Source organism: Bifidobacterium aerophilum (assembly GCF_010667685.1).
GTDB lineage: Bacteria > Actinomycetota > Actinomycetes > Actinomycetales > Bifidobacteriaceae > Bifidobacterium > Bifidobacterium aerophilum.
The window spans coordinates 57,672-115,342 of sequence record NZ_WHZW01000008.1 but is presented as its reverse complement, the minus strand read 5'-3'; the positions used below and the strand labels follow the sequence as shown (position 1 = coordinate 115,342).

General features: G+C 63.8%; 48 protein-coding genes and 3 tRNA genes (2 of these 51 cut by a window edge). 32 read left to right on the top strand and 19 right to left on the bottom strand.

Annotation, left to right across the window (positions count from 1 at the left end):
• Both GFD25_RS05130 and GFD25_RS05125 read left to right on the top strand, forming a co-directional pair.
• Window positions 1-1,143, top strand: the final stretch of a protein-coding gene (locus GFD25_RS05130; RefSeq protein ID WP_163230604.1) for a glycosyltransferase family 2 protein. The gene continues 2,010 nt to the left of window position 1, outside the view; only the last 1,143 of its 3,153 coding nucleotides appear in the window; its start codon lies off the left edge, out of view; the stop codon is at window positions 1,141-1,143.
• Window positions 1,140-2,663: a DUF5719 family protein gene (locus GFD25_RS05125; RefSeq protein ID WP_163230602.1), complete on the top strand. Its 1,524-nt coding sequence runs from the start codon at window positions 1,140-1,142 to the stop codon at window positions 2,661-2,663. Before GFD25_RS05130 ends, GFD25_RS05125 begins: the two co-directional genes overlap by 4 nt.
• A 47-nt stretch (window positions 2,664-2,710) precedes the next feature.
• On the opposite strand, the gene GFD25_RS05120 is transcribed toward GFD25_RS05125, so the two are convergent.
• The gene (locus GFD25_RS05120) at window positions 2,711-3,139 is read right to left on the bottom strand and encodes a metallopeptidase family protein (protein WP_163230600.1); all 429 of its coding nucleotides are present in this window, start codon (window positions 3,137-3,139) and stop codon (window positions 2,711-2,713) included.
• A gap of 115 nt (window positions 3,140-3,254) precedes the next feature.
• On the opposite strand from GFD25_RS05120, the gene GFD25_RS05115 reads away from it, so the two are divergent.
• The gene (locus tag GFD25_RS05115; protein ID WP_163230598.1) at window positions 3,255-4,088 is read left to right on the top strand and encodes an HAD-IIB family hydrolase; all 834 of its coding nucleotides are present in this window, start codon (window positions 3,255-3,257) and stop codon (window positions 4,086-4,088) included.
• 10 nt (window positions 4,089-4,098) lie between these two features.
• Window positions 4,099-4,770: a ComF family protein gene (locus GFD25_RS05110; protein WP_163230596.1), complete on the top strand. Its 672-nt coding sequence runs from the start codon at window positions 4,099-4,101 to the stop codon at window positions 4,768-4,770.
• On the opposite strand, the gene GFD25_RS05105 is transcribed toward GFD25_RS05110, so the two are convergent.
• From GFD25_RS05105 to glgB, 3 genes are all read right to left on the bottom strand, one after another.
• A complete protein-coding gene (locus tag GFD25_RS05105) occupies window positions 4,745-5,776 on the bottom strand; it encodes a sensor histidine kinase (RefSeq protein WP_163230594.1) in 1,032 nt (343 codons plus the stop codon). The two genes, GFD25_RS05110 and GFD25_RS05105, sit on opposite strands and share 26 nt — an antisense overlap.
• Window positions 5,777-5,956: 180 nt before the next feature.
• The gene (locus GFD25_RS05100) at window positions 5,957-6,676 is read right to left on the bottom strand and encodes a response regulator transcription factor (protein ID WP_163230592.1); all 720 of its coding nucleotides are present in this window, start codon (window positions 6,674-6,676) and stop codon (window positions 5,957-5,959) included.
• 14 nt (window positions 6,677-6,690) lie between these two features.
• Window positions 6,691-8,946, bottom strand: a complete 2,256-nt coding sequence (glgB, locus tag GFD25_RS05095) for a 1,4-alpha-glucan branching protein GlgB (protein ID WP_163230590.1) — start codon at window positions 8,944-8,946, stop codon at window positions 6,691-6,693.
• A 149-nt stretch (window positions 8,947-9,095) separates the two neighbouring features.
• On the opposite strand from glgB, the gene GFD25_RS05090 reads away from it, so the two are divergent.
• A complete protein-coding gene (locus GFD25_RS05090) occupies window positions 9,096-9,692 on the top strand; it encodes a CarD family transcriptional regulator (RefSeq protein WP_163230588.1) in 597 nt (198 codons plus the stop codon).
• 175 nt (window positions 9,693-9,867) lie between these two features.
• Window positions 9,868-10,341 (top strand): 2-C-methyl-D-erythritol 2,4-cyclodiphosphate synthase, encoded by a 474-nt coding sequence (ispF, locus tag GFD25_RS05085; RefSeq protein WP_163230586.1) that lies wholly within the window; start codon window positions 9,868-9,870, stop codon window positions 10,339-10,341.
• Between the two features lie 447 nt (window positions 10,342-10,788).
• On the opposite strand, the gene GFD25_RS05080 is transcribed toward ispF, so the two are convergent.
• The 4 genes from GFD25_RS05080 to GFD25_RS05065 form a co-directional block, all read right to left on the bottom strand.
• Window positions 10,789-11,742, bottom strand: a complete 954-nt coding sequence (locus tag GFD25_RS05080; RefSeq protein ID WP_163230584.1) for a hypothetical protein — start codon at window positions 11,740-11,742, stop codon at window positions 10,789-10,791.
• 515 nt (window positions 11,743-12,257) lie between these two features.
• Complete coding sequence (locus GFD25_RS05075) at window positions 12,258-13,088, bottom strand: metal ABC transporter permease (protein ID WP_163230582.1); 831 nt, start codon at window positions 13,086-13,088, stop codon at window positions 12,258-12,260.
• Complete coding sequence (locus GFD25_RS05070) at window positions 13,085-14,005, bottom strand: ABC transporter ATP-binding protein (protein ID WP_163230579.1); 921 nt, start codon at window positions 14,003-14,005, stop codon at window positions 13,085-13,087. The genes GFD25_RS05075 and GFD25_RS05070 overlap by 4 nt, the downstream gene beginning before the upstream one ends.
• 171 nt (window positions 14,006-14,176) lie before the next feature.
• Window positions 14,177-15,346 (bottom strand): metal ABC transporter solute-binding protein, Zn/Mn family, encoded by a 1,170-nt coding sequence (locus tag GFD25_RS05065; RefSeq protein WP_163230577.1) that lies wholly within the window; start codon window positions 15,344-15,346, stop codon window positions 14,177-14,179.
• A gap of 105 nt (window positions 15,347-15,451) precedes the next feature.
• Here GFD25_RS05065 and GFD25_RS05060 point away from each other — a divergent pair, with 105 nt between their 5' ends.
• From GFD25_RS05060 to pyk, 6 genes are all read left to right on the top strand, one after another.
• Complete coding sequence (locus tag GFD25_RS05060; protein ID WP_163230575.1) at window positions 15,452-16,333, top strand: bifunctional methylenetetrahydrofolate dehydrogenase/methenyltetrahydrofolate cyclohydrolase; 882 nt, start codon at window positions 15,452-15,454, stop codon at window positions 16,331-16,333.
• Between the two features lie 232 nt (window positions 16,334-16,565).
• Window positions 16,566-18,038 carry a 30S ribosomal protein S1 gene (gene rpsA / locus GFD25_RS05055; RefSeq protein ID WP_163230573.1) on the top strand — a complete coding sequence of 491 codons (1,473 nt, stop codon included), beginning with the start codon at window positions 16,566-16,568 and terminating at the stop codon, window positions 18,036-18,038.
• Window positions 18,039-18,185: 147 nt separating this feature from the next.
• A complete protein-coding gene (coaE, locus tag GFD25_RS05050; RefSeq protein ID WP_204314784.1) occupies window positions 18,186-18,836 on the top strand; it encodes a dephospho-CoA kinase in 651 nt (216 codons plus the stop codon).
• Window positions 18,836-20,947: an excinuclease ABC subunit UvrB gene (gene uvrB, locus GFD25_RS05045; RefSeq protein ID WP_163230569.1), complete on the top strand. Its 2,112-nt coding sequence runs from the start codon at window positions 18,836-18,838 to the stop codon at window positions 20,945-20,947. Before coaE ends, uvrB begins: the two co-directional genes overlap by 1 nt.
• 176 nt (window positions 20,948-21,123) lie before the next feature.
• Window positions 21,124-22,116: a TerC family protein gene (locus tag GFD25_RS05040; RefSeq protein WP_163230567.1), complete on the top strand. Its 993-nt coding sequence runs from the start codon at window positions 21,124-21,126 to the stop codon at window positions 22,114-22,116.
• A gap of 213 nt (window positions 22,117-22,329) precedes the next feature.
• Window positions 22,330-23,772 (top strand): pyruvate kinase, encoded by a 1,443-nt coding sequence (gene pyk, locus GFD25_RS05035; protein WP_163230565.1) that lies wholly within the window; start codon window positions 22,330-22,332, stop codon window positions 23,770-23,772.
• 128 nt (window positions 23,773-23,900) lie between these two features.
• On the opposite strand, the gene GFD25_RS05030 is transcribed toward pyk, so the two are convergent.
• Both GFD25_RS05030 and GFD25_RS05025 read right to left on the bottom strand, forming a co-directional pair.
• A complete protein-coding gene (locus GFD25_RS05030; RefSeq protein ID WP_163230562.1) occupies window positions 23,901-24,503 on the bottom strand; it encodes an NUDIX domain-containing protein in 603 nt (200 codons plus the stop codon).
• 46 nt (window positions 24,504-24,549) lie between these two features.
• Window positions 24,550-24,729 (bottom strand): hypothetical protein, encoded by a 180-nt coding sequence (locus GFD25_RS05025; RefSeq protein WP_163230560.1) that lies wholly within the window; start codon window positions 24,727-24,729, stop codon window positions 24,550-24,552.
• 28 nt (window positions 24,730-24,757) lie between these two features.
• Here GFD25_RS05025 and GFD25_RS05020 point away from each other — a divergent pair.
• From GFD25_RS05020 to glgX, 6 genes are all read left to right on the top strand, one after another.
• Window positions 24,758-24,831, top strand: a tRNA-Leu gene (locus GFD25_RS05020).
• A gap of 113 nt (window positions 24,832-24,944) precedes the next feature.
• Entirely contained in the window at window positions 24,945-25,739 is a 795-nt protein-coding gene (locus GFD25_RS05015; protein WP_163230558.1) for an ANTAR domain-containing response regulator, read from the top strand.
• Complete coding sequence (polA, locus tag GFD25_RS05010) at window positions 25,732-28,581, top strand: DNA polymerase I (protein ID WP_163230556.1); 2,850 nt, start codon at window positions 25,732-25,734, stop codon at window positions 28,579-28,581. Before GFD25_RS05015 ends, polA begins: the two co-directional genes overlap by 8 nt.
• A gap of 58 nt (window positions 28,582-28,639) precedes the next feature.
• Window positions 28,640-29,536 carry a Nif3-like dinuclear metal center hexameric protein gene (locus GFD25_RS05005; protein WP_163230554.1) on the top strand — a complete coding sequence of 299 codons (897 nt, stop codon included), beginning with the start codon at window positions 28,640-28,642 and terminating at the stop codon, window positions 29,534-29,536.
• A gap of 31 nt (window positions 29,537-29,567) precedes the next feature.
• Complete coding sequence (locus tag GFD25_RS05000) at window positions 29,568-30,152, top strand: NUDIX hydrolase (protein ID WP_163230552.1); 585 nt, start codon at window positions 29,568-29,570, stop codon at window positions 30,150-30,152.
• Between the two features lie 85 nt (window positions 30,153-30,237).
• Window positions 30,238-32,385, top strand: coding sequence for a glycogen debranching protein GlgX (glgX, locus tag GFD25_RS04995; RefSeq protein WP_204314774.1), 2,148 nt, complete (start codon window positions 30,238-30,240; stop codon window positions 32,383-32,385).
• A 32-nt stretch (window positions 32,386-32,417) separates the two neighbouring features.
• Here the strand turns inward: glgX and GFD25_RS04990 are convergent, their stop codons facing one another.
• The gene (locus tag GFD25_RS04990) at window positions 32,418-33,638 is read right to left on the bottom strand and encodes an ABC transporter permease (protein WP_163230550.1); all 1,221 of its coding nucleotides are present in this window, start codon (window positions 33,636-33,638) and stop codon (window positions 32,418-32,420) included.
• Window positions 33,639-33,815: 177 nt separating this feature from the next.
• On the opposite strand from GFD25_RS04990, the gene GFD25_RS04985 reads away from it, so the two are divergent.
• The 7 genes from GFD25_RS04985 to GFD25_RS04955 all read left to right on the top strand — a co-directional run bounded on the left by GFD25_RS04985 (window position 33,816) and on the right by GFD25_RS04955 (window position 36,787).
• Window positions 33,816-33,889: transfer RNA gene (locus tag GFD25_RS04985), tRNA-Pro, on the top strand.
• Window positions 33,890-34,069: 180 nt separating this feature from the next.
• Window positions 34,070-34,157: transfer RNA gene (locus tag GFD25_RS04980), tRNA-Leu, on the top strand.
• A gap of 98 nt (window positions 34,158-34,255) precedes the next feature.
• Window positions 34,256-34,645, top strand: coding sequence for a DUF1304 domain-containing protein (locus GFD25_RS04975; protein WP_163230548.1), 390 nt, complete (start codon window positions 34,256-34,258; stop codon window positions 34,643-34,645).
• Window positions 34,646-34,704: 59 nt separating this feature from the next.
• Window positions 34,705-35,199 (top strand): GNAT family N-acetyltransferase, encoded by a 495-nt coding sequence (locus GFD25_RS04970; RefSeq protein ID WP_163230546.1) that lies wholly within the window; start codon window positions 34,705-34,707, stop codon window positions 35,197-35,199.
• A gap of 8 nt (window positions 35,200-35,207) precedes the next feature.
• Window positions 35,208-35,717: a P-loop NTPase family protein gene (locus GFD25_RS04965; RefSeq protein ID WP_163230544.1), complete on the top strand. Its 510-nt coding sequence runs from the start codon at window positions 35,208-35,210 to the stop codon at window positions 35,715-35,717.
• Between the two features lie 183 nt (window positions 35,718-35,900).
• Complete coding sequence (locus GFD25_RS04960; protein WP_163230542.1) at window positions 35,901-36,077, top strand: hypothetical protein; 177 nt, start codon at window positions 35,901-35,903, stop codon at window positions 36,075-36,077.
• A gap of 161 nt (window positions 36,078-36,238) precedes the next feature.
• Window positions 36,239-36,787 (top strand): type 1 glutamine amidotransferase domain-containing protein, encoded by a 549-nt coding sequence (locus GFD25_RS04955; RefSeq protein ID WP_163230540.1) that lies wholly within the window; start codon window positions 36,239-36,241, stop codon window positions 36,785-36,787.
• Between the two features lie 11 nt (window positions 36,788-36,798).
• Here the strand turns inward: GFD25_RS04955 and GFD25_RS04950 are convergent, their stop codons facing one another.
• A complete protein-coding gene (locus tag GFD25_RS04950; protein ID WP_204314773.1) occupies window positions 36,799-37,683 on the bottom strand; it encodes a hypothetical protein in 885 nt (294 codons plus the stop codon).
• A 70-nt stretch (window positions 37,684-37,753) separates the two neighbouring features.
• Here GFD25_RS04950 and aroA point away from each other — a divergent pair, with 70 nt between their 5' ends.
• Complete coding sequence (gene aroA / locus GFD25_RS04945) at window positions 37,754-39,109, top strand: 3-phosphoshikimate 1-carboxyvinyltransferase (RefSeq protein WP_163230538.1); 1,356 nt, start codon at window positions 37,754-37,756, stop codon at window positions 39,107-39,109.
• A 203-nt stretch (window positions 39,110-39,312) separates the two neighbouring features.
• Here aroA and GFD25_RS04940 read toward each other — a convergent pair whose 3' ends face one another.
• From GFD25_RS04940 to guaA, 4 genes are all read right to left on the bottom strand, one after another.
• Complete coding sequence (locus GFD25_RS04940; protein ID WP_163230536.1) at window positions 39,313-40,542, bottom strand: acetate/propionate family kinase; 1,230 nt, start codon at window positions 40,540-40,542, stop codon at window positions 39,313-39,315.
• A gap of 248 nt (window positions 40,543-40,790) precedes the next feature.
• Complete coding sequence (pta, locus tag GFD25_RS04935) at window positions 40,791-42,464, bottom strand: phosphate acetyltransferase (protein ID WP_163230534.1); 1,674 nt, start codon at window positions 42,462-42,464, stop codon at window positions 40,791-40,793.
• Window positions 42,465-42,616: 152 nt separating this feature from the next.
• On the bottom strand, window positions 42,617-44,098 hold the full coding sequence (locus GFD25_RS04930) for a DUF1846 domain-containing protein (RefSeq protein WP_163230532.1): 1,482 nt from the start codon (window positions 44,096-44,098) through the stop codon (window positions 42,617-42,619).
• Between the two features lie 257 nt (window positions 44,099-44,355).
• Window positions 44,356-45,918: a glutamine-hydrolyzing GMP synthase gene (gene guaA / locus GFD25_RS04925; protein ID WP_163230530.1), complete on the bottom strand. Its 1,563-nt coding sequence runs from the start codon at window positions 45,916-45,918 to the stop codon at window positions 44,356-44,358.
• Window positions 45,919-46,372: 454 nt separating this feature from the next.
• Between guaA and GFD25_RS04920 the strand changes: the two genes are divergently transcribed.
• The 3 genes from GFD25_RS04920 to GFD25_RS04910 all read left to right on the top strand — a co-directional run bounded on the left by GFD25_RS04920 (window position 46,373) and on the right by GFD25_RS04910 (window position 50,751).
• Window positions 46,373-48,850, top strand: coding sequence for a phosphoketolase (locus GFD25_RS04920; protein WP_163230528.1), 2,478 nt, complete (start codon window positions 46,373-46,375; stop codon window positions 48,848-48,850).
• Window positions 48,851-49,038: 188 nt separating this feature from the next.
• Window positions 49,039-50,091 carry an inorganic phosphate transporter gene (locus GFD25_RS04915; protein WP_163230525.1) on the top strand — a complete coding sequence of 351 codons (1,053 nt, stop codon included), beginning with the start codon at window positions 49,039-49,041 and terminating at the stop codon, window positions 50,089-50,091.
• 36 nt (window positions 50,092-50,127) lie between these two features.
• Complete coding sequence (locus tag GFD25_RS04910) at window positions 50,128-50,751, top strand: DUF47 domain-containing protein (RefSeq protein ID WP_163230523.1); 624 nt, start codon at window positions 50,128-50,130, stop codon at window positions 50,749-50,751.
• Window positions 50,752-50,849: 98 nt separating this feature from the next.
• Here the strand turns inward: GFD25_RS04910 and GFD25_RS04905 are convergent, their stop codons facing one another.
• Both GFD25_RS04905 and GFD25_RS04900 read right to left on the bottom strand, forming a co-directional pair.
• A complete protein-coding gene (locus tag GFD25_RS04905) occupies window positions 50,850-51,500 on the bottom strand; it encodes a response regulator transcription factor (protein WP_163230521.1) in 651 nt (216 codons plus the stop codon).
• Window position 51,501: 1 nt separating this feature from the next.
• Window positions 51,502-52,725 carry a sensor histidine kinase gene (locus GFD25_RS04900; RefSeq protein WP_163230519.1) on the bottom strand — a complete coding sequence of 408 codons (1,224 nt, stop codon included), beginning with the start codon at window positions 52,723-52,725 and terminating at the stop codon, window positions 51,502-51,504.
• Between the two features lie 158 nt (window positions 52,726-52,883).
• Between GFD25_RS04900 and GFD25_RS04895 the strand changes: the two genes are divergently transcribed.
• From GFD25_RS04895 to GFD25_RS04885, 3 genes are read left to right on the top strand one after another with little or no spacing between them, the layout of a single operon-like run.
• Complete coding sequence (locus tag GFD25_RS04895) at window positions 52,884-53,831, top strand: ABC transporter ATP-binding protein (protein ID WP_163230517.1); 948 nt, start codon at window positions 52,884-52,886, stop codon at window positions 53,829-53,831.
• 42 nt (window positions 53,832-53,873) lie between these two features.
• Window positions 53,874-55,136, top strand: a complete 1,263-nt coding sequence (locus GFD25_RS04890; RefSeq protein ID WP_163230515.1) for an ABC transporter permease — start codon at window positions 53,874-53,876, stop codon at window positions 55,134-55,136.
• A complete protein-coding gene (locus tag GFD25_RS04885; protein WP_163230513.1) occupies window positions 55,123-56,580 on the top strand; it encodes an ABC transporter permease in 1,458 nt (485 codons plus the stop codon). The genes GFD25_RS04890 and GFD25_RS04885 overlap by 14 nt, the downstream gene beginning before the upstream one ends.
• Before the next feature lie 15 nt (window positions 56,581-56,595).
• Here GFD25_RS04885 and GFD25_RS04880 read toward each other — a convergent pair whose 3' ends face one another.
• On the bottom strand, window positions 56,596-57,671 hold the 3' portion of the coding sequence (locus tag GFD25_RS04880; protein WP_163230511.1) for an ATP-binding protein. 415 nt of this gene lie beyond the right edge of the window; the window shows 1,076 of its 1,491 coding nt (coding positions 416-1,491); its start codon lies off the right edge, out of view; its stop codon occupies window positions 56,596-56,598.

Below are 57,671 nucleotides of genomic sequence, written 5' to 3'. Positions count from 1 at the left end.
CGCCCCGCCGCACTCACCCTGGCCGGCGCACTCGGACGAGTCTTCGCCCCCGCCGCCACCGACGGACTGAACGGCATGATCCACGACCCCGCAGCACTCGCCGCAGCCACGGTCCTCACCGCACTGGCCATCCTCTCGATCGCCTCGCTTGCCCTACCATTCGCCCTGCGAGCCTCCCGACTCATGTGGACGACCACACTGACCGGCGGCCTGCTCGCACTCTGCGCAACACGCATCGCCATCGCATCCGACACGAACACGGACGTGGCCGCATCCGCCACCCCCGGCATCATGATGATGATGCTCGGCATGCTCTCATGCGCATGCCTGGTAGCCGGAGCCGCAGTCAAACGATTCACGCCCCTACGCCAACCCACCGGCACCGACACCACCAACGACACCGCCGAACCCACGACGCCACACACAGCCCGACACCACGCCGCCCGCATCGCACGAGCCGCGCTCGCGATCCTGCTCGTCGCCTGCGCCGCGGCCACCGGATGGGCCTCGCTGTCGGACGGAAACCGAGACAGCGTCGCCGTCTCACGATCCGGACTGCCCATGGTCGCCTCCGACTATCTCGCACAGGGAGCAGACCACCGCATCCTCGCCCTGCACGCCACCTCGTCCACCAGCGTCGAGTACACCGTGATGCGATCCTCCCGAGGCGACCTCATCGACAGCTCGCCCGCCCAACGCCTGCAACTGACCCTCACGGCAAACACCACCGGCACAACCGACGACGACACCTCCGACATGGACGCCATCCTCGCCCGAAGCGCCGCAAAACTCCTAGCCGGCGCCGACGCGCAATCCATCAACGACATCAGCCGACTCGGCTTCGGAGGCCTGTTCGTCACCATCGACACCGACGACGACACCGACAGCGCCGCACAACGCCTCATCAGCAACGTCACCGCAACCGAAGGCACCCAATCAGTCGTATCAGCCACCAACGGCACCTACTACAGACTGACCATCAACAGCGCCGACAACCAGAACATCGACACCACGCGCCAACGACTCGCACAACACAGCCAATGGCGACGCGCCTGGCTGATCTGCGCCGGCACCATCACCGCACTCTACTGCCTCGTCGCACTGCCGCACCGCACATACCGCTACACGGGAGAAGAATCATGAGCGAGCAGAAGCCACGCCACCGCGCCGCACACACCGGACTGACCATCACCGTCGCAACCGTCAGCGCACTCGCCGTCATCGCGTCGCTCACCGCCATGACCACGCTCACGCCGGCCACCGGCACCGTCGACCACATCACCAACGGCGCAGCCACCTCGCACACCGTCAGCCAACTGCAACTGACCTCCTACTGTCCGGCACGCCTGAGCCTGCCCGACACCGAATCCTACGGGGACAGCGCCTTCCAAGCCACCGCCGGCGACCTCACCTCAGCCGCACGATACGCCGCATTCGGCTCGGTCTACCACTCCGTCATCGGCACCCTCGCCGGCACCGACAACGGCAAAACACTCGCCTCGGACGGCGAATCCACCGTCCTCACCGCCGACACGACCCCCGGCGACAAGGCCGGCATCCTCAGCACCCGCCTGCTCGAATCACGGGAAGGCACCGGCACCGCCTCCGCCTCCGCCTCATGGGCCACCACCGGCGACCTGACCGGCATCGCGGCGGCCACCTGCACCAGCCCATCCCTCAGCCACGAATTCCTGCTTCCCGGCACGACCACCGGCACCACGCAACGCCTCGTCATCGCCAACCCATCCAACAAACCCACCACCGTACAGGTACGGGCATGGGGCACCACAACCAGCGGACGCCTCACCCTGTCCACCGGAGAAAACGTGACCATCAAGGCAACCGGCGAAACCACCGTCGACCTATCCGCGGCAGCAGGCGGCCAACACGGCCTATACGTCACGGTCACCAGCGAACGCACCCCCGTCGCCGCCATCGTCAACACCGTGACCATGGACGGACTGACCCCCAAAGGATCCGACTACGACACGCCGACGGCACCGGCCAGCACCCTCAACATCATGCCGGGCATCCACGCCGACGACGCAACGACGCTCTACGCATACTCCGACGCCGACACCACGACATCCCTGTCATGGAGCACCGAACACGGACTGACCCCGATAGCCGACCACCGGATACACGCCGGCACCGTCACCGTCATCGACCTCGGCAAAGCCCCCAAGGACGCCCAGGCCCTCGTCGCCACATCGGACACGCCCATCACCACGGCCGCACGCACCGCACGCACCGGCGACAACGGACAAGAGGACTTCGCCATGACGAACGCCGCCACGGCATCCGCGGCATCCGCGCTCGCCGTGCCCGGCGCGTTGAGCGCATCGCTCACCCTCGCCAATACCGGGACCGACAAGGCGAAGGCCTCCGTCACGGCATACGACGTCAACGGAACGCAGGTCGGCAAACGGGACGTCACGATCGAGGCGAACGCCTCGACGCGTCTTGACGTCGCCGACATCGCCGACGATGCGGTGATCGTACGCGTGGACGCCGCGGATCGGAACGTCGTGTGGGGAGCCACGCTGACCAGCGACGCGGTGGACGATGCCTCCGCCGCCGGCCTGTCCTGGCTGCCGTCGACCGCGCTGGACGAGACCCGGGAACGGATACAGGTCACCCGCAATCCGTCCATCGTGCGCTGAGCCGGCATGCCCCGACGCCTATGGCATGGCGACAGAGGCCGCAGAGGTCACAGCCCCCAGTCGGGGTCGATCTCCTCGGGACGACGGCCGTACAGGTCGGCGATCCTGCCGACCAGTTCGTCCCGGATGATCAGCTGCATGTCCATGCGGTCGCGGGCCATCGTCTGGATCGGCATCCGGTACAGTACGACGCGCGCCGGCGTGCCATGCCCGGCGGGAAAATACTGCGAGTTCAGGTTCGGCTCCGGCTCCCAGGGCGCCGGCTGCGACGGGGGAACGTCCTCCACCGCGAACTGCACCGGCTTGATCAACTGGGGCCAGGCGCCGTTGAGACGGCGGATCTGGGCGGCCACCATGTCGTCGAACATGCCGCTGCGCGTACGATACCGGGGCAGACGCGTGCCGAACATGGGCGTTCGGGTGCCGCGCCCGTGACGGTTGCGGTAGACATGGGCGTTCCAAGGAGCTTCGATCATGCCATCCACCATAGGGCAAGGCGCCGGCAACATGCGTTAGGATTTTACTAACTATCGACGGTGAAGGCGGCGTGCGGCGCCGCGACGGGAACCGGAAAGGGCGGGAGACACGGTCATGGTGCATGCATGGGACGATGCCGGCGTCGTCGACGAGGCACGGCGCATGAAGGCGTTCGCCTTCGATCTCGACAACACGCTCGCCTCGTCCAAACGGCCCATGTCGCAGGCCATGACGGATCGGTTCGTCGAACTTACCCGACGGACCATGGTCGCGGTCGTCACCGGCGGCCGATACGAGCTGGTGGTCAGCCAGGTGCTTGACGCGGTGGGGGAACGCGCCGACCGCTCCCACCTGCATCTCATGCCCACCGGCGGGTCCAGATACTACCGGTGGAGGGGGCGGGCCGTGGAGGACGCCGCTGCGGACGCAGGGGAGTGGGAATGCGTGTACGCGCACGACCTGAGCGCGACGGACCGTCTGGCCGCGACGGCATCCTTGGAGGCCCGCGCACGGGAACTGGGATTGTGGGAAGAACATATCTGGGGCGAACGCATCGAGGACCGGGGCAGCCAGCTCACCTTCTCCGCGCTCGGACAGGAGGCCCCCGAAGAAGCCAAACGCTCCTGGGACCCCGACGAGACGAAGAAACGCGCGCTGGTGGCCGCGGTGTCCCGTGACCTGCCGCATCTGAAAGTGCGGGCGGGCGGCTACACCAGCATCGACGTGTCGCTGCCCGGCATGGACAAGTCGTTTGCCGTGCACGAGCTGGCCCGTATCCTGTCCGTGCCCGTATCGTCCATCGCCTTCGTCGGCGACCGCATGACGCCGGGAGGCAACGATTATCCGGCCGCCGAAGCCGGCGCCTATGCCATTGCCGTCACCAGCCCCGCCGATACGCTGCGTTTTCTCGATCGGCTGCTCGACGGGCCATTCGACGGTATCAGCTGACGGGACCGCCATGACGGTGACGACGGTGATGATGATGGTCCGCGACCTGCTGCTGCCGCGCGGTTGCACGGGATGCGACTCGCCGGACCAGGTGCTGTGCCGGTCGTGCCGGGATCTGTTCGCGCATACGGTGACCCGTCCGGCGCCCGGCACGCTTGAAGGAACCGGCTACTCCTGCGCCTGGTATCGCGGCGAGGCCAGGCGCGCGATCCTGTCCTGGAAGGACCACGGCGACGAGGAATGCGATCCGCCGTTCGCCGCGCTGCTCGCCGATCTGGCGGTTCGCAGCGGCGCCGTCTCGGGGAACGATCCCGTGCATCTCGTGCCGGCGCCGTCGTCGCGCGCGTCCATGATCCGCCGCGGACGCTGGCATATGCGCGACCTGACCGCGCTCATGGCCGTGGCATTGGCGGATCTGGGATATGAGACGGACATGCTGCCGGTGCTGCGCACCGGACATGTGGCGACGAAATCGGTCCAGACGACGAATGCGGCCCAACGTGCCGCGCGCATCACCGGCAACGTCCATGTGACCGATCCGGCCCGATGCGCGGGGCGCCGGATGATTCTTGTCGACGACATCATCACCACCGGCGCGACGATGCGTCAATGCGCGGCCGCGCTCGAACAGGCCGGCGCGAACGTCGCGACGACGCTCACCTTGGCTTCCGTGCCGAAGTGACGTCGTCGGCGATGTGGTATTTCGGCAGCCGGACCTCGAAATCGACGCCCCTGTCGTCGTCGACGACCCGGACGGTGCCGCCGTGCAGCTGCGCGGCCCATCGGGCGATCGACAGGCCCAGGCCGGTACCGCCCGATTCCGTGCCCGGTCCCGGCTTGCCCTTGACGAACCTGCGGAAAATGTCCGTACGTTCCGCCAAGGGGATCTGCGTGCCGAAGTTCACGACGTTGGTCACCACCATGCCGTGGTCGTCATCCTCATGGGCTTCCACCAGCACCGTCGTGCCATCGGGGGAATGCTTGAGCGCGTTGGCGATGATGTTCGTGAACAGCTGCCGCAGCCGGTCCTGGTCGCCTTCCATGAACACCTCGTCGTCGACGTTCATGATGATGTCATGCGCATGGCCGGCGTCCGCGATCTCCAGAGGCTTGATGGTCTCATCGAGAAAATCGTGGAAATTGAACTCCTCGACGTTCAGGCTCGCCGCTCCCGCCTCCATGCGGGACAAGTCGAGCAGATAGGCGATCAGATCGCTGAGCCGGTGCGTCTGGTCGAGGATGCTTTCCAGATTCGCCGGCGACGGTTCGGTCACGCCGTCCGCCATGTTCTCGACCATGGCCTGCAGGGCGGAGACGGGCGTGCGCAGTTCGTGGCTGACGTTGGCGATCATGTCGAGCCTCAGCTGGTCGGCGTGCTGCAGTTCCTCCGCCATGTCGTTGAACGCGCGTGCCAGACGGCCGATCTCGTCGCTGCTGTCGGTGGCCAGGTGCACGCGCACCGTGTAGTCGCCGTCGGCCATGGCGTTTGCGGCGTCGCGCATCTGGCGCAGCGGCGCGATCAGGCCGCGGGAGAAGAAGTAGGTGATGCCCAGCGCTACGACCAGCGTCAACGGCATCGCGATCCATCCGTTCCAGCCGAAGGTAAGCAGCGTCCACGACATGCCGAACGCGATGGCTGTGGCGATGGTGATGATGACGCTCAGCTCGACCTTCAGCGAGGAGAACATGCCGATGGGGCGCACGATGCTGCCGTGCGAATTCGGCCGGGGGAGTCCGCCCCGGCCTTTGGGACGACGGGATTTGCCCGCCGGAGAAGGGCTGACAATGGCCGAGGCGGCTTTCGGGGACCGTGCCGTTCCCGAAAGCCGCCTCGTGATGTTCGGACGTGCCAATCGACTCACCCGCCGTCACTCGGTGGGAGGCTCGAACGCGTATCCCACGCCGTGCACGGTCCGGATCGTCTCCGAGCCGAGCTTGTGGCGCAGTGCCTTGACATGCGAATCCACCGTACGCGTGCCGGACGCGTCGACCCAGTCCCACACCTCTTCGAGCAGCTTCTCGCGGGTGAGGACCGAGCGCGGCTTGCGGGCGAGCGTGGCCAGCAGGTCGAACTCGGTGGGGGTCAGATGCACCTGCTCGCCGTTCAGCGTCACGATGCGCTGGGCCGGATCGATCACCAGCGAGCCGAAGTCGAGGATCTTCTCGTTTTCGGAGTTCTTGGCGATCACCTTGGCGCGCTCCACCCTGCGCAGCAGGGCCTTGCACCGCGCGATCAGCTCGCGCATCGAGAACGGCTTGGTCATGTAGTCGTCCGCTCCCGCGCCAAGCCCGATCACCTTGTCGGACTCGTCGTCGCGGGCGGTGAGGATCAGCACCGGCACCGGACGGTCGGCGACGATCCTCTTGGTTGCCTCCAATCCGTCCATCACCGGCAACATGATGTCCATGATCACCAGATCGGGCCTGAGCTGCTTCGCCGCCTGGACGGCGCTGGCGCCATCCGAGGCGACCCGCGCCGTCCAGCCCTCGGCCGTGATGCGCTGGGCCACGGCCGTGGCGAGGGTGGGCTCGTCCTCGACTACCAGCACCGTGCGCGGCGTCGTGGAACGCGTTGGGGTATTCAGCATGAAGAAACCGCCTTTCAGTCTGTCGGTTCCAAGAATACCGCTCCCAACGCCGGAATCGTGAGTCGTGCGGACCATTCGCGCGAATGGTACTCTTCGGGCTCGGCCTCGAACGTGCCGTTGTGGATGTCCGAGCCGCCGTACTTGGCGTCGTCGGTGGTGAGCACCTCACGCCACTTGCCGCCCTGCGGCAGCGCGACCTGGTAGTTCTCCCACGCCTCGCCGGAGAAGTTGACGACCACGACCATCTGTTCGCCGTTCTTGCCGATGCGCACGAAGCTCAGCGTGTTGTGATCGGCGTCGTCGCTGGTGAGCCACTGGAAGCCGGCCGGATCGAAATCCTGGCTCCACAGGGCGGGGGAGGCCTTGTACAGCGTGTTGAGATCGGCCACGAGCTTCTGCACGCCGCGGTGGTCGGCCCAGTCGAGCGCCGCCCAATCGACGGAGCCGTCGTGATCCCATTCGCCCCACTGCGCGATCTCGTTGCCCATGAACGTGAGGTTCTTGCCCGGATGCGCCCACTGGTACGCGAAGAGCGAACGCACGCCGGCGTACTTCTGCCAGTCGTCGCCCGGCATCTTGCCGTAGAGGGAACCCTTGCCGTACACGACCTCGTCGTGGCTGATCGGCAGCACGTAGTGCTCGGAGTACGCGTACACCATCGAGAACGTGATCTCGCCGTGGTGCCACTTGCGGTTGATCGGCGTCTCGTGCAGGTACTGCAGCGTGTCGTGCATCCAGCCCATGTTCCACTTGAGGCCGAAGCCGAGGCCTCCCTCGTCGGTCGGCGCGGTGATGCCCGGGTACGCGGTGGACTCCTCGGCGATCATCATGATGCCGGGGTTGTTCTTGTACGCGGTGGCGTTCGCCTCCTTGAGGAAGTCGATCGCCTCGAGGTTCTCGCGGCCGCCGTAGATGTTCGGGCGCCACTGGCCGGGCTGGCGGCTGTAGTCGAGGTAGAGCATCGAGGACACCGCGTCCACGCGCAGCGCGTCGATGTGGTACTCGTCAAGCCAGAAGCTCGCGTTGGCGACGAGGAAGTTGCGCACCTCGCGGCGTCCGAAGTTGAACACGTAGGTGCCCCAGTCCGGGTGTTCGCCGCGCAGCGGATCCGGATCCTCGTACAGTGGCGTGCCGTCGAAACGGCCGAGCGCGAACGCGTCCTTCGGGAAGTGCGCCGGCACCCAGTCCATGATCACGCCGATGCCGGCACGATGCAGCTTGTCGACCAGATACTTGAAGTCGTCGGGGGATCCGAGACGGGAGTCGACCGCGTAGTAGCCGGTGACCTGATAGCCCCACGAGCCGGAGAACGGGTGCTCGGCCAGCGGCATGAACTCCACATGGGTGAAGCCCTCCTGCTCGACGTACGGCACGAGCTTGTCGGCCAGCTCTCGGTAGTTGGCGACGTCCTTGCGCCAGCTGCCGGCGTGCACCTCGTAGATGCTGACCGGGCCGTCGTGCGGGTTCGTCTTGCGGCGCTTGGCCATCCACGCCTCGTCGTCCCATTCATGGTCCGAATCCACGACGATCGAGCCGGTCGCCGGCGGGATCTCGTGTGAGCGCTCCATCGGGTCGGCCTTCATGACCCACTCGTAGTTGGCGTTGAGGATCTCGTATTTGTAGACCTCGCCGTCTCCGACGCCGGGGATGAACAGCTCCCATACGCCCGAGGACCCGAGCTCGCGCATCGCGTGGCGGCGTCCGTCCCAGCCGTTGAAGTTGCCGACGACGCGCACGGCGTGCGCGTTCGGGGCCCACACGGCGAACGCCGTGCCGACCAGCGGCTCGCCCGGGGTGCCGTTCGCCGAGCCCATCGGGTCGTCGAAGCGGCGCACGTGCGCGCCCAGCGCCTCCCACAGGCGCTCGTGGCGTCCCTCGCCGAACAGGTAGGTGTCCATGTCGCCGACGGTGGGCATGTAGCGGTACGGATCGTCCTCGACGATGCTGTCTGCCAGACCGTACACGGTGCGCACGCGGTAGTCCGGGACCGCATACCCGTTGTCCGTCTTTTCGGCCGGGACAACGGCGACGAACACGCCGTTGTGCTCGTGCAGGGCCTCGAAGGAGCCATGCTGCGTGAGGATGGTCACGGCCTTGGCGAGCGGGCGCAGCACGCGCACCGTCACCTCGCCGGCATGCTCGCCGGTCCCGGGGTGGCCTCCGAGGATCTCATGGGGGTTGTAGAAGCTCGCGTTGCTGACCGCGTCCAGGTCCGCCTGGTTCACGGGCACGGCAACGGTATCGTCATTGATGTTCTTGTTTGTAGCCATACCTAGAAAGTGTAAAACCATACCGGCGATAAATCGGCATTGTGGTGTGTCGTACCGGTTCGACGGCGCGTCGTCCCGGACGCCGGGGCGCAGGTCCACGCCGTATGACAAACTTGATCGGGTTTGTTATAGGCTCTCACGGAGGATTCATGGCTTACAAGGTCGGCGATATGGTTGTCTATCCGCGGCACGGCGCGGCGAAGGTGGAGGCCATTACCGAACGGACGGTGAAGGGCGTGACGAGGGAATACCTTCAGCTGTCCGTGCTGTCTTCCGATGGTCTGGTCATCAACGTGCCAGTGGACAACGCCAAGAAGGTCGGCGTGCGCGACATCGTCGATGCCAACGAGGTGGCGAAGGTGTTCGAGATCCTGCGCACCCCGATCGTCGAGAAGGAAATGAACTGGTCGCGCCGCTACAAGCTGAACGTCGAGAAGATCGCGACCGGCGACGTCAACAAGATCGCCGAGGTGGTGCGTGACCTCGCGCAGCGCGACGTCGACGACCACGGACTGTCGGCGGGCGAGAAACGCATGCTGACCAAGGCGCGTTCCATCCTGACGTCCGAGATCGCGCTGAGCGAGAAGCTCGACGACGAGGACGCGCAGCGCCTGCTGGACGTGAACCTCGGTTACGCCGAACCGCATCCGGGCGACGACAAGCATCACACGTTCGCTCCCGACGAGCCGGCCTCCCAGACGCTGGCCCGCATCGAGGCCGAAGGCAAGAAGTCCAAGCGCAAGTAAGCGAGAATCGTGCGGGGATGTGTTCTTCGCATATGAATGGAAGGCGGTTGCCGGAAATCGCCAGTCGATGACCGGCAACCGCCTTCCTGCATATCGACCGAAATGGCGCCGGCCCGCAAGGCCGGTTACAACGATGCCCCGCCGAGACGGCGACGAGACGGGAAAGGATGGCGGCATGCCCATAGGACAAGGATTCGACGCGCACCGTTTCGCGGAACCCGGTTCGCAACGCCAGCTGTGGCTTGCCGGGCTGCTGTGGGACGGCATCGGCATCGAGGGGGACTCGGACGGCGACGTGGCCGCGCATGCCCTGATCGACGCCCTGCTGTCGGCCGCCCACCTGGGCGACATCGGTATGTTGTTCGGTGTCGGCGCACGATCCGCCGGGGCCGGCCGCCACGGCGAGGCCATGCTGCGCGACACCGTCGCCTATCTTCGGGAACACGGGTTCGAACCCGACAGCGCCAGCGTCGCATTGATCGGCAACCGGCCGAAAATAGGCCCGAGACGAATCGAAGCCGAACGGGTGCTTTCCGATGCGGTCGGATGCCAGGTCTCCCTGACGGCCACCACCACGGACGGCATGGGCTTCACCGGACGCGGCGAGGGCGTCGCCGCCATCGCCACGGCGATCGTGCGCCCACGCTGACGCGCGCCGCGGGGACGGGCGGTTACGTCGCATCGGACGTCTGCCGTCGGCGAAGTTCCGGGAAACCACGGTGTGCCGTGCCCCGGAACCATTGCGTCATGGCAGTGGTTGGCCGGCCGGCACCCACCATAACGAGCGTTCGGTGCGAAGCTTCACAACGGACGTTGACAATGGACGCACGGCAATCGGCCCTCGCAGGGAACCTGCGGATGCCGGATGCCGGCAGCGCGGCAGATGCGATAGGTGGTCGCCGTCGATTGTTCCGGCACAACCATTTCGGGAAATCAGCCGCATCCCCCGGAAATTGTCGCACTGCCTCGTTCTTCGCGCAACAATTCCGGGGAATCGACCCAATGCTCCGAAAATAGTTGCGCCGGCCGGTTCCCATCGCAACTATTCCAGGAATGACGCGCCCTTGAGACATGACGCCATATCCGGTGGAAGACGTCAACGGATTTTCGGCACCCCGGCTTCGGCGAGTTTGTCATCCAGCCGGGTGACATCCGCCACATCCTCGAAGAAGAAATGCACGACGGCACTGACTCTCTGCGCGGCAAGATCCTGCTCTCTTCTTCGCTCGTAATCCAGCTTCGCTTGGAGACTGGCGCGTTTTTGGTTACCGGCATCGGCGTATTTGGCCATACCGTCATATTCGGCCACAATGATGCGTCCGTCGGCGAGTTTCCAACAGAAGTCGACTCGATACGGCATGTCCGGGGAATTCGGGTTGTCGAATTCGACCTGCATCATCGGCTCGGCGTAGCCAAGACCGACGATGCGGGCATACGCCCATGATTCGCCTCCGTTTTCCCGCAGGGGATTGACGTGCCGTAGGAGTTTGCGTATCGCCGGTTCGTCACAATTGGTCTGGACCATCAATGTGGCGACATCGGCTGCGGTCACATGCCCGGCACGTAGCGCGGAATCGAAGATCGACAACGCCTGGTCGAACGGCATGCCTGCGCAGTCGATAAGCGTCCGTGCGGGTGAGGTGACCTGTATGCCCCGACACTGCCAGCGCGGGACGGAACGCATGTAGATACGATGCAGCCGATCGGCGTCGTTCCGCCCGGATCCCTTGGGCGAGGCGATGCTCACCGAACCATCATGCAGCGAGTATGCATGATGATATCCATAGACGCAAGCGGCGCTCAGCCCGGCAAACGTCCATTTCGGATGAATGCGAGCCAGTGCCCGGATCATGTGCAATGATCGATCCTCCGCGTTGAGCGAATCCCAATACGCTATGTCCGCGAACAGATTCGGATACGGCGAAACGACCTCCCGCGATCCCACTCGGCGGCGCAAGGCATGGTACAGCGCCCTGTCGCCGGGAACCGCGCAACGATGCTCATGCTCGGCGTCCCGCAACAGCGCGATGACCTTTCGATGTCTTTTCATGATCCGACGTTAACCATACGGGTTTGGCCCGGGCAAGCCGAATCGGGGTATGTGGATAAAACCTTGGATTTCGGGCGTGTTGTGGATAACTCAGACATCCGAGGATATCCGGCATGCGCATGGAGACAATGCCGCATCGGTATGATCCATGATGCCTGGAACGCTCCAATGCAATAAAACCCGTGCCGATGTTCCCGGGATTGTCGCGCCGCAAACCGTTCAACGCAACAATCCCGGGAACAATGGGCTGATTGCCCGAAATAATTGCGTCAAGAGGACGGTAACGCAACTATTTCAGGCTGATACGGCCGATTCCCGAGAAAAGTCGCGCCGAGACCGTCAAAACGGAAAAACCCAGTTGATCTGACGCAAGAACCAACCGGGTTTTCCGGGACCGGGCCGGCACCGCAGACGATGATGCCGCAACCCCGGCAAAAAAGACGCCATCGCCATCGCCACGACCATCGCGTCACCGTTACCACATGCGCCGCGCAGGTCGCGATTCCGACGAACACCTACCGCCTGCGCAACGCGCCCGCCCCCTTGGCGAGAGCCCAGAACAGCGTCGACAGCGACACGATGATGAAACTCGGCGGAGCAGGGAACATCGCCGCCAATACCAGGCCACCCCAGATCGACACCAGACACAGCGCGCTCGCCAGCACCATCGCGCGCAACGGCGTCCCGGCGATGACGTTCGCGGTCGCCGCGGGCGTGATCACCAAGGCGAAGATCAGCAACGTTCCCACGGCCGGCACCGCGATCGTGATCACGCCGGCCATGATCGCCATGAACGCGACGTTCATCGCGCCGATCGGCACGCCCTTGGCCTGGGCGACCTGTTCATCCACCGAGCTGAACAGCAGCGGGCGGTAGATCACGGCCAGCACGGCCAGCAGGATCGCGTCGAACGCGGCGAACCCGATGATCTGGTCGGTCGTGATCGTCAGGATCGAACCGAACAGGATCGACTGCATCTGCTGCGATGCGGAACTCGACAGCCGTGCGAAGAACAGGCCGAGGCCGGTGGCGAACGCCAGCACCGTGCCTGTGGCGATCTCCCGCTGGGAGGCCCGTTTGCCGAGGGCGCCGATCACCAGCGCGCCCGCGAGCGCGAACGCGCCCAGTCCGAGCGATACCGGCAGCCCGAGCAATACGGCGCCGGTGGCGCCGGGCAGTCCGATGTGGGCGAGGGCATGGGCCGCGAACGTCGATTGCCGGGCAATGGTGAAATAGCCCATCACGCCGGCGGCGACCGCTATGCACAGCCCGGCGAGGAAGGCGTTGGTCATGAACGGCGCGCTGAGCGTGCCCATCCATTCGGGATCGAAGGCGAAACCGGTCATCGGGTCACTCCCGTCTGCTTCGGCGCATCGGAGGCGCCATGGGACCCGGCGTGATGGTGGAACTGCGCGACCTCCGCCGGATTGTGGGTGTCGGGCACCATGTCCTGTCGTTCGTCGGCGGTGGGCGTGACAAACATGTCGCCCTGCGGCGTCGTGATCACCTGCACCTGCGTGCCGTACAGGTGGGTGAGCAGCGACGAGTCGAGCACCTGGTTCATCGCCGCGTAGTGCGGGTGTCCGTCGAGCAGGTAGATCGCTCCGGTGAGGATCGGCAGCAACATGTTGAGATCGTGCGCGACGACCTGGATCGTCATGCCGAGTTCCTGGTTGAGACGGGCGAGTACGTGCACGACGGAGCGTTGGCTCGCCAGATCGAGGTTGGCGAGCGGTTCGTCGAGCATGAGCAGTTTCGGATCGGATACCAGCGCCTGGGCGATGGCGACGCGTTGGCGCAGGCCTCCGGACAGTTCGGACAGCCGCAGCCTTGCCTTGTCGGCGATGCCGGTGAATGCCATGGCCTCGCGTACCTTGGCCCGTTGCTCCTTGGTGACGAAATGGATGCCGAACCTCGTGCCGGTCAATCCCAGCAGCACCGACTGTTCGGCGGTGAGGTTCGAGTCGATGTCCGACGTATAGCTTTGCGGCACGTATCCGATAAGTCGGTTTGCCGCTCCTGCCGGGCGGCCGAGAATCGTGATCGAGCCTGACGTCAGGGGGAGCAGGCCAAGTTCGGCCTTCATCATCGTGGTTTTTCCGGTGCCGTTCGTGCCGACGATCGCGGTGACCGACCCTGCGGGAATGGAGAAGCTGCCGTGCTGCCAGATCGTGCGTCCGCCGCGGGCGACCGCAGCGTCGCGGAACACGATGGCGTCGGCCTCGGTCCGTTTGTTGTGCTCGTTGTTGTCGTCTTGTGCCATGGAATCCGTCGTTTCCGTTCCGGGCGCCCGCTTCGGGCGCGTCCGGTACGGGATTATGGCAAATGACGTTGACAATCATTCTCAATAATCTTCTCGACAACCGACTTTGGACGCCGTCGCGCCCGAGGCGTCACGTCAATCGGTACGTCGAGACCGGTTGGCATGACGCCGTCATTCGTCGGACTTCGACCGGTCGTCGTCCTTCGTGCCGGATGCGCTGCCGGAGCCGTTCGTCGCGTCATCGGATGACGAACCGGCATCCGACGTGTCCGAATCGTCCTCCGGTGCCTTGCATGATTTGACGTCGTTCGAATCGGCGTTATCGTCGTCGGCCTTGCCGTCGGCCTCGTCGTCCTTCTGGGCGTCGTCCGAATCGTCGTTTCCGCCGTCCGTCCCGTCGGCGTCATCGGTTTCGCACACGTCGAAATAGCCGGTGACCGTGTCGACCAGCGAACCGATCCACGTCGTCAGATCATCCTGATCCTCGGGCATCTGCTCGCTCACGTCGAACACCGGAACGTCGGATTTGCCTGCGGTCGACGTGATCATGTTCGTCGCGTCGGATGCCTCCTGCGTGTTGTTCACGAGCAGGTCGATCCCCTTGGACTCGATGAGCTTCTGGAACTCCTGCAGGTCGGCGGGTGCTGCCTCGCCCTCGGCGGACGCCGACGCGGCATAGCCCTCCGGGGTCTTGTCCTCGAACCCCATGTCGCTCATCAGATAGTATGCGACCGCTTCGGTGGCCGCATACGTGACGTCCTTGTGGGCGGACGAGAATTCGTCCATCTTCCGCTCCACGGTCTTCTCCTGGCTCTGCCACTGCTTGTAACGCTTCATGAACGCGGACTTCTTGTCCGGCAGCGCCTTCGAGAACGTATCGACCAGCTCCTTGGCCATGCCGTTGCGCGCGTCCTTGGAGAACCACAGATGGGGGTTGTCGCCTTCCATGGCCCCCACGATCTGCGCGGCCGACACGCTCGTCGTGTCCTTGCCGAGGCTCTTGGACGCCCACGAGTCATAGCCGGCGCCGTTGACCACGACGACCTGCGCCTTCGACAGCTTCGCCACGTCGGAGGTCTTCGGCTCGAAGTCATGGGCGTCGACGCTCGTCGAACTCAGGATCGACGTGACGTTGACGTCGTCGCCGCCGATCTGCTTGGCCAGCGAGCCCCACTGGTTGATCGAGGCGACCACCTCGATCGGCCCGGCGGGCTTCTGGGAGGGGGTTTCCGGCTGGGCCTGCGGCTCGGACACGGCACCGCATCCGCCGGCGACGGCCAGCAGCGAAGCCGCGACGGCAGCCGCGACGATCTTGGCCATGTGCGAAAAACGAATGCTCATCATGCCTGCTCCATCATGCGATCCGAAACCCGTGTCGAACGTCGGTATTGACCTCAATCCACGATAGCCTAACGCTAAGGCAACATGACACGGAAAGGCGGGCACATGACCATCAGACTCGACGGCAAGCAAACGGCCGCGAACATCAAGGCGAATCTGGCGGAACGCGTGACGCGGCTCAAGGCGCGCGGCATCGAGCCGGGACTGGGCACGCTGCTGGTCGGGCAGGACGCCGGTTCGGTCAAGTACGTGGCCGGCAAGCACGCCGACTGCGCCGAGATCGGCGTGCATTCCATCAGGCACGAATTGCCGGCCGACGCGGGATTCGACGACATCGCCGCAGTCGTGCGGGAGATGAACGAGGATCCGGCGTGCACCGGCTACATCGTGCAGCTGCCGCTGCCCAAGGGCGTCGACGAGAACGCGATCATCGACCTGATCGATCCGGCCAAGGACGCCGACGGCATGCACCCGTACAATCTCGGCGAACTCGTGCTGCACGTTCGCGGCGACATCACGACCCCCTTGCCATGCACCCCGCGAGGCGTGATCGAACTGCTCGGCGCGTACGACATCGACCTGAACGGCAAGGATGTGTGCGTGCTCGGCCGCGGCATCACCATCGGACGGACGATCGGTCTCATGCTCACGCGCCGCGCCGTCAACGCGACCGTCACCCTGTGCCATACCGGCACGCGCGACGTCGCCGACCATATGCGCCGCGCCGACGTGATCGTCGCCGCGATGGGTTCGGCGGGATTCGTCAAACCGGACATGATCAAGGACGGCGCGATCCTGCTCGACGTCGGCGTCTCGCGCGTCTTCGACGAGGAGGCCGGCCGCTGGCGCGTCAGGGGAGACGTGGACAAGGCCTGCTACGACAAGGCGTACGCCTATTCGCCGAACCCGGGCGGAGTCGGCCCCATGACCCGCGCCATGCTCCTCGCCAACGTGGTGGAGATGGCCGAACGCCAGCTCGGTCGATAAGTCGCGACACGCCCACGGAGCCGTTAAACGGACAGTCCGGTGGACTGTCCGTAGGCGACGCCGAGGGGATGGGACCCCGAGGGATGTCCTGTGTCCGGGCGACACGCCCGGACTCCGTTGGGTATTTATGGGCATGGCTACCGGTATTGTTGAGACTTGCGTGTGCGTGAGGTATGCGCGGATAACTGAAGAACGATTTTATCCACCAACTAGTTATTAAGAAACCACATTAATGGCAGAGAACAATAACGAAGTCGCCAAGGTCGCCATCAACGACATCGGCACCGAAGAGGACTTCATCAAGGCAGTCGATTCCACCATCAAGAACTTCGATGATGGTGATCTGGTCGAGGGTACCGTCGTCAAGGTCGATCGTGACGAGGTCCTGGTCGACATCGGCTACAAGACCGAGGGTGTGATCCCCTCCCGCGAACTTTCCATCAAGAAGGATGTCGATCCGGACGAGGTCGTCGAGGTCGGCGATCCGATCGAGGCCCTTGTCGTCACCAAGGAAGACAAGGAAGGCCGTCTGATCCTGTCCAAGAAGCGTGCCCAGTACGAGCGCGCCTGGGGCGACATCGAGAAGATCAAGGAAGCTGACGGCGTCGTCGAAGGCACCGTCATCGAAGCCGTCAAGGGCGGCCTCATCGTGGACATCGGCCTGCGCGGCTTCCTGCCGGCGTCGCTGGTCGAAATGCGTCGCGTCCGTGATCTCTCCCCGTACATCGGCCAGAAGATCAAGGCCAAGATCCTGGAGCTCGACAAGAACCGCAACAACGTGGTCTTGTCCCGTCGCCAGTACCTCGAGGAGACCCAGTCCGAAGTGCGCGAGACCTTCCTCTCGCAGCTCAAGAAGGGCCAGATCCGTGAGGGTGTCGTGTCCTCCATCGTCAACTTCGGCGCGTTCGTCGATCTCGGTGGCGTTGACGGCCTGATCCACGTCTCCGAGCTGTCCTGGAAGCACATCGACCACCCGTCCGAGGTCGTCAAGGTCGGCGACAAGGTCACCGTCGAGGTCCTCGACGTCGATCTGGACCGCGAGCGCATCTCCCTGTCGCTCAAGGCCACCCAGGAGGATCCGTGGCAGCGCTTCGCTCGCACCCACGTCCCCGGCCAGATCGTCAAGGGCAAGGTCACCAAGATCGTCCAGTTCGGCGTGTTCATCTCCGTCGAGGACGGCATCGAGGGCCTGGTGCACATCTCCGAGCTTGCGAACCGTCACGTCGAGAACCCGGAGACCGTCGTCAAGCCGGGCGAAGAGGTGTTCGTCAAGGTGATCGACGTCGATCTCGATCGTCGCCGCATCTCCCTGTCCCTCAAGCAGGCCAACGATTCCGTCGACCCGAACTCCGAGGACTTCGATCCGGCGCTGTACGGCATGCCGGCCGAGTACGACGAGGAAGGCAACTACAAGTATCCGGAAGGCTTCGACCCGAACACCAACGAGTGGATCGCCGGTTTCGAGAAGCAGCGTGAGGAGTGGGAAGCCCAGTACGCGGCCGCTCACGACCTGTGGGAGCAGCACAAGGCGTTCGTCGCCAAGGAGCTGGAGAACGCCGCGGCCTCCGCCGCCGAGGATGGCCAGGCCCCGAAGGAAGAGAAGGTCGAAGAGGTGTCCAACTACTCCTCCGAGTCCACTTCCACCGGTACCCTCGCCGACTCCGATCAGCTTGCCGCCCTGCGCGACCAGCTGCTCGGCAAGTGAGCGTCGCCTGAACGAGAAGAAGCGATTCAGTACTGAACCATCGGTCTGAATGAGAAGCCCGATCCCGAATATGGGGTCGGGCTTCTTGCGTATGTGATGTCGGCCGGGCGCGGTGACGCGATGCCGCGCGTTACCATGTGAAGCGTGATGATAAGGATCGGTTTGACCGGCGGGATCGCGGCCGGCAAGAGCACGGTGTCCCGCCGGCTGCGCGGGCTTGGGGCGACCGTGATCGATTACGACGCGTTGGCCCGGCTGGTCGTCGCTCCCGGAGGCGAAGGCCTGCGCAGGATCGTCGATGAATTCGGCTCCGACGCGTTGGCTCCCGACGGAGGACTGGACCGTGCATGGATGGCAGAGCATGTGTTCGGCATGAATGCGCGGGATGGTGCGCGAGAACGTCTGGATGCGATAGAGCATCCGTTGATCTACGCCGAGGCCGCACGAATGGAACGGGCCGCGATCGAGGCGTGCGGTCTCGGCGGTGACGACGAGGCTGGCGAAGGGCTTGTCGTCGTGCACGACGTGCCGTTGCTTGCCGAGGTGATCAGGTCGATCCCGTTTCGATTCGACCACATCGTCACGGTCGAGGCTCCGACCGGCGTGCGCATCGCACGCATGATGGGGGAGCGCGGCATGAGCCGCGAACAGGCCGAAGGGCGTATCCAGCACCAGAGCGATGAGGCGACGCGCCGAAGAATCGCCGATATCGTCATTGATTCAACGCAACCCATAGAACAAATGTTCGATGCTGTTGATAGGCTGTATGCCAATTGGACCAGCCGGAAGGAGCAATGATGGGCTTCAACATCGAACGATCGAACAAGCCGTTCGTGGTCAAATCGCCGTATAAGCCGTCCGGCGACCAACCGCAGGCCATCGAGGAACTCGCCACGCGCATCGAGAACGGCGAGAACGACGTCGTGCTCATGGGCGCGACCGGTACCGGCAAGACCGCCACGACCGCATGGCTCATCGAACGTCTTCAGCGGCCGACGCTCATCATCGAGCCGAACAAGACATTGGCCGCACAGCTGTGCGCGGAATTCCGCGAACTCATGCCGGACAACGCGGTGAGCTACTTCGTGAGCTATTACGACTACTACCAGCCCGAAGCGTACATCCCGCAAACCGACACGTACATCGAAAAGGATTCCAACATCAACGACGACGTGGAACGTCTGCGCCACGCCGCCACCGCGAACCTGTTGACCCGGCGCGACTGCGTGGTCGTCGCCACCGTATCCTGCATCTACGGCCTCGGCACGCCCGAGGAATACGCCGGTCGTATGCTGTTCCTCAAGGAAGGCCAGGAAATCAACCGCGACGACCTGCTGCGCCAGTTCGTCGCCATGCAGTACAAGCGCAACGACATCGCGTTCACCCGCGGCACGTTCCGTGTGCGCGGCGACACCGTCGAGATCATCCCCGTCTACGAGGAACTCGCCATCCGCATCGAATTCTTCGGCGACGAGATCGACCGCATCTCCACCTTGCACCCACTGACCGGCGACGTGATCGACCATGAGAGCGAGGTCCATATTTTTCCGGCCTCGCATTATGTGGCCGGGCCCGAACGCATGGAACGTGCGATCAAGACCATCCAGGCCGAGCTGGACGAGCGCACCGCCCAACTGCGCAAGCAGGGCAAGGAGCTCGAGGCGCAGCGCCTCACCATGCGTACCACCTACGATCTGGAAATGCTTGCCCAGGTAGGCGTGTGCTCCGGCGTGGAGAACTACTCGAGGCATTTCGACGGGCGCGAGCCCGGCACCCCGCCGCACACGCTGCTTGATTTCTTCCCCGACGACTTCCTGCTCGTCATCGACGAATCCCATGTGACCGTTCCGCAGATCGGCGCCATGTATGAAGGGGACGCCTCGCGCAAGCGCACGCTCGTCGATTTCGGATTCCGTCTGCCGTCCGCGATGGATAATCGTCCGCTCAAATGGCCCGAGTTTTTGGAACGTGTCGGCCAGACCGTCTATCTGTCCGCCACGCCGGGCGATTATGAGCTTGGCCTGTCCGATGGAGTGGTCGAGCAGATCATCCGACCGACCGGACTGTTGGATCCGAAGGTCGAGGTGCGCCCCACCAAGGGGCAGATCGACGACCTGCTTGCCGAGATCAAGGACCGTGTGGCCAGGAACGAACGTGCGCTCGTGACGACCCTGACCAAGAAGATGGCCGAGGACCTGACCGACTATCTGCTCGAACGGGGCATCAAGGTCGAATACCTGCATTCCGACGTGGACACGCTGCGCCGCGTCGAACTGCTGCGCGAACTGCGCGAAGGCAAGATCGACGTGATCGTCGGCATCAACCTGCTGCGAGAGGGCCTCGACCTTCCCGAGGTATCGCTTGTGGCGATTCTCGACGCCGACAAGGAGGGCTTCCTGCGCTCGTACCGGTCGCTCATCCAGACGATCGGCCGCGCGGCGCGAAACGTGTCCGGCACGGTCATCATGTACGCCGACGAAACGACCGAAGCGATGCACAAGGCCATCGACGAGACCGAGCGCCGTCGCGCCAAGCAGATCGCGTACAACAAGGAACATCACATCGATCCGAAGCCGCTCATCAAGAAGATCAGCGACGTCAACGACATGCTCGCCAAGGAGGATGTGGACACGCAGACCCTGCTGGCCGGCGGATACCGCAACGCCGGCAAAGCCGGCAACACGCATCTCGGAGTGCCCGCGCTCGACAGGGACGAGGCCGACAAGCGTCATGAGGAGATCCTCAAGGCCGGACTGCCGGCACAGGATCTCGCCGATCTGATCCGCCAACTCAGCGAACAGATGCACACCGCCGCCGAGCAGCTCCAGTTCGAGCTCGCCGCACGCCTGCGTGACGAGATCCGCGACCTCAAAAAGGAGCTGAGAGGGATGACGGAAGCGAATAAGTGAGCTTCCGTAACAGCGAACAGCGATAGCGTCGTGAGCGTCGTATGTGACGCGGAAGCGAATAAGTGAGCTTCCGTAACAGCGAGCAGCGATAGCGTCGTGAGCGTCGTATGTGACGCGGAGGCGAATAAGCGGGCTTCCGTGGACCCGCGTCAGCGCCTTTTCCTATGCTGGGAGCCATGTCTGAAACCCCTGTAGTGTTTATGGTCGCCACGTTCGTGGTGCTCGCGGCGTTCTTCGTCGTGGATCTGTTCGTCATCGGACGCAAGCCGCACGTGCCGTCCACCAAGGAGTGCCTGCAGCACATCGCGTTCTTCGTGGTCGCCGCCCTGATCTTCGGCGGCATCATGTGGGCCGTCGCCGGTTCCAAGCCGGCCATCGAATTCTATTCCGGCTGGCTCACCGAATACTCGCTGAGCATCGACAACCTGTTCGTGTTCGTCATCATCATGTCGAACTTCGCCGTGCCGAAGGTCCTGCAGAAATACGTGCTCTCGGTCGGCATCACCGTCGCGCTGATCCTGCGCGGCATCTTCATCCTCATCGGCGCCGCGCTGATCGAACGCTTTACCTGGATCTTCTTCCTCTTCGGCGCCTTCCTCATCGTCACCGCGGTCAAGCTCGTCACCGGCGGCGACGATGACGAGGAATACCACGAGAACGGCATCATCAAGGCCCTGCGCAAGGTCATGAGGATCTCCGACGAATACGACGGCGAAAAGCTGCGCACCGAAAAGAACGGCGTCAGGTACTTCACCCCGATGCTCGTCGTCTTTCTCGCCATCGGCACCACCGACGTCATGTTCGCCTTCGATTCGATCCCGGCGATCTTCGGCCTGACCAAGGACCCGTTCATCGTGTTCACGTCCAACGTGTTCGCGCTGCTCGGCCTGCAGCAGCTCTACTTCCTGCTCGGTGCCCTGCTCGACAAGCTCGTCTACCTGCCCCTCGGCCTGTCCGTCGTGCTCGGCTTCATCGGCGTCAAGCTCATCATGGAGGCGCTGCACGGCAACTCGCTGCCGTTCCTCAACGGCGGCCGGCCCGTTGCGTGGGTGCCCGAAGTGCCCACATGGCTGTCGCTCGCGGTCATCGTCCTGGCCATCGGCGGCGCCGCGATCGCCAGCGTGCTCAAGATGAAGTCGCTGGAAACCGCGGATTCCAAGAACGCGTGATGAACTGTCTGTGAACAATGCAAAACCCGTTGTGCGAACCCTTGTCGCGCAACGGGTTTTGCATTATCGGACAGCCTTGCGCTACAATAATGTGAGCGCTCACAACACACCGCGGAAAACAGTGGCCGTGTTCGTCGTGTGCTAGTACACTGAACCTCGGCAGCCGGGTCATTCCGACTCCGGCAAACACAAGATAGGAATAGGCAGGCATTCATGCGTAAAGCCAAGATCGTTGACACCATCGGTCCCGCGACCGAATCCCTTGAGGGCATTACCAAGCTCGTCGAGGCGGGTATGGACGTCGCTCGTCTGAACCGCTCCCACGGCACCCCGGAGGATCATCTTCGCGTCTACAACAACGTGCGCGAAGCCTCCAAGGCCACCGGCCGCAACGTCGCCGCGCTGGTCGATCTGCAGGGTCCGAAGATTCGCTGCGGATGGTTCAAGAAGAACGCCGAGGGCGAGGACAAGGTCCAGCTCCAGCTTGGCCAGGAATTCATCATCACCACCGATGACGTCGAGGGCGACGAGCACATCACCTCCACCACCTTCAAGGGCCTGCCGGGCGACTGCCACCCGGGCGACCCGATCCTGATCGACGACGGCAAGGTCCGTCTCGAGGTCACCAAGGTCGAGGGCAACAACGTGTACACCAAGGTCGTCGTGGCCGGTCCGGTGTCCTCCCACAAGGGCATCAACCTGCCGGGCGTCGCCGTCTCCCTGCCGGCTCTGACCGAGAAGGACGAGGCCGACCTGCGCTGGGCCATCCGCACCGGCGCCGACATCATCGCCATGTCCTTCGTGCGCTTCGCCACCGACATCGACCGCGCCCACGAGATCATGGACGAGGAAGGCCGTCGCATCCCGATCGTCGCCAAGATCGAGAAGCCGCAGGCCCTCGAGAACCTCGAGGAGATCGTCAAGACCTTCGACGGCGTCATGGCCGCCCGTGGCGACATGGCCGTCGAGTGCCCGCTCGAGGAGGTCCCGCTGGCCACCAAGCGCATCATCGAACTGGCCCGCCAGTACGCCAAGCCGGTCATCGTGGCCACCGAAGTCCTCGGCTCCATGGTCCACTCCCCGGTTCCGTCCCGTGCCGAGGCGTCCGACTGCGCCAACGCCGTCCTCGACGGCGCCGACGCGACCATGACCTCCAACGAGACCGCCGTCGGCGAGTACCCGACCGAGACCGTCGCCACCATGTCCCGCATCTCCGGCTTCGCCACCGAGCACGGCTTCGACCGCATCCCGGAGCTGAAGAACCTCGACATGTCCTCCACCGGCGCCGTCTCCTCCGCCGCCGTCGACCTCGCCGACAAGCTCAACGCCAAGGCCATCGTCGCCTACACCCAGACCGGCAACACCGTGCACCGCGTCTCCCGCGAACGTCCGGCCGCCCCGATCTACGGCATCACCAACAACGAGCACACCTACCACTGGCTCGCGCTGTCCTGGGGCACCGAGGCGTTCTACGTCCCGGAGGACTACCACGACAAGTCCCGCAAGGACCTCATGGCCTACACCGATTCCATCCTCAAGAAGGCCGGCAAGGTGTCCGACGGCGACAAGATCGTCGTGCTGAGCTCCGCTCAGGGCGAGCATGCCGCCGGCTCCACCGACACCATCTACGTGCACACCGTCGGCGACGCCGAGTGAGCGTAGCGTCGCCGCGTTGATCGCGTCGACCGCATGACAAGGACCCCGTCCGTTCTGGGCGGGGTCCTTCGCGTTTCATAGCGGTATGCGAGGCATCGTCGGATGCCGGGCATGCTCGGCGACGGCGGTCACTGGCCGAGATTATGCCCCGGCGCCGCATACAGACGCAGGACGGCGATGATCGTCTTGGCGTCCACGATCGTGCCGTTGACCACCATCTCGTACGCTTCGTCCAAAGAGAACAGCCGCACGTCCGGACGCGGCGTCTCCGGTCCGAAGCTGCCGCGGTCCGCAGGGGTCAGACCGGTGGCGAAGAACAGCGACGTATGGTAGGCGGCGAAGCTCGGCATGTTGATGAACCGGCCGAACTGCACGATCGATGACGCGGTGTATCCCGCCTCTTCGCGCAGCTTGCGTGCGGCCACGTCCGCCGTGGACTCGTTGCGCCGTATCGCCTGGCCTCCCGGGATTTCCAGTGTCCAGCGATGGTTGGGGATTCGGTACTGTTCGACCAGGGGGATGCGTCCGTCGTCGGTCTGCGCGAGCACTCCCACGCCGTCGCCGTTGGTGCTTTGCAGGACAAACCGGTCGAACCGTTCGGCCTTGGGCGTGGACAGCGACACCTGGTCGACGTTGAAATAATGCGTCGATACGATCTGCTTGCGGGATTCCTCCTTGAGCGGGGACACCCGCCATGGGTCGAACTTGCGATAGGTCTGCGTGTCGTTCATGATTGCTGAATACCTCCTTGTATGGCGTATTGCCGTGGACTGATTCCTATTGTATGGCGATATGCGGGGCGATATGGTGATCGCGTATGGCGTATCGGTGAATATTCCGCGTCTTTGCGCGTTTTCCCTTGTCGTTCCGGGATCCGACGTTGATGACGATGGAGAGGATCGACAGTGCCGTACGCGCCACGCTGAGGACGATGGCGGTCGCTTCGGTCGTAAACATGTGCTATCCTTCCGTAGGTGCGCCAAACGCCCTCGTATCCCAATTGGTAGAGGAAGCAGCCTCAAAATCTGCGCAGTGTGGGTTCGAGTCCCACCGAGGGCACGCAATTCGAGATGTTGGCGGCGCACGAACATCAACAAATGCACGACATAATCTATATTCGGCCGGGCATCGATATGCAGGAATGGCCTGGCTCATCGATGAAAGAGGTTGGCATGGTTGCAAGGAACAAGACCTCGGAAACGCCGGAATCATTGGGTGCGGTGTTGACGGACGATGAACTCAAGGCGGCGGCGCAGGCCGACGACGCGATCGACCAGAACGACGCCGAACAGGAGACCGCCGAGGATCGCCAGCGCACGGTCGTCGTCGCGGAGGATGAATCCGTCAACCGCATGGACCTCGTCGCCATGCTCGAAGACAATGGCTACAAGGTCGTCGGCGAAGCCGCCAATGGTGAGGAAGCCGTCGAGCTGACCCGCAAGTTCCGTCCGGACGTCGTGTGCATGGATGTCAAGATGCCGCGCATGGATGGCATCGCCGCCGCCGGCGTGATCTGCGACGAAAACATCGCGCCGGTCGTCATGCTCACCGCGTTCTCCCAGCCCGATCTGGTGCGTCAGGCCACCGGCGCCGGCGCCATGGCGTACGTGACCAAGCCGTACGAGGAATCCAAGCTGCTGCCGGCCCTCGAGGTCGCCATGGGTCGTTTCGCCGAGATCAACGATCTGCTCGACACCGTTGAGGGCGGCGAGAACAAGCTCAAGAACGCCCAGGAAGAGCTCAAGAAGATGGAGGCCCAGCTCAAGAAGGCCGAGGACACCCTTGAAGAGCGCAAGCTCGTCGACCGTGCCAAGGGCCTGCTGATGGACAAGGCGGACTTCTCCGAGCAGGGCGCCTTCCGCTGGATCCAGAAGACCTCCATGGATCAGCGCATTCCGAAGAAGCGTCTGGCCATGGCCATCATCGCCAAGTACGGCGACCCCAAGCCGGAAAGCAACGATGACTGAGGCGTCGCAAGACACACTTGACACGCGCGGAACACTGCTGGTCGTTGACGGCCATTCGCTAGCGTTCCGCGCGTTTTTCGCTCTGCCCGTCGAGAACTTCAGCACCGCGGCCGGCCTTGCCACCAACGCGGTGTGGGGATTCGCGACGATGCTTTCCCAGGTCATCGAAGCCGAAAAGCCCGACCATCTCGCCGTCGCGTTCGACGTCAAGGGCGGCACCTTCCGCAACGAGATGCTGCCCCAGTACAAGGGCACGCGCGATGCCGCCCCCGAGGACCTGCTCGCCCAGCTGCCGCTGATCCAGGATATGCTCAGGGCTCTCGGCGTCACCTACATCGAAAAGCCCGGCTATGAGGGCGACGACGTGATCGGCACGCTCGCCACGATGGGCGCCGACGCCGGCTATCACACGCTGGTGCTGTCCGGCGACCGCGACGCCTTCCAGCTGGTCAGCGACCGGATCACCGTGCTGTATCCCGGCCACCATTTCAAGGACCTCAAGCACATGACCCCCGAACAGATCGAGGAGAAATACCATGTGCGGCCGGATCAGTATCCCGATCTGGCGGCCCTGCGCGGCGAAACGGCCGACAACATCCCCGGAGTGCCGGGGGTGGGTGACGGATTCGCCGCCAAATGGATCAACCAGTACGGCGGCCTCGACGGCATCATCGAACATGCCGACGAGATCAAGGGCAAGAAGGGCGAAGCCCTGCGCGAAAGCATCGATCAGGTCAGGCTCAACCGCAAGGTCAACGCGCTCGTACGCGACCTTGACCTCGGTGTGGGTCTGAACGACCTGACCTTCGGTTCGGTGGACGTCGGCGCGCTGGACGCGCTGTTCAAGAAGCTCGAATTCGGCGCGCGCACGCGCAGCAAGGTGCTCAAGACCTTCAACGCCGGCACGACGGTGCCGTCCCATGACGGCGAGCCGGCTCCCGGCGACGTCGCATCGCTGAAGCTGCCCGAAGAAACCGTGGCCGAAAGCGCGGAGGACATCACGCGCTGGAAGGACGAACGTTTCTCCGATTCCCGGAGGGCCGAGCGACCCGCGGGATCCTCCGCGAACGAGGGGAACGAGGAGCGCGAGCATGTCTCCGGCGTCGCCGGCGCGACCTCGTGGGTCCTGCTTGCCGAAGGCAACTCCAAGCCCGGGGAAGGACGTCTCGACCGGATCGCACTGCTGGACGGTGATCAGGCGCTCATCATGAACGCCCCGATCACGCCGGACATGGCCCGCATCCTGCAGGACCTGCTCGACCGTCACCACGGCACGTTGACCGTGCACGGCTACAAGGAGCACCTGCACATGCTCGAAGCGGCCGGACTGCGGCTGCCGACTCCCGCGTTCGACACCAAACTCGCCGGATACCTCGCCCACCCGGACTTCCATGCCGACACGCTCGAACAGGCGGCGGCGCATTTCCTTGACCTGCATATCGAGGACAACGGGAAGGAAGCCGTACAGGGCCTGCTTGATCTCGGCGACGAGACCGAGTCGACGGGGGAGGACACGCGATCGCGCCTGCTCACCCACATCGCCATCGTGCGTGCGCTCGCCGAGCATCTCGCCCCGTTGCTGGAGCGTCGCGAACAGACCCATCTGCTGTCGTCGATCGAACTGCCGGTATCACGCGTGCTGCATGGCATGGAGGACGCCGGGGCGCAAGTGGACATGAGCCGGCTCGTCGCCATGCGCGACCAGTTCGCCGCCGATGCGCGTCAGGCGCAGGAGACCGCATGGGACTGCGCGGGCAGCCGCGTGAACCTGCAGAGCCCCAAGCAGCTGCAGAAGGTGCTGTTCGAGGACATGGGCCTCAAAGCCACCAAGCGCACCAAATCCGGTTCGTACACGACCAATGCGTCCGTGCTGCAGGACCTGTACGTCAAATACGTCGACGACGAACGGGCCAACGGATTCCTCGGCGCGTTGCTTCGGCATCGTGAGACGAACAAGCTCAAGCAGATCGTCCAGACGCTCATCGACGCGACGAATCCGCAGGACGGTCGCATCCACACCACGTTCGAGCAGACCGTGGCCGCGACCGGACGTCTGAGCTCGGTCGATCCGAACCTGCAGAACATCCCGAATCGCAACGACGCAGGCCGCGAGATCCGGTCCGCGTTCGTGCCCGGCGACGGATACGTGTCCCTGCTCAGCTGCGACTATTCGCAGGTCGAGCTGCGCATCATGGCCGACCGCTCCGGCGACGAGGCGCTGATCGAAGCGTTCCGTTCCGGCACGGACTTCCACCGCTACGTGGCCTCGCTCGTCTACGGCGTGCCGGTCGACCAGATCACGCCCGACCAGCGCAGCCACGTCAAGGCGATGAGCTACGGCCTGGCATATGGCCTGAGCACGTATGGGCTCGCCCAACAGCTCAAGATCAGGCCCGGCCACGCCGAAGAGCTCAAGGCCAAGTACTTCGCCACGTTCGGCAAAGTGCACGAGTACCTCGAATCATTGGTGGCCGACGCCCGGGCCAACGGATACACCGAGACGATGTTCGGCCGGCGCCGGTATTTCCCGGGATTGTCGTCGACGAGCCGTGCCGTCCGCGACGCCGCCGAACGAGCGGCGCTCAACGCGCCGATCCAAGGATCCGCGGCGGACATCATGAAGATCGCGATGATCCACGCCGACCGGGCGTTGCGGGAAGCCGGCGTGAAGAGCCGGATCATCCTGCAGATCCACGATGAACTCGTGGTGGAGATCGCCCCCGGCGAGGCCGAGCAGGTAAGCGGGCTCGTCGCCGACGCCATGGAGCATGCGGTCGACCTGTCCGTGCCGCTGGACGTGTCCACCGGCATCGGCGACGACTGGCAGCTCGCCGCGCACTGATTTTCCGTGGTCCGGCTTTTCCTACGGGAAGCCGGACCGTTTGTACAAAGGAGCTTTGATGGCCACGCTGAAACAGGTCGTCGACGTATTGGAAACGCTGTATCCGTTGCGTTACGCGGAGGATTGGGACGAGCCCGGTCTGATCGTAGGCGATCCGACCGCATCCGTCACGCGCATCGTCTTCGCGGCCGATCCGACTTCGGACGTGATTGACGCGGCGATCGAACGCGGAGCTGACCTGCTGGTATGCCATCACCCTCTGCTGTTCCGTTCGGTGCATCAGGTGTCCGGACTGGGCGTGCGCGGCGACATCGTACGCCGGCTGTACCAGGCCGGCTGCGCGCTGTGGGTCGGCCACACCAACGCCGACGCCGCAGTGCGCGGCGTCGGTCAGGCCGCGGCCGACATGTTCGGACTGATCGACCAGCATCCGCTCGTGCCGATCCGGGACGATATGGCCGATGCCGCGGGATACGAGGTCGGTCTGGGGCGCGTCGGACGTCTCAGTAAGCCGATGCGGTTCGAAGCGTTCGTCCGCCATGTCGCCGATGCGCTGCCCCGCACCGAACTCGGCGTTCAGGCGTGCGGGCCGCTTGACCAGATGGTCGAAACGGTGACGGTGCTGCCCGGTTCGGGCGATTCGCTGTTCGATGAAGTGCGCGCCAGCGGCGTCGACGTGTACGTGACCAGCGACCTGCGGCACCATCCGGCCACCGATGCGATCGAACAGGCCCGATACGAGGCGCGGATGCGCCGCAACGGCATCCCGCTGGGCCAGGGCGACGGACGGGTGCGCCCACTGCTCGTCAACACGCCGCATTCCGCCATCGAGTCGCTGTGGTTCCGCTACGCGATCGACGACGTGTCGAATGCGGTGGAACGGGTGACCGGAGAACGGCCGGACGTCGAATGGCTGCACATGAACACCGATCCGTGGACGCTGTCCATCGCATGACGGCCGCACGGGAAAGGGAATCAGACAGATCATGCATGACGTTATCGATATGAACGCGCCGGTCGAGGTGCGTTCGCGGGAAACCGTCTACCGCGGTGCCATCTTCTCGGTCGAGGACATGACCATCGCATTGCGCACACGTGACGGCGGCACCGTCGACATACGACGGCAGGTGCTGCGCCACGCGCCCTGCGTCGTCATGCTCGTTCATGACGAGACATCCGACCGGTATCTGGTCGAACGCGAATACCGGGTCGGTTCGGACAGGTTCGCCTACGGCATTCCGGCGGGACTGATGGACGACGGCGAGGATCCCCGCTCGGCCGCGCTGCGCGAACTCGCCGAGGAAACGGGCGTCGTACCGGACGGCGACGACGCCCTGACCATCGACCATGTCGGCGACTACTACTCGTCGGAAGGCATGACCGACGAACTCGCCCACATCATGGTCATGCACCTGCGTCGCTACACGACCGTGCCCCGCCATCTCGACGCCGACGAGCACGTCGACACCACGTGGGTCGGATGGGACGAGCTGCTCGCCCTGCCCGTCACCGCGTCCAATTCGATCATCGCGATTCAGCACGAGCGCATACGTCGTATGAACGAGTCGTGAATAATCGACGATCAATAAGCCGAAAGCCTGCATACGCACACGCAGGTGTCGGCAAACTTCATGATGAGGTGAGATACTGTACTCTATGCAAGTCAGACCAGGTTTGATGTATCCGCTCGGCGCCAGCTACGACGGCGCCGGCGTGAATTTCGCCCTCTTCTCCCAAGTCGCCAGCAAGGTCGAGTTATGTCTGTTCGATGACGACGACAACGAGACCCGTATCGAGATGACCGAACAGAACTCGTACGTATGGCACAACTACATCCCGGGACTTCAGCCCGGTCAACGGTACGGATACCGCGTCTACGGTCCGTACGACCCGGATCGTGGATTGAGGTGCAATTCGAGCAAGCTCCTGCTCGACCCGTACGCCAAGGCCATCGAAGGCAACATCGACGGGGACGAGAGCCTGTTCTCGTACTGGTTCGCGACACCGGGCGACGCCACGCGGCGCAACGACCTCGACTCCGCGTCGCACACCATGAAATCCGTGGTCGTCAACCCCTACTTCGACTGGAGCAACGACCGTCATCCGCATATCCCGTACCATGATTCCGTCATCTACGAAACGCACGTGCGGGGACTGACCAACCTCAACAGGGACGTGCCGCCGGACATCCGCGGCACCTACGCCGGCCTCGCGTATCCGACCGTCATCGAATACCTCAAGAAGCTCGGCGTCACCGCGATCGAACTCATGCCGATCCACCAGTTCGTCAACGATTCGTTCCTGCAGGAAAAAGGATTGTCGAACTACTGGGGATACAACACGATCGGTTTCTTCGCGCCCCACAACGCCTATTCGTCGTCCGGGGAGCGCGGTCAGCAGGTCAACGAATTCAAGTCGATGGTCAAGGCCTATCATCGCGCCGGCATGGAAGTCATCCTCGACGTGGTCTACAACCACACCGCCGAAGGCAACCACATGGGGCCGACCCTGAGCTTCAAGGGCATCGACAACCAGTCGTACTACCGTCTCGTCGACAACGACCAGCGGCACTACTTCGACACCACCGGCACCGGCAATTCGCTGCTCATGCGCTCGCCGCACGCGCTGCGCCTCATCACCGATTCGCTGCGCTACTGGGTGTCCGAAATGCACGTCGACGGCTTCCGCTTCGATCTGGCCGCCACTCTCGCGCGTCAGTTCCAGGAAGTCGACAAGCTGTCCGCGTTCTTCGACATCGTCGAACAGGATCCGATCATCAGCAGCGTCAAGCTCATCGCCGAACCGTGGGATCTCGGTTCCGGCGGCTACCAGGTCGGCGGCTTCCCGTCCAGCTGGTCCGAATGGAACGGACGCTACCGCGACTGCGTGCGCGACTTCTGGCGCTCGCAGCCGTCCACGCTGCCCGAATTCGCGTCCCGCCTCATGGGCAGCTCCGACCTGTATCAGATGAACGGACGCCGACCGGTCGCCTCCGTGAACTTCATCACCGCGCACGACGGCTTCACCATGAACGATCTCGTCAGCTACAACGAGAAGCACAACGAGGCCAACGGCGAAGGCAACCGCGACGGCGAATCCAACAACCGTTCATGGAACTGCGGCGTCGAAGGCCCGACCACCATCCCGGACGTGCTCGAACTGCGTGAACGGCAGATGCGCAACATGTTCGCCACGCTGCTCGTCAGCCAGGGCATCCCGATGATCTGCGGCGGCGACGAGGTGGCCCGCACCCAGCAGGGCAACAACAACGCGTACTGCCAGGACAACGAGATCTCGTGGACCAACTGGGATCTCAACGACTCGCAGAAGGATCTGTTCGAGTTCGTCTCGAAGCTCATCCACCTGCGTCTCGAACACCCGGTGCTGCACCGTCGCCGGTTCTTCTCCGGCCGCGAGCAGGGGGACGCTCCCGACAAGCTGCCGCAGGTCGAATGGTTCGACCACACCGGTTCGATCATGGACATGGACGACTGGCAGAACACGCACGCGTTCTCGGTGATGATCTACCTCAACGGCTCGAACATCCCGGAAATGGACTATTACGGCAACCAGCTCGTCGACAACGACTTCATCCTCATCTTCAACGCGCACTATGAGCCGATCATGTTCACTCTGCCCGACGAGAAATACGGGCACAAGTGGCAGCTCATCGTGGACACGCACAATCCGAAGGGGCCGGAGCTGAGCTATGAGGCCGGATTCGTGATCACCGCGCAGTCGCGCAGCTTCCTGTTGCTCAAAAGCGCGAAGGATCCGCGCAAGCAGCAGAATCATCTGTTCTAGATGATGGGGAGGCCGGTAGTCCGGCTCTCCCATCAGCGATCCGCAGCCAGTCGGGATTCGATCCTCTCGGCTGGCTGCTTCGTATTTGCCGCATGCTCCACCGCCTGCGCGTCCGCCACGCCGTTGGCCGCGGCCGATGCCGCGATGCCGAGACGTTCGGTCTGTACGCGCACCAGCTGCATCTGCACGCGGTCCGCCTCGATCGCGGCGATCTGCCTGGAGAACACGATGAACCAGCCGAGGAAGAACGCGCAGGCCAGCGCCTCGAGGTTCGTGAGCGTGTCGTAGCCGCGCAGCATGTAGATGCCGAATCCGGCGCAGATCGCGATCGCCAGATCGGAGATCGCGTACATGGCCTTCGGCATGCGTGGGGAGAGCCAAGGCAGCGCCAGCAGCAGCACGCCCATGACGAGCGGCAGGCCCTTCGCGCACACGTTGTGCATGATGTAATGCGGCGTGTAACGGAACACGCCGATGCCGATGAACGCCAGACCGGATACGGTGAGCAGCAACGACAGGATCGCGATGCGGATCGTGAAATGGCTGATCTGCGGATGGTCCATCGCCTCGCCGTACTGCTCATGCCACAGCCTTTCGAGCCGTTGCGTGGTGATGAGTTCGGACACGGCGAAGTAGCTGACGATGATGACGCACGTGCCGGCAAGGATCAGCGTCGCGTTGAACATGTTCGCCGCGAATGTGGTGCGGTCGCCCAGCTGGGAGAAATTGTTGTGGTACCAGTACGGGTCGTCGGTGGTCAGTCCCGCGGTGCTCACGCCGGAGATCACGAAGAACGGCAGCAGTGAGGCGAGCGTCTTCGCGTTCATGAGCTCCGCCTGCACGAACGTCATATAGCCGGCGACCCCTGCGAATCCCGCGCATGCGGCGGGCATGTAGCCGGCGAGCAGATGCATGCCCATCACCGTGTTCACCACGCTGAACAACGCGAATGAGGACAGGAAGATCGTGGCCGCGTACACGACCGACAACGCGAGGATCTCGAAGACGCGGCGGACCGGCACCCACCAGCCGCTTTTCAGCGTGAACGAACGCGAATTGCTCGCATAGCCGATCACGAACGAGATCACGCCGCACGCCGCGATGACGGCCGCGGCGGCCATGAACCGGCGCTGCGTCACCTGCCAGATGGCCGGAGCGAGATCAAGATACAGCTTCATGCCGAAGAACGCGACGATCGCGCAGATGAGGAACGACACCAATCCCAACGTCTCCGCCCGCTGATGCCGTCCCATCGGTTCGTTCCTTTCATGCCGTTGCCGTTCCGCCCTCATTGTAGTAGGAACGTCGGCCGGGATGCCTTCCCGGCGCATGACCTGCGCGTGAACGTGCATGAACGGGAGCGTTCGGTCCATGCGTCCGGTACAATGGATGACTGTCGTTTCGCGCGGTCTGTCCGCGCGCGTCGGCATCGGGGCGTAGCGCAGTTTGGTAGCGCGCCTGCTTTGGGAGCAGGATGTCGCAGGTTCAAATCCTGTCGCCCCGACCGAAAGGCCCTGCTTCTGGTACGGAACGCAGGGCCTTTGTCGTATGCGCGGAGCGCCTATGCGGTGCGGGCCGCGCGAGGGTCTATATTGCAGGCTCGCCGCATCATGCGCGTGTCGTGATTTGACGAAGTCCCGATTGCCCGATACAGTACCTACCTGTTGTCTGAACAACGACACTCGTCCGGGTGGCGGAATGGTAGACGCGCTAGCTTGAGGTGCTAGTGCCTATTTTATACAGGCGTGTGGGTTCAAGTCCCATCCCGGACACGAGCGAGACCCCGTGGAAACACGGGGTCTTCTTGTATCCGCCGTGGCCGTCTGCAATACATGCCGTCCGCGTTCGTCCGAATGAAAGGAACTCACTCATGCTCGTGGCGTCATGCGTGTTCGCGATGCTGGCCGGACTGCTTCACGTGCTGATCTTCGTGCTGGAATCGTTCCGGTGGACCGATCCGAAGACGATGCGGACCTTCTCCATCGACTCGGCCGAGGAAGCCGAAGCGACGAAGGAGATGGCCTACAACCAAGGGTTCTATAACCTGTTCCTCGGCGTCATGGCCTTGGCCGGCGCCGTGACCGTCCTGTCCGGACGGCATGCCGTCGGCATCACGCTGATGTCCGCCGGCACGCTGTCCATGACGCTCGCGGCCGTGGTGCTGTTCACGGGCAGCCCCGACAAGCGCGGAGCGGCCACCAAGCAGTTCGCCTTCCCCGCCCTCGCGCTGGCGTTCCTCGTTCTTTCCGTGATTCTGTAGAAGAGAATCGGATCGGGGCTTTTGCGAGCCTCGGCCGCCCGGTAGTCGAAGGGATATGAGTGGAATCTCCGGTATCATTGCGCATCCGGTCATACCGGTCGGACGATGCCGCCGCGACGATGGACGTGTTCCGGCGAAGCGTCACCGGGATCGCATCGCACGATTACGACGACGAGCAGATTCGCGTATGGGCCGGCAATACGGGAACGCCGACGCAATGGGATATGCGGAGGTCGGCCGTGCATACCTGGGTCGCCGAGACGACGGGTTGCGATCCGGCGGTCGTAGGTTTCATCGACATCGACGACACCGGATACATCGACATGCTGTTCGTCGATCCTTCGGCCGCTCGCCGCGGCGTCGCCTCTCAGCTGCTCGATCATGCGGAACGGTACTCGGCAGCCAACGATATTGCACGACTCTCCGTCCACGCCAGCGTCACCGCGAGACCGTTCTTTCGACGTCACGGATTCCGCACGGTCGAAACACGACGACCGCAGATCGGCAACGTCGTGTTCGTCAACTATCTCATGATCAAGCCGATGCCGGTATGATCGACGTCATGCGCATTGCGATCATCGGATACAGCGGCAGCGGCAAATCGACGTTGGCGAGGAAGCTCGGCGAACGGTTGGCCATCCCGGTCATGTACCTTGACCAAGTACACTGGCTGCCCGGATGGAAAGAACGTGATGATGATGACGCTCGTGCCGTCGTCGCCACGTTCATGAACGATCACGAATCGTGGATCATCGAAGGCAACTATACGAATTTGCTGTATGACGAACGCATGACGCAAGCCGACGTCATCATCGTCATGCTGTTCGGCCGATTCCGATGCTGCGCGCGGGCCGTTCGCCGCTGGCTGCGCTATCGCGGCGCCAGTCGACCGGACATGACGCCGGGCTGTCCGGAGAAGATCGATGCCGAATTCGCGTGGTGGCTGCTCGTCAAGGGACGCAATGCCGCCCGCCGGCAACGATTCGTCGACACGGCGCATGCACATCCCGACACGGCGGTCATCGTACGCAATCCCGCGCAACTTGCCCACGTATACGTCGATATCGGATGATCCGCGGGAACGACCGGCAGTCGGATGCGGCGACGGCTGCGCGACCATATCGGAATCACCGTTGATGCAGACGTCCGTCATGCAATGGGCGTATTGCCGGTATGCGGCAAACGTAGCATCATGATCGTCGGTCATATGTGAGACGCATGGTTGAAACGGTCAGAAAAAGGGAAGGGACGGCATATGGTCACGTCACATCGCAGTCGGGTGGTGATCGTCGGCACGGGCAGCGTCGGCGCGGCGACCGCCGGCGTGGGTGATTTCGTCGACCTGCATCTCGACGAGAACGAACTGGCCAAGTTTCATCGATCCGCACGTATCGTGCGGGAACATTGCGCGATGATCTCGGATCGCCTGTAGGGAGACGCTTGACCCGGGCGACGGCTCCCACATACGTTCGCGCATGCCGATCGTTGACATCGCCGCGACGATGTCCGTGTTCCGCCGTGCCATTGCCGATGGGCGGGCCGATGCGCGGCATAATGGATGGCGGAACCATTCGCATCGTCAAGGAGGAGCCAATGGCCATCGAGAACGCCAAGGTGCTGATCATCGTGAACAACTGGGGCATCGAGGAGACGGAACTGACCCGTCCGCTGCGCGACCTCAAGGCCGCGGGCGCCAAGGTCACGCTCGCCGCGACCGAACTGGAGCCGTGCGAAACCGTGCAGCACGATCGCTACGAAGGAGAGACGCTCACGCCCGACGTGAAGCTGTCCGACGTGCAGGCCGCCGACTACGACCTGCTCGTCGTGCCCGGCGGCACCTGCAACGTCGACCGTCTGCGCGTGAACGAGGACGCGATCAAGCTCGCCCAGGAATTCGCGCACGAAGGCAAGCCGATCGCCGCGATCTGCCACGGCGCATGGCTGCTCGTCAACGCCGGGCTGATGGAAGGCAAGACCGCGTCGCCGTGCCGCTACATCGCCGCCGACATCGAAAACGCGGGCGGTCATTACGTCAACGAGGAAGTGACCGTCGACGATGCGAACGGCTGGCGGTTCATCACCTCGCGCACGCCAGCCGACCTCGACGCGTTCGTCGGCGCGATCAAGGACACGCTCGCCTGAGGCATATCCCGTCACACGACGAAGCGCAGGTAGGTGCGATCGTCGAAGGACTCCTGACCGGGGGCGAAGCCCTTCGTGGTGCGATAGTCGCGGATCAGCTGTGGGTCGTCGCGATGCAGACGGTCCAGTTCCCGCTCCGATTCGGCAAGCGTCGGACGCAGCAGGGGATAGCCGTCCGAGGCGAGCACCACCTCGTCGCCCGGATTGATGGGAACCGTACGGATCGGATACGTCGGGTCGGTGAACCCGTCGAACACGAAATATCCGTATTCGCCGCGCCGGTTCGCGAACCGCGACTGCAATCGCAGGAACGGCAGGATCATGTCACGGGCCGGATCGTCCGCGTCATGCGCCTCTGCACGGCCGGCAACGCCGGATGCCGCTGACGACGTCGTCGTATCGCCATCCTGCGTGCGGTCCGACCCGTCACCGCCCACCGCCAACGCCTGCGCGGCGAACGATCGCAATGCTCCCAACAACTTGTCCACGTGTTTCACCGTCGGCGTCTGCACGCCGTTCACCATGATCTGGCAGTCGCCGAACAGCCACGCCTCATGCCGCGCCGCACTGTAGACCACCGCATTCGCCTGCAAACGCTCCCACGGTTCACGCTCAAACATCATTGCATCGCCATCGACTGTCGCATACCGCGCTCGCAAACGACCATCCAGACATGACTGCACCTGCCGCATCGTCGCATCCGCAGGCAAGCCGGCAATCGCGGCCAGCAGCAAATCCTTCGCGACAACCCCGCCGCTCGGCAGCCACAACCGCCGCACGCTTTTGCTCGTCACCCCATCGACCACGGCAGCAAACCCATCCGTAACGATCAGCCCGTCCTCGTTCAACGACTGATCCGTCTTCTTGCCCCGGCAGAACCGTTCGATCACACGCATGCCTCAACCATAGCGCGCGAACGCGGACGCATGATCGCCATATACCGTCGAACCCGATACGATACATCGTATGAACGAAACGACCTATCCCGATCCCTGGCCCGCACCAACGGCGAACGGGCCGATCAACGCCACCGTCACCATCCCCGGCAGCAAATCGCTGTCCAACCGCTATCTGATCCTCGCCGCGCTCGGCTCCAAACCGGTAAAACTCGTCGGCCTGCTGCGCTCGCGCGACACCGAACTCATGATGGGTGCGCTTGAGGCGCTCGGCGTGCGCTGCGACGTCGATCCGAACGTCGAGACCACCGTCACCGTCACGCCGCCGGAAAACGGCCGGTTCCGCGGCAACGTCGACGTATACTGCGGTCTTGCCGGCACGGTCATGCGCTTCGTGCCCGGTCTGGCGCTGTCCGCAGACGGGCCGGTACGTTTCGACGGCGACGAACAGGCGTACGCGCGTCCGATGAAGCCGGTGCTCGACGGGCTTGAACAGCTCGGCGCGACCATCGACTACCACGGAGAGACCGGACGCCTGCCGTTCACGATCACACCGCCCGCGCGGTTGCCGGGCGTTGACGGCGGCGCCGGCGTTGCGCATGTCGCGATCGACTCGTCCGGCTCGTCGCAGTTCATCTCCGGACTGTTGCTGATCGGCTCGCGGCTGCCCGGCGGCCTTGAGCTCACGCACACCGGTGAGAAGACACCGAGCCTGCCGCACATCCGCATGACCGTCGCCGACGTGAACAGGGCCGGCGGACACGCGCTCGCCGACGAGGACGCCCGCGTGTGGACGGTGCAGCCGGGCGCGCTGCAGTTGCCGGAACGGGTGGTCGTGGAACCTGACCTGTCGAACGCCGCGCCGTTCCTCGGTGCCGCGCTGATCTCGGGCGGCACGGTGCGCGTGCCGCATTGGCCGATCGAAACGACCCAACCGGGCGGACTACTGCCGGGATATCTGGAACGCATGGGCGCGACCGTCACGTTCCCGGAACACGATGGGATTCGCTACTGTGAGGTGACGGCCGCTGCCGGTGCGGTTCGCGGCCTCGGCGACTTCGATCTGACGGCGGCAGGGGAGATCGCGCCGTCGCTGGCGGCGATTCTCGTATTCGCGGACGCACCCACGCGCATGATCGGCATCGGGCATCTGCGCGGGCATGAGACGAACCGGCTTGAGGCGCTGGTCACTGAGATCCGACGTGTCGGGGGAGAGGCCCGTGAGCTGCCGGACGGCATCGAGATCACACTGGTGCCGCGCGAACGGTTGCACGGTGCGGTGATGGAATCGTACGCCGACCACCGCATGGCCACGTTCGCCGCGATGATCGGACTCGCGGTGCCGGGCGTGGAGATCGTCAACGTGGCGACCACACGAAAGACGCTGCCTGATTTCGTAGGCATGTGGACGGGCATGCTGGCGTAGCATGCTTTCCGCCACGCATCAGGAACGCTGACGGTTTTTGCTCGCTCAGTGACGCTTCAACGAGCAAAAACCGCTGGTAAGAAGATTAAGACACCGGCACATGTGTCGACGGTGACATATGCAACGAGGGGGTGCTGCCGATCCCGTATCGGGAATCAGCAGCACCCCCTCGTGATGTTTCAGTCGTTCAGCGAATCAGCGACTCACTTGGCGAACTTGTTGCCGTAGGTGTCCTCGCCGGCTTCCGCGATGGCGGCGGACTTGCGGGCGATGGCCAGCTCCTCGTTGGTCGGGATCACGGCGATGACCACGGAGGAATCCGGGGTGGAGATGACGCGCGGCTCCTTGGAGCGCTTCGCGTTCTTCTCCTCGTCGAGCTTGACGCCGAACGGGGCGAGCTTGTCGCACACCATCTTGCGCACGATGTCGTCGTTCTCGCCGACGCCGGCGGTGAAGGTGATCACGTCCACACCACCCATCTGGGCGGTGTAGTTGCCGATGTAGCCGACGATGCGGTGCACGTACACGTCGAGGGCCAGCTTCGCGTCCTCGTTGCCCTCGGCCACCAGACGGTGCACCTCGCGCAGATCGCCGAAGCCGGTCATGCCCATCATGCCGGAACACTTGTTGAACAGGGCATCCAGCTCGTCCACGTTCATGTGGGCGTTGCGGATGAGGTGGAACACGACGGCCGGGTCGATGTCGCCGGTACGGCCGCCCATCATCAGGCCCTCAAGCGGGGTCAGACCCATGGAGGTCTCGACCGGCTTGCCGGAGATCTCGGCGGAGGCGGAGGCGCCGTTGCCGATGTGCAGGACGATCTGCTTGAGGCCCTCGGCCGGCTTGCCGACGACTTCCGGCACCACGGAGGAGATGAACTCGTGGGAGGTGCCATGGGCGCCGTAACGGCGGATGTGGTACTGGTCGGCGATCTCCTTGTTCAGCGCGTAGGTGCTGGACGCCTTCGGCAGCTGGAAGAAGAAGGAGGAATCGAACACGAAGATCTGCGGCACATCCGGCAGCAGAGCACGCATGACCTCGGCGCCCTTGGCCTCCGGGCCGTTGTGCAGCGGGGCGAGCACGGCCAGATCCTTGACGGCGTTGATGGTCTTGTCGTTGACCAGCGCCGGCTTCGGGAAGAGGGAACCACCCTGGACCACGCGGTGGCCAACGGCGACGATGTTCGCGTCGGCGAGCTTCGGGCCGTACTCCTCGAAGAAGCCGAGCACGCGCTTCAGGCCCTGCTCGTGATCGTGGATGGGCTCCTCGAGCTCGTGCTTCTCGCCGTTGTACTCGTGCTTGTAGTGGCCGTCGACCGGCTCGCCGATCTTCTCGACGAGGCCGGACGCAAGGCCTTCGCCGGACTCGAGATCAACCAGCTGGTACTTGATCGAGCTGGAACCGGAATTGATGACAAGGACGGTTTTCGCCATTGTGGGCATCCTCCATATTGTTTGCCGTGCCGCGAAACGCGACTTTCCAAATCTTCAGATTACTCGTTGCTTGCTACAAAACGGCCATAGAACGTGCGGTGACCGCGCCGGAGCGGAGATGTTCGTTAACGACACGCTCCGGCGCGGCGCGGCCGAGTCTTACGGTCGTATAACGAACATCCCCGCTCCAGCACTTGATTCGTCGTTACGTCGCGTTCGTTACCGCGGTTGACTTATGGCGCGGCGGACTACTGCTGGGCTTCGATGGCGGTGAGGGCGATCGTGTTGATGATGTCCTGCACGAGCGCGCCGCGCGACAGGTCGTTGACCGGCTTGTTGAGTCCCTGCAGCACCGGGCCGATGGCGAGGGCCCCGGAGGAGCGCTGCACGGCCTTGTATCCGATGTTGCCGGCGCACAGGTCGGGGAACACGAACACGTTCACATGGCCGGCGATGTCGTTGCCCTTGGCTTTGGTGGCGGCCACGGTCGGCGACCATGCGGCGTCGAACTGGATGGAACCGACGACCGGCAGATCCGGCGCCTTCTCCTTGACGATCCTCGTGGCCTCCTCGACGACGTCCACGTCCGGGCCCTTGCCCGAGCCGAGCGTGGAATAGGAAAGCATACCGACCTTCGGTTCGATACCGAAAGCCTTGGCCGTCTCGGCGGACTGGATGGCGATGTCGGCAAGCTGTTCGGCGTTCGGGTTGAGATTGATCGCGCAGTCGGAGAACACGGCCACATGGTCCTTGAAGCACATGAGGAACGCGCCGGAGACGAGCGACTGGCCGGGCTTGGTCTTGATGACCTGCAGCGCCGGGCGCACGGTGTTCGCGGTTGAGTTGACCGAACCGGACACGAGGCCGTCCGCGTAACCGAGCACAACGAGCATCGTGCCGAAGTAGCTGGCGTCCTTGAGCTGCTGGCGCGCCTGATCCTCGGTCATGCCCTTCTTGGCGCGCAGCTCGCACAGCTTGGCGACCATGGGCTTGAGGATGTTCTCGTCGTTCATCGACTGGAACCGCGCCTTGTCGAGCGAATGCAGGCCGAGTTCGGCGCCATGGGCGAGGATCTCGTCGCGCTCGCCCACGATGATGAGGTTCGCCACCTCGCGTTCGAGCAGGTAGTCGGCGGCCTTGAGGATGCGGTCCTCCTCGCCTTCGGGCAGCACGATCGTCTTCTTGTTGACCTTCGCCCGGCCGAGCAGGCTGTGCTGGAACGCGTACGAGGTGACGGGGAATTCGATGTCGACGTCGAGCGCCTTGAGCACCTCTTCGGTCGGCACGTTGTCCTGGAACGCCTTGAGCGCGGCGTCGGCCTGCGAGGCTTCGGTGAACGGGGTCTGCGGGATGGTCCACACGGGCAGGCCGAATTCGGCGAGCGTGTCCTTGACGAACACCGAATGGCGCGGGTCGCAGCCGGTCACGAAGATGCCGAGCACCTTGTTGCCGGCGGCTTCCATGCCTTCGATCGACAGTTGCACGGTCTCGCGCAGCTCGTCGGGCCAGCGGTCGATCGTGCATACGGCGAGGAACACGCCGGCCTGCAGATCGGCGGCGATGTTCGCGTTGAACTCGTAGGCGGTCGGATCGTTGACGTGCGACTTGTCGGTGCCGACGATGAGTGCCGCGTCGGCGCGCGAGACGCTCATCGCATCGTCGAACGCCGCGACGATGTCGCCGCGCGACGCCTCCTTGTCCCGGCGAACCTTGTGGATGTCGAGGCCGGAGGACAAGGCCACGCCGAGTCCGGCGTTCGACGCGTTGAGCAGGATCGGCGTGAAGTGGTCGTGGTTGGAGACGGCAGGGCGGAACACCGCGGTCTTGTACTTGGTGGTCAACGCCTTGAGCACGCCGTATGCGACGACGTTGCGGCCGTTGGCCCCTTCGGGAGAGGCGATGTAGATGTTGGTGACTGCCACAGTGAACTCCTTGCTTGGGATGATGCTGCCGTGTGACCACGCTGTTCACACTTATCGATCATTCTAGTACGCGGCCGGATCGGATACGGTTTGCCCCGCAATGTGACCTGCGTCACACTTGCGGGGCAAAACTTCGTCGTCAGAGCACGCGATTACTTGTGGTAGAGGCTCACGCGCTCGTACTTCGGTTCGCAGCACACATTGATGCCGAGCTTGCGGTACAGCGCCTCGTCGGTCGGGGAGATGATCACCGAGAAGAACGCGTCGCATCCGCGCAACTGCTCCAACCCGGCGATCACCTTGGCGGCGATCGGGCTGACGGAACTCGTGATCGACAGCGCGATCAGCGTCTCGTCGGAGTGCAGGCGGCGGTTCGTGCTGTGCAGATGCTCGGTCTTGAGTCGGCAGATCGGTTCGATCGTATTGTCGTCGATCACCGGCAGTTCCGCGTCCACGCCGGTCACGGCCTTGAGCGCATTCATGAGCAGCGCGCTGGCCGCGCCCATGAGCACGCCGGTCTTGCCGGTGACCACGCGCCCGTCCGGCAGCACCATCGCGCCGGCCGGAGCGCCGGTCAGCTCCTCCTTGCGCAACGCGGCCCCGCGTGCGGGCGACAGGTTCTCGTCCACGCCGGCGCGCTGCATGATCGAACGCAGACGTTCGACCTGCTCCTCGCCGGTGCCGGTGCGCCTGAGCTGTTCGGTCGCGGTGAAATAGCGCCGTACGATCTCCATGTTCGCGGCCGCGCGGCATGCGTCGTCGTCGCAGATCGCGCGGCCGGCCATGTTCACGCCCATGTCGGTGGGGCTTTGGTAGGGGCTTTCGCCCAGAATCCGCTCCATCATGGCCTTGAGCACGGGGAACGCCTCGACGTCGCGGTTGTAGTTGACCGTCGTCTTGCCGTACGCTTCGAGATGGAACGGGTCGATGATGTTCGCGTCGTCGAGGTCGACGGTCGCGGCTTCGTACGCGATGTTGACCGGATGGTTGAGCGGCAGGTTCCAGATCGGGAACGTTTCGTATTTCGCGTAGCCGGCCGTGATGCCTCGCTGGTGCTCGTGGTAGAGCTGCGACAGGCAGGTGGCGAGCTTGCCGGATCCGGGGCCGGGCGCGGTGACGACGACGAGCGGCCGGCTGGTCTCGATGTAGTCGTTGCGGCCGTAGCCTTCCGGTGACACGATGCGTTCGATGTCGTGCGGATAGCCGGCGATGGGGTAATGCAGATAGCAGGTGATGCCGAGCTGCGCGAGCCTGCGACGATAGACGTCGGCGGCCGGCTGGTTCGCGTACTGCGTGAGCACGACCGAGCCGACGTGGAAGCCGCGTGAGCGGAAGACGTCGATCAGGCGCAGCACGTCCTCGTCGTAGGTGATGCCGAGATCGCCGCGCATCTTCGCCTTTTCGATGTGGTTGGCGTTGATCGCGATGACGATCTCCACGTCCTGCCTCATGCTTTCGAGCATGCGGAACTTGGTGTCCGGTTCGAATCCGGGCAAGACGCGCGACGCATGGTAGTCGTCGAACAGCTTGCCGCCGAATTCCAGATACAGCTTGCCGCCGAACTGCGCGATGCGCTTTTTGATGTTGTCGGCCTGCAGCGCGATGTACTTGTCGTTGTCGAATCCCTGTCGCATGGGCGCCCATCCTTTTCGAACGTCGTAAACGCAAGGATTATACCGGAAAATCAACCCGTCCGCGACATACAAAAGTAGGTCGGAACCATTGCGATTCCGACCTACTTGCTGTTACGTTCCTTCAACTGGAAAGAACCATCTTATGAAGGATTCCAGAAGGAATAATTGAACAACGTGTGCGGCCTCTAGGCGCACCGAGGGAAGGCGTACTCAGTACGCCGACCGAGGAGCAACGACGAGGACGCTCCGTTGTTCAATTATTCCCATTCGATGGTTGCCGGGGGCTTGGAGGTGCAGTCGAGCACGACGCGGTTGATCTGGCGGCATTCGTTGGTGATGCGCGTGGAGATCGTGGCGAGGACGTCGTAGGGCAGGCGAGACCAGTCGGCGGTCATGGCGTCTTCGGAGGAGACGGGGCGCAGGACGATGGGGGAGCCGTAGGTGCGCTCGTCGCCCTGGACGCCGACGGAGTGGACGTCGGCGAGGAGCACGACGGGACACTGCCAGATATCGCGGTCGAGGCCGGCCTTGGTGAGTTCCTCGCGGGCGATGGCGTCGGCCTCGCGCAGCAGGTCGAGACGCTCCTTGGTGATCTCGCCGATGATGCGGATGCCCAGGCCCGGGCCGGGGAACGGCTGGCGCCAGACGATTTCGTCGGGCAGGCCGAGCTCGGTGCCGATGGCGCGCACCTCGTCCTTGAAGAGGGTGCGCAGCGGTTCGACGAGCTGGAACTTGAGGTCCTTGGGCAGGCCGCCGACGTTGTGGTGGCTCTTGATGTTGGCCGCGCCGTCGCCGCCGCCGGATTCGACGACGTCGGGGTAGAGCGTGCCCTGCACGAGGAACTTGACTTCCTTGCCTCGGGCGCCGGCTTCTTCGAGGACCTGGCGCTGCGCCTTTTCGAAGGTGCGGATGAACTTCTCGCCGATGATCTTGCGCTTCTTCTCCGGCTCGGAGACGCCCTTCAATGCGGTGAGGAAGTCGTCGGCCGCGTCGACGGTGATCAGGCGGATGCCGGTGGCGGCGACGAAGTCGTGCTTGACCTGTTCGACCTCGCCCTTCCTGAGCAGGCCGTGGTCGACGAACACGCAGGTGAGCTGGTCTCCGACGGCCTTGTGCACGAGGGCCGCGGCGACGGCGGAGTCGACGCCGCCGGACAGGCCGCAGATCACTTCGGCGTCGCCGACCTGTTCGCGGATCTTCCTGACCTGGTCTTCGATGATGCTGGAGGCGTCCCAGTCGTTGGGCAGGCCGGCGCACCGGTGGAGGAACGTCTCGATGAGCTGCTGACCCATCGGGGTGTGCTTGACTTCAGGGTGCCACTGCACGCCGTAGAGCTTGCGGGATTCGTCCTGCATGGCGGCGACGGGCGCGCCTTCGGTGTGGGCGAGGACTTCGAATCCGGCCGGAGCGGTCTTGACGGCGACGCCGTGGCTCATCCACGTGTTCTGCTCGGCCGGGGATCCGGCGAGGATGCCGTCCGCGTGGTCGATGGTGGTTTCGGTCTTGCCGTATTCGCCGAGCGCGGCCTTGTCGACGTCGGCTCCGAGCGCGTAGGCCATTGCCTGGAAGCCGTAGCAGATGCCGAGCACGGGGACACCGGCCTCGAACAGCTTCGTGTCGACGCGCGGCGCGCCCGGCTCGAAGACGGAGGCGGGGCCACCGGACAGGATGATGGCCTTGGGATCCTTGGCGAGGATCTCGTCTGCGGGCATGGAGTGGGGCACGAGTTCGGAGTACACGCCGGCCTCGCGCACGCGGCGCGCGATGAGCTGGGCGTACTGGGCTCCGAAGTCGACGACGAGCACAGGACCTGTTGCCATAATTCTCCCTTTATATACCGAGATGACTGACGGACGGATAACAGATCCATTGTGGCGGCGCAAGGCGACATTGGCGCGTATCGCCACGCTGGTCAAGCCGTTGGCCGGAATGTGACATCACGTTATGTTCAGTTGAACAACACGCGCGTGTCTATTGGCTAAAACGAACGCGCCGAAACGGTTCGAGATGCCGTTTTCGCGCGGAATGATGCCGTTTTTGGGTTACGGTAGGGTGAATTCCGTGTTCACAAAACAACCATGAAAAGCAAACAAAATAGAAAATTTCTATAACAATTACGAACATACATGCAAAAAAACGGCCAAAAGTCGGGCTGCGATCGTATGATGCCAAGTGATTGGGATTGAGCACGGCTAAATCGCAAGGTTCGGCACGGTTCATGACCTACCGATAACAATCAATCGCACAACACAGTGCAGGAGTACAGGAGTACATATGACGAGTCCTGTTATTGGCACCCCTTGGAAGAAGCTCAACGCTCCGGTTTCCGAGGAAGCCCTCGAAGGCGTTGACAAGTACTGGCGCGCCGCCAACTACCTTTCCATCGGCCAGATCTATCTGCGTTCCAACCCGCTGATGAAGGCGCCGTTCACCCGTGAAGACGTCAAGCACCGTCTGGTTGGCCACTGGGGCACCACTCCGGGCCTGAACTTCCTCATCGGCCACATCAACCGCTTCATCGCCGACCACGGCCAGAACACCGTGATCATCATGGGCCCGGGCCACGGCGGCCCGGCCGGTACCTCCCAGTCCTACCTGGACGGCACCTACACCGAGACCTTCCCGAAGATCACCAAGGACGAGGCTGGTCTGCAGAAGTTCTTCCGTCAGTTCTCCTACCCGGGCGGCATCCCGTCCCACTTCGCTCCGGAGACCCCGGGCTCCATCCACGAGGGTGGCGAGCTGGGTTACGCCCTGTCCCACGCCTACGGCGCCATCATGGACAACCCGTCCCTGTTCGTGCCGGCCATCGTCGGCGACGGTGAGGCCGAGACCGGCCCGCTGGCCACCGGTTGGCAGTCCAACAAGCTCGTGAACCCGCGCACCGACGGTATCGTGCTGCCGATCCTGCACCTCAACGGCTACAAGATCGCCAACCCGACCATCCTGTCCCGCATCTCCGACGAAGAGCTCCACGAGTTCTTCCACGGCATGGGCTACGAGCCGTACGAGTTCGTCGCCGGCTTCGACGATGAGGACCACATGTCCATCCACCGTCGCTTCGCCGAGCTGTGGGAGACCATCTGGGACGAGATCTGCGACATCAAGGCGACCGCCCAGACCGACAACGTGCATCGTCCGTTCTACCCGATGCTCATCTTCCGCACCCCGAAGGGCTGGACCTGCCCGAAGTACATCGACGGCAAGAAGACCGAGGGTTCCTGGCGTTCCCACCAGGTGCCGCTGGCTTCCGCCCGCGATACCGAGGCCCACTTCGAGGTCCTCAAGAACTGGCTCGAGTCCTACAAGCCGGAGGAGCTGTTCGACGAGAACGGCGCCGTGAAGGAAGACGTCACAGCCTTCATGCCGAAGGGCGAGCTGCGTATCGGTGCCAACCCGAACGCCAACGGCGGCGTGATCCGCAAGGATCTGGACCTGCCGAACCTCGAGGACTACGAGGTCAAGGAAGTCAAGAAGTACGGCCACGGCTGGGGCCAGCTCGAGGCCACCCGTACCCTCGGCGCCTACACCCGCGACATCATCGCCCGCAACATGCATGACTTCCGCATCTTCGGACCGGATGAGACCGCTTCCAACCGTCTGCAGGCTTCCTACGAGGTCACCAACAAGCAGTGGGATGCCGGCTACATCTCTGACGAGGTCGACGAGCACATGCACGTCTCCGGCCAAGTCGTCGAGCAGCTGTCCGAGCACCAGATGGAAGGCTTCCTCGAGGCCTACCTGCTGACCGGCCGTCACGGCATCTGGAGCTCCTACGAGTCCTTCGTGCACGTGATCGACTCCATGCTCAACCAGCACGCCAAGTGGCTTGAGGCTACCGTCCGCGAGATCCCGTGGCGCAAGCCGATCGCCTCCATGAACCTGCTGGTCTCCTCGCACGTGTGGCGTCAGGATCACAACGGCTTCTCGCACCAGGATCCGGGTGTCACCTCCGTCCTGCTGAACAAGTGCTTCCACAACGACCACGTCATCGGCATCTACTTCGCGACCGACGCGAACATGCTGCTGGCCATCGCCGAGAAGTGCTACAAGTCCACCAACAAGATCAACGCCATCATCGCCGGCAAGCAGCCGGCCGCCACCTGGCTGACCCTCGACGAGGCTCGCGCCGAGCTCGAGAAGGGTGCCGCCGCCTGGGATTGGGCTTCCACCGCGAAGACCAACGATGAGGCCGAGGTCGTGCTTGCCGCCGCCGGCGATGTCCCGACTCAGGAGATCATGGCCGCTTCCGACAAGCTGAAGGAGCTGGGCATCAAGTTCAAGGTCGTCAACGTGGCTGATCTGCTCTCCCTGCAGTCCGCCAAGGAGAACGACGAGGCCCTGACCGACGAGGAGTTCGCCGACATCTTCACCGCCGACAAGCCGGTGCTGTTCGCGTACCACTCCTACGCCCACGACGTGCGCGGCCTGATCTACGACCGCCCGAACCACGACAACTTCAACGTCCACGGCTACGAGGAGGAAGGCTCCACCACCACGCCGTACGACATGGTTCGCGTCAACCGCATCGATCGTTACGAGCTGACCGCCGAGGCCCTGCGCATGATCGACGCCGACAAGTACGCCGACAAGATCGCCGAGCTCGAGGCCTTCCGTCAGGAAGCCTTCCAGTTCGCGGTCGACAACGGCTACGATCACCCGGACTACACCGACTGGGTGTACTCCGGCCTGAACACCGAGGAGAAGGGCGCTATCACCGCCACCGCCGCCACCGCCGGCGACAACGAGTGACGATAGCCTGATCGCTAGGTCATAGGGAGTAACGCTCCCCGGGGAAACCCGGGGAGCGTTTTCCATTTCCGCGGGAACATATCCGGAAAAACGGCAACACGACACGAATAACATGACTACGTAGCTACGTATCGTATACAATCAGACTGTTTGCTTTCCGCCCCTCGAAGAAGAAGGACCGATTCCCCGTGGATGTGTCCCTGTCGTATTTCGTCCAACAGGTGCTTTCCAATCCCGCATTGGCCGTCACGACGTTGCTGACGCTCGGCGTCATTTTCGTCAACGGATGGACCGACGCACCCAACGCCATCGCCACCTGCGTGACCACCCGATGCATGCGTGTGCGTTCGGCCGTCGTCATGGCCGCCGTGCTCAACTTCCTCGGCGTGTTCCTCATGACGCAGCTCAACGCGTCGGTCGCCTCCACCATTTCCAACATGGTCGACTTCGGCGGCGATACGCACGCCGCGCTTATCGCCTTGTGCGCGGCGCTGTTCTCCATCGTCATCTACAGCGTCGGCGCATCGATGCTCGGCATCCCCACGTCGGAAAGCCATAGCCTCATCGCAGGCCTGTCCGGCGCGGCCATCGCCATTCAGGGCGGCATGGGCGGCATCAACATGGGCGAATGGGTCAAGGTGCTCTATGGCCTCGTCGCCAGCCTGATCATCGGCTTCGGCATGGGCTGGATCGTATGCAAGGCCGTCACCCTGATCTGCGCGGGATTCGACCGGCGTCGCACCAACGGATTCTTCACCTACGCGCAGATCGTCGGAGCGGGAGCCATGAGCTTCATGCACGGCGCGCAGGACGGTCAGAAGTTCATCGGCGTGTTGTTCCTCGGCATGGCGTTCTGCAACGGCCAGTCGAGCGTCGCGGGCGTCGTGATCCCCGTATGGCTCATGATCCTGTGCAGCACCATCATGGGCGTCGGCACGTCCGTCGGCGGCGAGAAGATCATCAAATCCGTCGGGCAGGACATGGTCCGTCTCGAAAAATACCAAGGATTCTCCGCCGACCTGTCGAGCGCGCTGTGTCTGCTGCTCATGACCGTACTCGGCATCCCCGTCTCCACCACGCATACCAAGACCAGCGCCATCATGGGCGTCGGAGCGGTCCGTCGCCTGTCGGCCATCAACTTCGGCGTGGTGCGTGACATGATGCTCACCTGGGTGTTCACGTTCCCCGGATGCGGCATCATCAGTTTCGTCATGGCCAAATTGTTCATGTTCGTGTTCTAGACCGCCACATTCGAATCAGTTCAGGAGGAACCCGCAATGGCACGAAAAAACGACTCGTTCTATTTCGACGGATTCAAGCAGAGTGCCGACTACGCCTGTCAGGCAGCGCATCTGCTGAGTGACGTCATGCACACGTTCGACCCGGCGCAGCTGCGCGAGCGCATGGACGACATGCACCGCATCGAACAGGCCGCCGACGAGGTGCGCCATCGGATGCTTGACGAGTTGGTTACCGCGTTCATCACGCCGTTCGACCGCGAGGACATCGCCGAGCTGAGCCACATCCTCGACAACGTCACCGACAGCATCGAAGGCGTGCTCGACCGCATGTACTACGACAACGTGACCGTGATGCGCGAGGACGCGTTGCAGATGGCCGACATGGTCGTGCGCGCCTGCGAGCGGATAGCGGCTCTCGTCGGGGAGCTGCCGCAGTTCAAACGCTCCAAGACCCTGCGCGAACTGGTGTTCGACATCAACACCATCGAAACCGACGCCGACCATGTGTTCATCGAGGCGATGCGCACCCTGCACACATCCTGCGATGATCCGATGCAGGTGCTTGCATGGCACGACGTGTACCGCCATCTCGAGCAGTGCGCCGACGACTGCGAGCATGTGGCCGACACCGTCGACAGCATCGTCATGAAGAACAGCTGACGATGGTCGTTTCCGGTCGCTTACGGGCGCCGGAAGTTTCTCTCGGCTCGGTTTTGCCTCGATCGAAATGACACGGTGACGCCGGGTCGGGGAGAGCATCAGCGGTGCGCGTTGAGCCAGAGGATCGCGAGCTGGGTTCGGTTCGTCAGCCCCAGCCTGTCGAGAATGCCGCTGATGCGATTGCGCACCGTACCTTCGCTCAGGAACAGCCTCGCGGCGATGTCGCGATTGTCGAGTCCTTCGGCGACCAGTGCGGCGATGTCGCGATCGCGGTCGGACAGCCCGGTGAATGCTTCACGGTCGGCCGCATGATCGGCCTGCGCGGGGGAGTCGGTTTCGTTGTCGGACAGTTTGCCGAGCACCTCGGCGCCGAGCACGATCTGGCCGGCCATCACGGCCTGCAACGCGGGGCCAACCGACGCGACGTCCTGCTTGATGAGATAGCCGCGCGCACCCAACGCCACAGCCTGCGTGATATACGATTTGTCCGCGAACGTCGTCAGAAACAGGATTCGTGCCGCCCTGTCCTTGGCGAGAATCTCACGGGCGGCCTCCAACCCGTCCTTGCCGGGCATCTGCACGTCGATGAGCAGCACATCCGGTCGGCTCGACGGCGAGCGGAAGTATTCCCGTACCGCCGCATTCCCGTCGTTCGCGGTCCACAGCACATACGCCGTACGTGTCGCCGTCAGGATCGTCGCCAATGATTGGCAAACGATCGGATCATCATCGGCAATGGCCGTTTTCATGTCAGCTCCTTGACGTGTTCCGTTCGGCTGGTGCGCCATGCTTCCCGTCAGCATCATGGTACGTCCACCGCCGTTTGGGAACCGTGACGAACACGCGCCAGCCATCGCCATACGGGCCGCTCGATGACGTGCCGTCGAGCGCGCGCACGCGGCTGTCGATATCGGCCAGTCCCATGCCGCGCATGGATTCGGCGTCGTCCGTGCCATGATGGGCGGATTCGGGTTTTGCGGGCCCCGGATCCTGCACGACCAGTTGCCAGATCGCCGGGAAATCACGCAACGTCACGCTTGCCGAACGCGCATCGCTGTGCCGGGCCACGTTCGACAGCGATTCGCGGATCACGGCGGCGAAGCAACGTGCGACCGGCGCCGGTGCATCCGTGATCTCGTTCGACAACGTCACGGCGAAACCGGCGGACGTCTCGCCGAACGTGTGCGCCGCGTCCTCGATCTGGGCGGCGAAATCCGTGCCGTCGTCTTCCAGATCATGGACGGAGCGCCGCACCATCGTCATCGCCTCGTTCAACGTGCCGCCCAACGCGTCGAACCCTTGCGCGGCGACCGTGTCGCCCGTCGCGTCGGCCACCGCCTTCCCGGCCTGCGCCTGCATGATCGCGCGGGTAAGCAGATGGCCGACGTTGTCATGGATCTCACGTGCGATCCGCGTCCGTTCGTTCAACGTGGCCACCCGCACCGACTGGGAGCGCTCCTCGGCGATGTCGGCCATGCGGCGACGGTTGGCACGATTGCCGTCGCGGGCCAGGTCCTGCGTGCGCCGCAACGACCGGCGCATCCTCATGACGTCGGCCCGCGAACGCCCCATCATCATGCCCGCGACGCAGACCAGTCCGGCCACCATCAGCGACGGACGGTCGGCGGCGGCCATATGGGGCATCGCCACGGCCACCGGCACAAGAGACGGCAGACATCTGGCCAGCAGATCGGCGCGATCATCGCGCAGCAACGCCGGCGAACGTGCCATGTCATAGGCCACGACCGGCAGAAAGGCGCACCAGCGCGGCATGAACAGCGCGGCCGCGATGCAGACGCCCGCCGGCAGCGCCGTCACCGCCCGGGAAGTGCGGCGGGCCATCAGCCATTCATCCAGACAGGACATGGAAATCGTCGTCAGCAGGCCGACCAACGAAAGCACATCAAAGCCGGAGATCGCCGCAACGGCCGTTCCGCAGGCCAGAAGCAGGGCCTTCTCCAGCAAGATGAGCATGCCCTCATGGTAGCCGGTTCCCGGGATTCGGCACATATATCCCGGGAACCAAAACTCGTGACAAATGTCACGCCCGGTCGTCCATGTCGTGACGGATGGCTGTGGCGTCACCGCCTCCGACGCGCGATGATGAAAGCATCCCAAGGAAAGGAGCGGACATGACCGACAACGCACCGGCCGTCCACGTCAGCCAACTGGTCAAACGATACGGCGACATGGTCGCGCTCGACTACTTCGATCTCGACGTCAGCCAAGGCGAGATCTTCGGCCTGCTCGGACCCAACGGCTCCGGCAAGACCACCGCGATCAACTGCATCCTCTCGCTGCTCACCTACGACGCCGGCACGATCCGCGTGTTCGGCCAGCCGATGACGCCGACCAGCTACGCGCTCAAACGACGCATCGGCATCGTGCCGCAGAACGTGGCCGTGTTCAACGAACTGACCGTCACCGAAAACATCGACTACTTCTGCTCGCTGTACGTACCCAAAAAAGCCGACCGCGCACCGCTCGTCGAAGAGGCGATCGACTTCACCGGACTTCAGGATTTCCGCAGGTTCCGCCCCGGCAAACTTTCCGGCGGCCTCCTGAGACGACTCAACATCGCCTGCGGCATCGCGCACAGACCCGACCTGATCTTTTTCGACGAACCGACCGTGGCCGTCGACCCGCAAAGCCGCAACGCCATTCTGGAAGGCATCCGGAAACTCAACCAGGCCGGTGCGACCGTGATCTACACCAGTCACTACATGGAGGAGGTCGAACAGATCTGCGACCGCATCCTCATCATGGACCACGGCCGCCATCTCGCACTCGGCACCGCCGACGAACTGAAGGCCATGATCGACACGGGGGAGCGGATCACCATCGAAACGTTCGACCTGACCGACGATGCGCTCTCGACCGTGCGCGCGCTTCCGTTCGTGATCGATGCGACGTACGACGGGCACGAGCTGACCGTGCGATGCCGCCGCGGCGACCACAACCTCGTCGACCTGATCGGCGTGCTGCGCGGCGCAGGCGCGAATCTCGGCCACCTGACCAGCCGGCCGCCGAGTCTCAACGACGTGTTCCTCGAACTGACCGGCAAGGCGTTGCGGGATTGACGGGAACGATCCCGCACCCTCCAGCAAGGAAAGGAGAACGCCATGTGGAGCACCTTCATCGTCACCCTGAAAACGAACCTGCGCAACAAAAGCGCCCTGTTCTGGCTCATCGTGTTCCCGATCGCGCTGTCGACCATGTTCAACGGCGTGTTCGGCGGACTCGATAAGGCGATGAGCATCACTCAGGTGTCCGTCGCCGTCGTCCAGGACACGAACTGGACGAACGCGGTCGGAGCGGACACGCTTATCACCGCGCTGTCCGGCGGCGGCCGATCCTCGGACGGCAAGACCGACGGCAACGCGGATGCGGTCATCGGCGACATCGATCTCGGCGTGCGTCTGCTGGACGTCACCAAGGTCGACACCGCCTCGCAGGCCCGCGACCTGCTGGCCGACGGCACGACGAACGGCATCATCGCCGCGGACGGCAACGGACGCATCGCGCTCACGCTCAGCTCCGACACCGTAGCCACCGCCAACGACGGCACGCAGGACGTGGGACTCGACGTCTCCCTCGCCGCGCTCGACAACGTGATCGACCAGTACAACCGCACCAGCGCAACCGTGAAAACCGCGTTGGACGACAACCCGACCGCAGCCCTCACACGCACGTTCTGGAACGGCATCGGCTCGGCCATGAACGGCACCAAGGAGATCACGCTCACCAACTTCAAACCCGACGTGATGGCGAGATACTATTACGCGCTCATGGGCATGGCCTGCCTGCTCGCCATGTCATACATGATCCACACGGTCACCACCGCCCAGGCGAACCTCTCCGCACTCGGCATCCGCCGCACCGTCGCGCCGCTCGGCCGCGCCAGGCAGCTTCTCGCCGGATTCCTCGCCGGATGGCTGTGCTCCTGCACGTGCCTGCTCGTCGCGCTCGCCTACATCCGCTACGTGTGCGGCATTGAGGTCGGCGGGCGCGAACCATTGGCCGTGATCGCCGTGCTCGTCGCCTCGTTCATGACCTGCTCGTTCGGCACGATGATCGGCGCGATCCCCAAGCTCACGGACGGCGTCAAACAGGGCCTGTCCACCGCGATCGCCTGCGGACTGTCGCTGTTCAGCGGCCTGTACGGCGGGTTCGCGATGGAACTGAGCGACCTGATCTCGCGCAAGGCCCCGGTCCTCGCCATCATCAACCCCACCCAACAGGTCACCGACCTGTTCTACTCGCTCATGTATTTCGACAGCATCCAGCCGTTCATCCGCACCTGCGCCATCCTGTTCGCGATGAGCGCGGTGTTCCTCACGGCCGGCGTGATCATGCTCCGGAGGCAACGCTATGAACACCTGTAAGGCCACCGTGCGCGTCCTGCTTGCGCACCGCACGTACATCATCATCTACCTCGTACTCATGGGCGTCATGATGTTCACGCTCAGCTGGTCGCAGATCACCGACGCCAACCGTCCCGTCGTCGACACGTACGAGCCGGCCAAGGTCAACGTCGCCGTCGTCGACCGGGACGGGAATCGCGGCGATATCGCCGAGTCTTTGCGCGACTATCTGTCCGAATCCGCCACGCTGGTCGATCTGCATGACGATGCCGAATCGCTGCAGCAGGCCGTCGCCTCGAACTGGACGGATCTCATCGTCATCATCCCGAGCGGATACGCGGACAGGTTCCTGGCGGCCGCCCGTTCCGGCGACGACATGCCGCAGGTCGAGACGGTCACGAGCTACACGTCCGGCGCCGGCACGATCGGCGGCATGAACGTGAACGGGTTCCTCTCGCTCACCCGCATCGCGCTGATCGGAGAGCATACGCACGTCGATCAGGACGCGCTGAAGGACTGGTACGTGACGATGAGCGGGGGAGCCGCCGCCGGGGCGTTCGCGGATCCGAGCGTCGGAGCCGACGTCGACTGGTCGAAGATCGCGATCGATTCGTCCTCGTTCGACATCGAGTCGCTGCCGGAAGGCGCACTGTCCGATCTGACGATGGACGATGTGGGCGAAGCGGCCGGGAACGCCGCGAAGACGGCGCATGACGCGGACGTCAATCGTCCGGTCGCCGTGGAGAAGATCACGTCGAAGGACGAACGGGATGCCGGTGCGGCCAATCCGGTCGCGTCCGGATTCGGCGACACGATGAAGACCGCGCTCTACCCGCTGTTCCTGACGCTGAGCGTGTGCGTGAGCCTCGTGGCCCGCGTGTTCGGGGCGGGGGAGCTGCGTCGCAGACTGGCGGCGTCCCCGGCGGCGGCGTCGATCGGATTGAAGCGCATGGGCGTGCTGTGCGTGTTCGCGCTGCTGATCTGCGTGGCCTACCTCATCGCCGCACTGGGCCTGACGGCTGCGGCCGGTGCCGATCCGACCGCCCTGCCGCCAGCCGGCGTGGCGATGGCGTTCGGATCGGTGTGCATGTTCGGCCTCATGTGCGTGGCCTGCGGATTCATGCTCGGCGAGTTCGGAGCCAGCGACACGGCCGCCAACGGGTTCGCCAACGTGTTCGGACTGCTCATCCTGTTCACGTCGGGCATCGCGTTCCCGATCAGCATGATGCCCGATGAGATCATCCCGTTCGTCAGACTGACGCCCGGCTGGTGGTACACGTCGTCGATCGACGCGGCGCTCGGCGTCGGTCTGAACGGGTCGGACGCCATCGGCTGGCTGAACGGGATCGGCATCGTCGCCCTGTACTCGGTGACGTTCGTGTGCATCGGACTTGCGGTCGGACGGGTGCGCAGGATGCGTCCCGCGAACATGACCGCCGTGACGACGCAGCTTGCGGAGGCGTGAACTCCGGGCAGCCGGTCATGAGACTCGACCGATGTTCAACCGGTACCGCTGGGCCGGGTCATCCTGGAATCGCACCGGGATGACCCGGCCTTCGCGCAGCAGCTCGCGCAATCCGGCGGTGGCGGCGAGCGGCGTAAGCTGCAGCTCGCGCATGATCTCCTTGGCGCTCATCGCCGAATGCCGCTCCAACACGGCCGTGATCGCCTTGGCGATGTCGCTCGGACTGCCGGACGTGACCACGCGGTGCCTGGTGATCGTCATCGTGAACGTATTGATCGTGTTCACCGTCGTCGCCGGTTCGATGCCGGCCTCCCGCAGCGAGGCGGCGATACGCTGGTAGCCGTCGCCGCCTTCCGGATTGACGAAGCCTCCGCCCGGATACGGCGTGGACTCCAGCAGCGTGAACAGGAACTGGTTTCGGGTCGATTGGAACGGCATCCCCGACACCGGATGCGGATCGGTGAGCACGTCGTGCGTGACCGTGCCGTACAGGCCTCCGGGATTGACGATTTCGATGCGGTCCGTGAACACGTTGACATGCACCTGCGTGCCGCGCGCGTCAGGGGAGTAGTCGCGGTGGGTGAGCGCGTTCGCGATCGCCTCGCGCAGCGCGTCGGGCGGATAATCCGGCTTCTTCGCGCCGATCCAATGCATGAGCGACTCCACCGCATCGTCGATCATCACAGGGATCGGCCCGACGATCGACTTCGAGGCGACCAGCCGTTCGTCGCCGCGAAACACGTCATCCCTGCCGATCCCCGGGAACACGGCGATCGAAATGCCGAGTCGAGGATAATACTTCTGCGGATACCGCCCCAACGCAAGCAGTCCGGCCAACGTCGGCCTCAGCACGCCGCCGACCGTCGCGGCATCCGAATCGTCATGACGCAGCACCTGCAGATCGATCAGCGTATCCGTGTCGGTGCGGTCGGCGAACACATGCGGATGCTGTTCGCGTACGCGCGACAACAGTCCCGACGTCAGCACGGGATCGAGATCGTCGATCGTGGCGTGCGGCACGGTGTCCAGATCGTAGGTCGGCTGCAGATGCTCCTCGATCAGCCGATCGACCTCGTACGAGTTCATGTGCC

Bases quoted from the DNA above. Each gene is read 5' to 3' on its own strand.
- aroA (WP_163230538.1), top strand. From the start codon at position 37,754: ATGAACGAAACGACCTATCCCGATCCCTGGCCCGCACCAACGGCGAAC.
- GFD25_RS04965 (WP_163230544.1), top strand. From the start codon at position 35,208: ATGCGCATTGCGATCATCGGATACAGCGGCAGCGGCAAATCGACGTTG.
- polA (WP_163230556.1), top strand. From the start codon at position 25,732: ATGACTGAGGCGTCGCAAGACACACTTGACACGCGCGGAACACTGCTG.
- GFD25_RS04975 (WP_163230548.1), top strand. From the start codon at position 34,256: ATGCTCGTGGCGTCATGCGTGTTCGCGATGCTGGCCGGACTGCTTCAC.
- GFD25_RS05000 (WP_163230552.1), top strand. From the start codon at position 29,568: ATGCATGACGTTATCGATATGAACGCGCCGGTCGAGGTGCGTTCGCGG.
- GFD25_RS05005 (WP_163230554.1), top strand. From the start codon at position 28,640: ATGGCCACGCTGAAACAGGTCGTCGACGTATTGGAAACGCTGTATCCG.
- glgX (WP_204314774.1), top strand. From the start codon at position 30,238: ATGCAAGTCAGACCAGGTTTGATGTATCCGCTCGGCGCCAGCTACGAC.
- glgB (WP_163230590.1), bottom strand. From the start codon at position 8,946: ATGGCTACAAACAAGAACATCAATGACGATACCGTTGCCGTGCCCGTG.
- GFD25_RS04940 (WP_163230536.1), bottom strand. From the start codon at position 40,542: ATGGCGAAAACCGTCCTTGTCATCAATTCCGGTTCCAGCTCGATCAAG.
- GFD25_RS04950 (WP_204314773.1), bottom strand. From the start codon at position 37,683: ATGCGTGTGATCGAACGGTTCTGCCGGGGCAAGAAGACGGATCAGTCG.
- GFD25_RS05110 (WP_163230596.1), top strand. From the start codon at position 4,099: ATGACGGTGACGACGGTGATGATGATGGTCCGCGACCTGCTGCTGCCG.
- GFD25_RS04955 (WP_163230540.1), top strand. From the start codon at position 36,239: ATGGCCATCGAGAACGCCAAGGTGCTGATCATCGTGAACAACTGGGGC.
- GFD25_RS05075 (WP_163230582.1), bottom strand. From the start codon at position 13,088: ATGACCGGTTTCGCCTTCGATCCCGAATGGATGGGCACGCTCAGCGCG.
- GFD25_RS05025 (WP_163230560.1), bottom strand. From the start codon at position 24,729: ATGTTTACGACCGAAGCGACCGCCATCGTCCTCAGCGTGGCGCGTACG.
- GFD25_RS04930 (WP_163230532.1), bottom strand. From the start codon at position 44,098: ATGCGACAGGGATTCGACAACGACAAGTACATCGCGCTGCAGGCCGAC.
- GFD25_RS04895 (WP_163230517.1), top strand. From the start codon at position 52,884: ATGACCGACAACGCACCGGCCGTCCACGTCAGCCAACTGGTCAAACGA.
- GFD25_RS04905 (WP_163230521.1), bottom strand. From the start codon at position 51,500: ATGAAAACGGCCATTGCCGATGATGATCCGATCGTTTGCCAATCATTG.
- GFD25_RS04885 (WP_163230513.1), top strand. From the start codon at position 55,123: ATGAACACCTGTAAGGCCACCGTGCGCGTCCTGCTTGCGCACCGCACG.
- GFD25_RS05065 (WP_163230577.1), bottom strand. From the start codon at position 15,346: ATGAGCATTCGTTTTTCGCACATGGCCAAGATCGTCGCGGCTGCCGTC.
- GFD25_RS05070 (WP_163230579.1), bottom strand. From the start codon at position 14,005: ATGGCACAAGACGACAACAACGAGCACAACAAACGGACCGAGGCCGAC.
- GFD25_RS05030 (WP_163230562.1), bottom strand. From the start codon at position 24,503: ATGAACGACACGCAGACCTATCGCAAGTTCGACCCATGGCGGGTGTCC.
- GFD25_RS05040 (WP_163230567.1), top strand. From the start codon at position 21,124: ATGTCTGAAACCCCTGTAGTGTTTATGGTCGCCACGTTCGTGGTGCTC.
- GFD25_RS05115 (WP_163230598.1), top strand. From the start codon at position 3,255: ATGGTGCATGCATGGGACGATGCCGGCGTCGTCGACGAGGCACGGCGC.
- guaA (WP_163230530.1), bottom strand. From the start codon at position 45,918: ATGGCAACAGGTCCTGTGCTCGTCGTCGACTTCGGAGCCCAGTACGCC.
- ispF (WP_163230586.1), top strand. From the start codon at position 9,868: ATGCCCATAGGACAAGGATTCGACGCGCACCGTTTCGCGGAACCCGGT.
- GFD25_RS04910 (WP_163230523.1), top strand. From the start codon at position 50,128: ATGGCACGAAAAAACGACTCGTTCTATTTCGACGGATTCAAGCAGAGT.
- GFD25_RS05080 (WP_163230584.1), bottom strand. From the start codon at position 11,742: ATGAAAAGACATCGAAAGGTCATCGCGCTGTTGCGGGACGCCGAGCAT.
- GFD25_RS04900 (WP_163230519.1), bottom strand. From the start codon at position 52,725: ATGCTCATCTTGCTGGAGAAGGCCCTGCTTCTGGCCTGCGGAACGGCC.
- GFD25_RS05105 (WP_163230594.1), bottom strand. From the start codon at position 5,776: ATGTTCTCCTCGCTGAAGGTCGAGCTGAGCGTCATCATCACCATCGCC.
- uvrB (WP_163230569.1), top strand. From the start codon at position 18,836: ATGGGCTTCAACATCGAACGATCGAACAAGCCGTTCGTGGTCAAATCG.
- coaE (WP_204314784.1), top strand. From the start codon at position 18,186: ATGATAAGGATCGGTTTGACCGGCGGGATCGCGGCCGGCAAGAGCACG.
- rpsA (WP_163230573.1), top strand. From the start codon at position 16,566: ATGGCAGAGAACAATAACGAAGTCGCCAAGGTCGCCATCAACGACATC.
- GFD25_RS04920 (WP_163230528.1), top strand. From the start codon at position 46,373: ATGACGAGTCCTGTTATTGGCACCCCTTGGAAGAAGCTCAACGCTCCG.
- GFD25_RS05125 (WP_163230602.1), top strand. From the start codon at position 1,140: ATGAGCGAGCAGAAGCCACGCCACCGCGCCGCACACACCGGACTGACC.
- GFD25_RS05060 (WP_163230575.1), top strand. From the start codon at position 15,452: ATGACCATCAGACTCGACGGCAAGCAAACGGCCGCGAACATCAAGGCG.
- GFD25_RS04990 (WP_163230550.1), bottom strand. From the start codon at position 33,638: ATGGGACGGCATCAGCGGGCGGAGACGTTGGGATTGGTGTCGTTCCTC.
- GFD25_RS05100 (WP_163230592.1), bottom strand. From the start codon at position 6,676: ATGCTGAATACCCCAACGCGTTCCACGACGCCGCGCACGGTGCTGGTA.
- GFD25_RS05090 (WP_163230588.1), top strand. From the start codon at position 9,096: ATGGCTTACAAGGTCGGCGATATGGTTGTCTATCCGCGGCACGGCGCG.
- GFD25_RS05120 (WP_163230600.1), bottom strand. From the start codon at position 3,139: ATGATCGAAGCTCCTTGGAACGCCCATGTCTACCGCAACCGTCACGGG.
- GFD25_RS05015 (WP_163230558.1), top strand. From the start codon at position 24,945: ATGGTTGCAAGGAACAAGACCTCGGAAACGCCGGAATCATTGGGTGCG.
- GFD25_RS04890 (WP_163230515.1), top strand. From the start codon at position 53,874: ATGTGGAGCACCTTCATCGTCACCCTGAAAACGAACCTGCGCAACAAA.
- pyk (WP_163230565.1), top strand. From the start codon at position 22,330: ATGCGTAAAGCCAAGATCGTTGACACCATCGGTCCCGCGACCGAATCC.
- GFD25_RS04960 (WP_163230542.1), top strand. From the start codon at position 35,901: ATGGTCACGTCACATCGCAGTCGGGTGGTGATCGTCGGCACGGGCAGC.